Below are 57,671 nucleotides of genomic sequence, written 5' to 3'. Positions count from 1 at the left end.
TGCTGTGGTGGTTTCTTTGGAGTATCCGCTTTGCGATGGATCGACCGAATTCTGTGCTTCGCCACGGGCTAGCGCTGCTCATGTTCAGCTTTTTAATGGGCATACGCCTATCCTTCTTTCCTTACGGTTTAGCCTTAGTTCCCCTCTGGTATTCGCTTTGGCAGCAGGGGGCTACCCGTTGGAAGCGATGGCTCCGAATAGGAGGATCAGCTCTGGCAGCAGGGCTGTTCCAGTTGATTTGGGTAGCTGGCCTAGTGCTTTCCGAAGGAAACATAGCAGGATTTTGGAAGCTGTCTTTAGCTTTCGTAGAAGGCCATTTCTCTGAATGGGGCGGTGGTGTGATCTCAACGTCAATGCCGCCCGGAGATAGAATCATTCAGCTATTCGGGCATAACTTGCTGGGTTCGGCTTTATTTGGCGGTTCCGTCCTCATTGGCTTGTGTTTTACCGTTTTGCTAGTCATCACTTCAGTGGTGCGGAGATTCGTTGCAGTTCCTAAGCATGTGAAAGAGAACAAGCGCTATTTACTCTGGATGGTCGGCTGTGCAGTCTTGTATACCCTATGGGCGTTAATTGGTCAAAATATTGAAAAGCCACGACATATCGTACCCGTCGTTGCTCCAATCTTACTTATCTTATTTGTTTATATGATGCGAATGGCAGATGCAGTGAAGGCATCAGATCCTAAGACGCGTCTGCTAATCATAGCGCCGAAGATCGCATATCTGCTCCTCCTTGGCTTCATAGCTATCCAACTATTTTACGGCTCTCAGCTGTTGAAAAGGCAAGCGATAGATGAGCCGGCGGTCTATCAGTTGCATGACTATCTAAGCCGCTTACACGAGCCTCTCATCCTGTTTACGTGGGAAGAAACAAGGGTCCTTCAGTACTTGCAAGCTGACTATCAACATGAGCGCATTTATACGTATGGGTATTTTCAATCATTGGCGAGTGCGAATTCTGATCGTAGGGTTTTCCTAACGGATCATGTCGTGCAAGGATTTGCACAGCAAGGCAAATCGGTCGATGCACATCTGAAGAAGATTGCTGAGTTTACATCAGATCCGCTGTTTGATCCTGCCTATGGACATGTCATTTTATTCGAGTGGGTTCGTTAGTGATTGCGATCAATATTTAAAATGATTGTGGATAATATGTAAAATTCTATGATTACCTTGTTAAATAATGGTTGACAGAACTTTGGACAATGATTATCATTATCAATGACATTGAGAATCAAATTCATTGCAGGGGTGAAGATATGAAACGATGGCTACTAGCCGGATTGACTTTAATTCTCGCGGCATTAATAATCCTGCCGACTTCCGCGCTGGCCTATTCTTACGGTGACGCCAATACCGAAGATGTCGCTGAAACTTTTAAACTGGTGCAAGCCAGTATTGGAGATGGAGCGAATGATTGGGGAGCTGCTGAAGGTGCTTACAAAGAAAGAAGAGCAGAATTAGTAGCGCATTTTGGTAAAGAAATAGGCACCACTTTAGATGCTAATTTCCAGGCGAAAGACAATAAATTAGTCATTGCTAATTTCAAAGCCGTTCTTGTCATGAACTTGGATCGTCGATTCACGTATGCGCAACAAGGAATTGATGATTATGCGGGTGCTAAGCTTCTATTGGCCAAAGCCAAGGCGACCTATGATACCCTAGAGCCCTACATGGGGTCAGGTAAAGCGGAGATTGATAAGGCGTTTGATGCTGCTCTCGAAGCATTGGGTAATCCAGGATTGTTCGGAGTAGGGAAGAAGCCAGTACAGCCTGCAGTATTTAAGGAGAAGGTTGATTTTATCTTTGGTAAGGTAAAGCCGCTATTCCCTTATAAAGCTTTCACTGCACCAGTGGCAACAAGTGCGCCGACCCCTACCGTTAAGCCGGTAGAGACGCCGAAGCCAGAGCCCGTTGTGAAGGTAGAGGTTAGCCCTAAGCAAGAACAACCTGCTGCAACGAAGGATACCAAACCGGCGGAGACGAAGGCGCCTGATGTAGCAGCTGTGGAGACGAAAGCACCTGAGCCATCGGCATCGGCATCGGCAAGTCCATCACCGACACCAACTGCTGAAGCTGCTAAGCCTACAGCAACAGTAGAAGCACCTGCCAAAGCTACAGAGACAGTCAGCGCAACTGCGAAAGCTGAGCCTGTGAAAGAAGCAGCCGCTCATGCGCCTATGCAGCGTTCGGACAAAACGAATCCATGGGTCAGCGTTGCTGTCATCGGTGGAGTTATCGTTGTGCTCGGCGGGGCCGTATGGTTTGCTCGCAAAAGAAAGTGGATTTAACCAACCGTTAAGGTCAACCAATAAACTAATCAGATTAGAGGAGAAACTACCATGCGTAAATTTTTAGCTGTTGTTTTAAGTGCTTCCATTGCTCTATCTAGTGTTGTTACTGTTTCATCCGTTGCTTTTGCAGAAACTAAATTCCAAATTAAAGAAGATCAAACGATCTCTGCTAGACTGCAATCATTTACTGATATTAAAGCACTTTTCACAGATAAAACCGATAAAGCCGTTCTTGCTGATATTAAGAAATTATATGTAGATAAATTCCAAAATGATGTAAAACGTCTTGATGTGATTATCAAAGCGACCGATCCTAAGATTGATGAAAGCATCTCGCTTGTTTTGGATGCAGCAATTAAAGGAGATGCACAAGTTGGTCAAGCCAAGGAAGCGATCGACAAAGGTTTGCAATGGTATTTCTTCTTCGCACTTCGTGATCTAATGAGCACCCAAGTACGTCCTGCTTTGACAAAAGGTGATATTGCTGGAGCGACAGCTGCTTTTGATAAAGTGGTTCAAATTTATGAAGGCGCACTTCAAGCAAATGTTGCGAAACGTGATTTGAAGTATAGCTTGGACATGGTTGCGCTTTTGAAAACGACAATTGAACTGATCCAAAAAGATATCAAAGACAATAACTTGAACGACTTTAACTTCCATCGTCAAATTCTTGACAAAACTTTGATCAAAAATTACGCGCTTGCTACGTATACATACGCTGAAAACGTTGGTTTGAAAGCAGCAGCTGACCAACCAACAGCGATCACAGAAGGTTACTTCCTCTTCATGCCTGTTTACACTTACCTTAAAGGTGGAAGTATTGCAGATGGCGACTTCGTATTAAATGCATTTGCATCAGGCGATGCAAGCAAAATCAAAAAAGATGAAATCGGTGACGCTCTTCAACGTACGATGATTGGTAAAGTATCCGAATACCTTAACCAAATTATTGTTAAACAAGAAGCTAACGATCTTCAAGGCGCTCGTGGATATGTAGCTGAAGGTACGATGTTCCTCGCTAGCCAAGAAGTGTTCTTGGGTAAAGAGAAATATGCAGCTGCAAGTGTTGCGGCTACGAAATTAACTGAAGCTGTTGATAAATCCGATGTTGCTGCTACAAATGCGTCTATTTTTGAAATCGTAAAATTCCTCGTTGATAAAGATGGTTCCAGCTTAAAAGTTGGCGACAAAGGATATAAAGTAAACGGCGCTGCTTTCACAGCTGAGAATGCTCCGTTCGTCAATCAAGAAAGCGGCCGTACTTTAGTGCCGGTTCGAGTTATTGCACAAGCGATTAATGCGCAAGTTGAATGGGTTGAAGCAACGCAAACGATCGTGATCACGAAAGATGGCAAGAAAACAGAAATCAAAGCTGGTTCCGATCAAGTTGTTGAGAATGGTAAGGTAAATGAGAAAGTTAAATTGGATCAGCCGGTTGTTCTTCAAAACGGCAGTTCATTCATCCCATTGCGTGCAGTAGCTGAGTTGTTCGGTTATGGCGTATTCTATCAAAATGGTGATATCATCATTCTTCGGTAATCATTTCGTTCAGAAGGGAGACACTTGTGCTGCATAAGCACAAGTGTTTTTCAATGTTCAGATGCAAGGAAAGAGAACAGGAGGCAGATCATGGATTTACAGGCATTTCTTATTACGTTTCGCGAAGCGCTTGAAGCCATTCTCATTGTAGGTGTCATCCTTACTTATTTAACGCGTATTGATGCCATCCACTGGCATAAATGGGTATGGGTTGGCGTGTTTTTCGCCATAGTCGTTAGTTACGGCTTGGCCTTGGCATTTCAAGTATTATTAACTGGATTTGCCAGTATGGGCAGTCAGAATTACTTGAAAATCGGGATCATGCTCGTCTCTTCCGGTTTATTGACACATATGATTATGTTTATGGGCAAGCAAAGCAGTGAGCTGCAAGGGAAGGTACAGAGCAAGGTTGCTCATATTCTGACCATTGGCGGCGCCATAAATATGGTTGTTCATTCCTTTCTGGTTGTTGTGCGTGAAGGGGTGGAGACGGTATTCTTCTTCGCAGCCATTACGGGAGGCAACATTCAGAAGGCACTTGAAAGCTGGGGGGCTCTATTCGGGCTAATTCTGGCGGTCGTGGTGGGACTTCTCTTTTTCAAAGGGACAAAGAAGATTCGTCTGGGTACTTTCTTCCGCATAACCGCTGTCTTCCTCATGATGATTTCTGCGGGTCTTTTTGTTCAAGCTATTGGTATCATGCAGGATTTAGGAATTATGGGTAGTTTATATCGAACAGCAGGTCACCAAATCGGTGAAATTTATAATATTACGGCCTTTATGCCGGAGCATCCCATCGATGGTGTACAATATCTGCGTGATTATGGGAAAGAGCCGCTGATTAACGGCCAAGTCGGCATTTTCTTTAAAGCATTCCTTGGGTATACACAGAACCCTTCTCTGGAAGAATTTGTTGGTTACTGGGGATACTACTTCTTAGTGTTCATCCTGCTGGCAGTACAGAAGAAGCGTCAGGAAAAGGAGCAGATCCAGGAAGATAAAGTGGCTGCTTAACAGATGGGGAAGAGACGATGGATGAATGATCAACATGAGGAGCGCGGATAATGATGAAGATAGGAATTGTTGGATATGGCCATGTAGGCAAAGCGATTCATGCCTTATTTCCCAAGGCTGCTGTATATGATGGACCTCTACAGATGGGCAGCCAAGATGAGGTAAACGCATGTGATATGGCTTTCGTCTGTGTTCCGACACCTTCGCTTCCAAGCGGCAAATGCGATACGTCCATAGTGGAAGAAGTAATGTTATGGCTGACAGCCAAAGTGATAGTTATTCGTTCTACCATACCCGTTGGCTTCACGGATGCTATGAAGGAACGGACCGGGAAACGAATCGTGTTCCAACCGGAATATTATGGGGAAACGGTAGATCACCACTTCGCGGACCTGCGCCACCGCACGTGGCTCACTTTGGGCGGTGCTTCAGCAGATGCAAGCCTTGTGGTCCATGCATATCAGCAGGTGTATAACGCTGAAGTGAGGATTCGGCTGACGGATGCTCGGACAGCAGAAATGGCTAAGTATATGGAGAATTGCTTCCTTGCATTGAAAGTAACGTTTTGTAATGAGTTCTATGATATCGCAGGCGCTCATGGTGTCGACTACAATGAACTGCGGGAAGTTTGGCTGGAAGACCCAAGAATAGGTCGTAGTCATACGTTTGTGTATGAAGATAACCGCGGCTATGGCGGCAAATGTTTACCGAAGGATGTTCAGGCTCTGATTAGCATGGCAGAGGAAAAAGATGCGAACGCGGATTTGATGAGGATGGTGCAGCGTAAAAATCAAGCATTGCGCTCCTTGGACGACGAATAGAAATACCCCCTGTATTGGATATTTCCAATGCCAGGGGGTATTTACTTTCGTTCGGGCTTAGCGCAGGTTAGCTCGCTTCAGCAACCGCTGAATGGAGCGGTTCGCTTCGGGAAGGACGATGTCCTTATCAACCGTCCGCATGATACGGTTTTCCATGACGATCCGACCATTAATAATGGTCGTCTCAACATCAGCGCGCGTCGCCGAGTAAACGATGCGTGAGATCGGATCCACGTCGTAGGACGGATACGTGTGGAAGTTGTTGAGATCGAGGATCGCTAAGTCGGCTTTCTTGCCGACTTCGAGTGAGCCGATCTCATCGGACATGCCGACCGCGCGAGCACCGCCGATAGTCGCCATGCGGAACACCGTCTGCGCGTTCATCGCAGTCGGTCCGTGGACGGGCTTCTGGATCAGCGCAGCGAGCCGCATCTCGTTGAACATATCGAGATTGTTGTTGCACGGCGCGCCATCTGCTCCTAAGCTGACGGAGATGTCCAGCTTGAGCATCTCAGGCGTCTCGGCGATCCCTGAAGCCAGCTTCAAGTTCGAGCCGGGACAGTGGCTGACATGCACGCCACGCTCGTGGATGATGCGCTTTTCTTGCTCATCGAGCCAGATGCAATGCGCCAAGATCAATCGTTCATTTGCTAAGCCGAGATGATCGAGGTAGACGACGTTGCGCATGCCCGTTTCGGCTTGAACGATCTCGATTTCACCAAGATTTTCAGAAGCATGCGTGTGCACTTTCACATTGTATTGTTCCGACAAGTTACGAACTTCACGCAGCAGCTCTTCCGTACATGAGATGACGAAACGCGGAGAAAACGCGTACTGGATGCGTCCGTCGTCATGCCCGTTCCATTTTTCGAGCAAATCAACGCTTTGTTGAAGCGACTCTGTCGTATTTTCCTGCAAGGCGAAAGGAACCTCGTCCCCTTTGTCCATCATCACCTTGCCTGACAACGCTCGAATGCCGCTCTCTGCAATCGCCTGAAAAGCAAAATCAGTGTGATGCACCGTTTCCATATCCACGATCGTTGTCGTTCCGCTTTGAATCAGTTCGCCAATACCGAGCATCGCCGAGTAGTAAATCGACTCCTCATCATGGGAGGCTTCCAGCGGCCAGATCCGCTTTTTCAACCAATCCATAAGCTCGAGATCGTCCCCTTTGCCACGGAACAACGTCTGACACAGGTGAATATGCGTTTGAACAAAGCCCGGAATGATGGTGCGATTCTTGGCGTTAATGATTTTATCTATATGTGTGGGGTTCAAATCAGGTCCGATAGCGGTAATGCGATCATTTTCGATCAAAATATCCCCGTTTAGTATGTCTCCGTTGCGGTTCATGGTCACGATCTGTGCATCTTTAATTAAAATAGTTGTCATCATTCGAAAACCTCCTACTCCCCTAATATATGAAAATGTAGGCATAAAAAAACTAGCCATGAAAAATATGCCTGTGTCAGTGCACATTTTTCGTAGCTAGAAATTTACGGTTTCTAAGTAGAGACCCTTAATCCGATTATTAAGGTTATACGAAAGAAGTCATATGCAATTATGTCGTGCCTGCTTTTCTCTAGAGTAAACTGTCGAGGTCATTTCTGTCAACGTGTAAGTTAACATGACATGCCCTCCCTCTTTTTTGAAAAAAACCTGTTTTCAATCTTGTCGAATTCGTGAAAACCGTCACTCAGGATGATTGAACGTTGCGCTTCCTACGGAGTAAGGCGTTGTGATCCCCTCATACATCAGATGCATGGTCATCCCTGCGGTCGCATGCTGCAGATTGTGGCAATGGTCCATCCAGAGGCCAGGATTATCCGCGACAAAAGCAACCTCGTACGTCTCACCTGCGGCAACGTTCAACGTATCCACCCACCATGGCGTTCCGGTTGAAGGCAGCCCGTTGCGACTCAGCACCAACATATGGTGTCCGTGCAAATGCATCGGATGGCTGGCGCTGCTATGATTGACGATCGTCGTTTTCACAACGTCTCCCTCTTTCACCATCAACATAGGCGTATCGGGAAATAGCTTGCCATTAATCGTAAAGGAGTACGTGAAGCCTCCGTTGAAGAGACCTAATTTTTTATCTAAAATAAGCTGAAATTCGCGGTCATAATGTCCTGAGAATGCCGCAACAGCGTTGGCATCTGGACTGCCGTACGTCAGTGGGTCCCACACGGATCCGCGCTTACTCGCAGCATTGCCGAATTCACCATCCTGGCCATCTGGGCTCATCACCAAGGAGGCATGGTTACCCCTCTTCTTCTCGGACTGTGGACCTAGCAGCACATCCCCCTGCGGCATCGTGAATGTTACGTCATAGCGTCCACCTGCTGCGAGGAGTAAATCCTTCTCTACTAGATCTGTGGACCCATGGAGGTTCGTTCCATCAATGGCGGCCACTTGAAAAGTCGTACCTAATAACTTGAACGTCATCGGCTCATTGTCTGTATTTATAAGACGTAAGCGAACCGGCGTACCCGGTGAAATCTGTTGGATTTGCCGCGTATCCGAAGCTCCAAAAGAGATCGTGTTCGATGTACCGTCTAGGGTTGAATAGGTGTGTGCAACAATCGGGATTTCTAGTTCATTTGGCTTGGTTTCAGCCGTAGACGGAGCGGGTTCAACAAGTAACGAACCGAATAGACCTTTACCAGCTCCCACATACGATTGCTGATGTGAATGATACCAATACGTGCCCGCGTCACTGGCAATGAACCTGTACACATAGGTCTGACCTGGCATGACGGCATTCTGTGTCACTCCAGCCACTCCGTCCTCCGCATTGGGGACATCGAGGCCGTGCCAATGCAGTGTAACGCCATCCGCGATATCAGCGTTTACCAACGTGACTTCCACCAATTGGCCTTGCTTCACGCGCAGCTCTGGTCCTGGCAGCTGGCCGTTAAACGTCCACGCATCCACCTGTTTACCCGAGCTGAGCGTCACGGTTTTCTTCATAGCCGTGAGCGTAAACCGCTGATCCGGCGTCCCCTCGCGGGGACCCGTCAGCGTCGCCACGCTCGTACCGCCCATGCTGTGCAGGGCGTGGGCGTTGTTCGCCGGCGCTGCGCCGCCGCCGTAGTCCATGACCCCCGCCGCCATGTTCATTTCGGCGGGCAAACGGCTCATCTGGCTAGCTGCGCTCAGCCAGATCCATAACACAGCTGCCGCCGCTAGGACACCGGCGGCAGCGAGCACCACCCGCACCCCGAGCCGTGGCTTCGTCCACGCGGGGCTGCGCATGGCGAGGTATCGGCGGTGCAGCCGATACCCCTGCACTGCCGTGCCGACTGCGGCTAGCAGCGTCGGCACCCATATATGCTTCACCAGCAGCGGAACCGCGGTGAAGAAGGTGTAAAAGAACACGGTCATCGCGCCTAGCATGACCGCTTGTACTGGCAGTGCCACCGCGATATGCGCAGCGCTCGAACGCACTTCCGCAGGCAGGGCTTCGCCCTGCGGCACTTCACTGAGCCGAGTCAACCGCCACAGCCCCGGCACTGACCACACCAGCGTCGCCAGCGCTGGGGCGACGAACAATGCTAGCTCCAGCCCCAGTTTCACTTGCATCGCTGGCCAACCTGTCGGCCATGAGTTTAGGATGATCGTGGCTTTGACAATGGTGAGCATCTCACCTAGCAGGATGAGGATGAGTAGACCAAAAGTCCTGCGGCGCAGCTGTTTATACCCCGAGCTGTAGGCCAATCGACTGCTCCAATATGCAGCGATGGACCCTAAAGAAAGGAGTCCGAAGGAACTAAATCCAGCGGCTCCAAATAGATCTTCTGTCATGCTTTAGTTCCCCCGTGCTAAGGTTATTCCGGATGATTCTGTGTACCGCTCCCGACCGAAAATGGCGTTGTAACTCTTTCATACATCAGATGCATCGACATCCCAGCGGCAGCATGCACGAGATTATGGCAATGATCCATCCATAAGCCTGGATTATTTGCAACGAAAGCGACCTCATACGTTTCCCCAGGCTGAACATCTAATGTATCCGACCACCAAGGACTTCCTGTGGAAGGCTTGCCATTGCGTGAAAGCACAAGTACATGATGACCATGCAAATGCATCGGATGCTCCACATTACCACGATTAATGAACGTCGTTTTAACCAGATCCCCTTCCTTCACCATAAACATCGGTGCATCAGGGAACACTTTCCCGTTCAGTGTGTAGAGGAAATCGAAATTCCGATTATAGAAGCCTAATTTATTATCTAAAATAAGTGTGAAATCGCGATCGAATTTGCTGTTCGCATTGAAAGATGTAGCCGCAGGACGTCCATAGGTAAGCGGATCGAAAGCTACGGTTTGCGGTAACTCAGGAACGTTCCCCTGGCCATCGGCAGACAGGAGAATTCCTCCGTTTTTATTAGTTCCCACATTCAAATAAACAGGATGTTCCGGCATGACGAAAGTGAGATCATAACGACCTCCAGTAGGCACGATAACACGTGTATTCGTTAGCAGATCTGGTTTGTTCAGGTCCGTTCCATCAATAGCCGCGATTTCAAAAGGTGTACCCACTAATGTGTACGTTTGATCGACCCAATCATCTGTGTTGATGAGTCGCATCCGGACAGGAGTCCCAGGAGCGACGGTTTGTCGATCGAGCTCATCATTTGCGCCAATAGCAAACGTATCCTTCCAACGATGGGTCATAACAGTGATATCTTTCAACGGATTTGTAGATATTGTTGTATTGGCAGACTCCTTAGGCTCCACGATCAAGGCTCCAAAAAGTCCTTTACTAACCGCCTCTTGTGAATCCTGGTGCGAATGATACCAGAAACTGCCTACCTGCTCGGCGCGGAAACGGTACGTGTAGGTTTCACCAGGCATTACAGCATTTTGCGTAGCACCAGCAACACCATCTTCTGCGTTCGGTACATCTAATCCATGCCAATGAGCTGTAACGCCAACATCAATATCTTGGTTCGTTAAAGTGACCTCGATGAGCTCGCCTTCCTTCATGCGAAGCTCAGGTCCCGGAATTTGTCCGTTGTACGTCCAAGCGTCTAGGGTTTTGCCGGAGCTGAGTGTGACTGTTTTTTTCTGCGCAACGAGTGTAAAACGACGATCCGGTATCCCCTCTTTGGGACCTGTCAGGTCGGCGACAGACACCATACCCGCCATAGCAGTCATATCATGATGAGCATGCTCTCCAGCTGCTCCGCCACCGTAATCATGCGTCCCGCTAGCCATGTCGATCTCGGCTGGCAGGACGCTTTTGTCCATTGCGAACGTAATTAAATAGAAGCCAATACCCGCAATCACGACGAGTACGCCTGTCATGGTGCCAACGCGCGTCCAGAGACGAGGAGCCTGATAGGTTTCTACTTTACTAACTTGCTTAGAACGCAGCTGATGTCTCCACCAAAGTCCAGCCGCAAGTACGATGAGTACTGCAAGAGGAATGGAAATGTCCAGCCATTGGAAAGGAACAGGTGGCACGAATGCGAAATAAAGTGAGGTTGCGGCGCTAAGCGCGGTTAATTGATATGGGAAAATGAGGCCAGGACTAGCCGCTCTTTGGAACATGGCAGGCTCGATCACGGTACGACTCTCGGCTAAGCTTTGTTTAGTTAAAGAGCGAAGCTTCAGTAGCTTAGGAACAGCCACGAACCATATGCTCAAAAGAGGAACAACGACTAGCGGCGCTTGCAAGAAGATGCGGTCCTTCCAGAAAATCGGGTTCATGTTCATCTGCAGCCAGACGATGGCAGCTACAATAGCAGCCGCAGGAATGATAGGAAACCATGCCCAAAATAGCAGCTTGCGCGTTTTGCGGTTCAGCTTCTCTAAGCTGCCGCTGTACAATAATCGGGAGGCTTTGACGCTTCCGATCCAAGTGAAAATGACAAATAAAATACTAACTGATAATATCGTTTGAATACTTGCGTTATACACAATAAAAACCCTCCTAGACTCGATACGTCAAGTATAGTCCCCCTGCAACACGCATCAAACCGTCTGGAGACCAAGGGACAACCTAGACTAAAGTTGGGGAGCCCTTTTTTAAGTTTTATACTAGTAAAACTCTGGAAATAGTTTGCGTTTTCATAAGGGGTGTGTTATGATAAATCCAATCGACAAATAGAACCTGAATTCACATATTGTAAAGGGTTTTCATTTTTGTTAGTGAACCTTATACAATGTGTGAATTTTTTCTCTTTGAAGAATAAAAAACATGTTAATAATTTTTGGAGGTATTTCACAATGGCTACTGGTACAGTAAAATGGTTTAACGCAGAAAAAGGTTTCGGTTTCATCGAAGTTGAAGGCGGCAACGATGTATTCGTTCACTTCTCCGCAATTCAAGGCGAAGGTTTCAAAACTTTGGACGAAGGCCAAGCAGTTGAATTCAGCGTAGTTCAAGGCAACCGCGGTCCACAAGCTGAGAACGTTGTAAAACTGTAATATAATTAAAAAGACTGCCTTTACTTCAGTAATGGCAGTCTTTTTCAATTTAAAGCTAGCTGACGTTTAGTACTCTAAGGAGGTTTATCCATGTATTCCAGAAAAAAGTCGCTTGAAGAGATGCCTCTAGAAAATGTGACGGTATGGTCTTGTGAAAATGAAGGCTGTAAAGGCTGGATGCGAGATAATTTTGCATTCGATCACGTGCCGACATGTCATTTGTGTCAGTCCACAATGATTCGAAGTGTCAAGTTACTTCCATTAGTTAATAACACGAATAGTGATCAGAAAACGCTCAAAAAGGGCGTACAAATATAGCATAGTAAAACCCGGGGGCATAGCTGTCCCCGGGTTTTTTGTGTTACCATGAGAAGAGCGAAGGAAGAGGCGGAAGGTGTCTAACAAGCGGACAACCCATCGTCATTCAAAGGGAGGTAGAGCTTCTGTGAGACCAAGAAAACGGCGTCAATGGCCACTGTTGGCCGGCGCTTGCATCCTTGCGGCTTGTGCGGTCATTTTTTTCGGCAAATATCCATTTGAGTCATCCCCTACGGTGAAAACGAATGTATCTGACACGGTTGCTGCTACACCAGTACCAACGCCAACACCACGTGTGGCCGTGGAATTTCGGATGCTCGATCTAGATCGAGGTTGGGTGAAATACGCGGACGGAATGGTTCAAACCGCAGATGGTGGTGCACATTGGCAGGAAGTTTCGAGCACGGAGGTAGTTCCCGTAGATGGTGGGGCTGATGTGACGGGCAGTGAAACGATTGCTAAGTTGTTAAGCTTGGAAGCGGGGAGTGGTAGTGTAGCGGCTTCAGCTAATACGGCTGCGGTTGGAGCGGCGACTTCAGAGAGCCTGGCTGCGATTACACTGAACGGGACATCGTTTGCTGTGAAGCAATCCCAATTCGTGACGCCGAAGGTTGGATGGGCGCTTTTGACCCGTACTACGGATAGCAAGAATCCTCTGCTGTTGACAGTAGACGGCGGTCAAACCTGGATCGACGGCGTGACAGAAGACGCGAAGGCGATCCTTCTAGGGGAGAAGTCGCATTTGGCCAAGCTGAAAGCGGAAGCTTCCTTATATATAGATGAAGTGGGTGCTAAAGCGGCCATGGGCTCTAGTTGGAAGCTTCTACCGGAACAGGCTTCGCCGGGAGATCTCGTGCTTGTGCGCCATAAGGAGCCGGGTAGCGTAGCTTGGCAGGGCAAGACGTATACGCTGCAGCCTTATGAAGCGGGATATTTCACATACTTGCCAATCTCGCTGAGTGTGAAAGCAGGTACGTATCCGATTGGCGATCAGACGCTGACCATCAAGGCGAAAAAGTTCGAGACACAGTACTTGAAGGTCACCGAGCAAATGGAAAGCATGAAACAGGATACGGCACGCATCAATGCCGATCAGAAGAAGATTGATCTGGCGCGCAGCAAGTCGGAGCCGACGTTTTTGTTCCGCGGACCGTTCGTGAAGCCGGTCGAGGGGATTTTGACTACGCCGTATGGGTACACCCGTTACGTGAACGGGAAATACGACAGCTCGCATTTGGCCCTTGATCTGGCCGCCAAAGAAGGCACACCGATCAAGGCTACGAACGATGGGGTAGTCGCGCTTGCGGAACCCCTGTATTTGACCGGCAATTCCATCTATATTGACCATGGGATGGGGCTGTTCTCGCAGTACGCGCATCTCTCCGAGCTGCGTGTCAAAGCAGGCGACCGCGTCAAGCAGGGCGACATCATCGGGCTCGTCGGCACGACCGGCTTCTCTACCGGGCCGCATCTGCATTTTACCTTCTGGGCGCATAATATCCAGGCCAATCCGGACTTGTTTTTTAATACAACCCCGTTTCAGTGGGTGAAATAATAGCAACAAGTGTAAGACATCAGCGTAGGCTGGTGTCTTTTTCTCGTGACTCGCTCTCTTTGATAGGCGGTGAGTCTAGTAGTTTTTCAAGCCTCCACATGTTATAATAAGGAACAAATGTTCTTAAATGGAGACGTGGAATGCTACCTTTGGTAAAGATGTCAGTTCGGTCGCTTGTAGAGTATGTGTTTAGCAGTGGCAGTATTGATTCGGAGTTTCGATCGACCACGTCGCTGAGGGAAGGCACGAAGGCGCATCAAAGGCTGCAAAAGCAATACGGAGAGTCGGATCAGCACGAGGTGTATGTGTCTGCGGAGATTGCTTATGAGGGGCTTTTATTTGTCATTGATGGGCGCTGTGATGGGCTTCTTGCTGGGACTGATGATGGCGATACGTTAACCGTGGATGAAATTAAATCGACTTCAGGTGATATCGCTCTCATTGAGGAGAATTCCTACCCTGTGCACTGGGCACAGGCGATGTGCTATGCCTACATGATTGCCCATGATCGCGGACTCAGCCACATGCGGATTCAGCTTACGTATACGCAGGTGGATACGGAGGAGACGCGGCATTTTGTGAGGGAAGCTGCTTATGAGGAGCTTAAGCGGTTTGTGAACGAGGTGATTCAGAGCTACTATCCGTACGCACAAGTGAAGCATGACCATGAGCAGCGCAGAAATCAGAGCATCAAGGAGCTGCAATTCCCTTTTCCACAGTATCGGGAGGGCCAGCGCAAACTGGTAGGGGCGGTGTACAAAACGATCCAGGATGAGCACAAGCTGTTCGCCAAGGCGCCGACAGGGATCGGGAAGACGATGTCGACGCTGTTTCCGTCGGTGAAAGCGATGGGGGAGGGCATGCTGCAGCGGTTTTTTTATCTGACGGCGAAGACGATAACACGTACGGCGGCAGAGGAAGCTTTTTACCTATTGCAGGACAAAGGATTACATCTTCAAGTGGTTACGCTAACGGCGAAGGAGAAAGTGTGTCTGAAGGACGAGGTCAGGTGTACACCGGCCCACTGTGAGTTCGCGGATGGTTACTATGATCGGGTAAACGGGGCGGTGCTTGATCTGCTCAGGCAGGAAACGGTGATGACGCGTTCTGTGATTGAGACCTATGCGCGCAAGCATCGGGTGTGTCCGTTTGAGTTTTCGTTGGATGTGGCTTATGCGGCGGATGCGGTGATTTGTGATTATAACTATATTTTTGACCCGCGTGTGAATTTGAAAAGGCTGTTCGAGGAGCAAAAGCGCAAAACATCGCTGCTGATTGATGAGGCGCATAATCTGGTTGATCGAGCGCGGGAAATGTACGCCAGTGAGCTGTATAAATCGGTCTTTTTGACGCTGCAACGGGAGTTCAAAGGTGTTCGTAAGGAGGTCCATGACGCGGCGAAAGCGATAAACACTTATTTTATTGCGCTCCGCAAGCAGGTTGGGGATCGTGAGATGATGGTGGAGTCAGCGCTGCCGGAATCGTTATTGGTTCATGTGGAGGCTTTTATAGCAGTAGCTGAAAAAGAGCTAGCAAGACCAGTCGGAAGTAACGCAACGAGTGCGGTACTTTTGGATGCTTATTTCGGCGCGCAAAATTTTGTGCGCATCTCTAAGCTATACGACGAGCGTTATGTGACGCTGACTGCGAATGATCGGAACGAGGTGAGCGTGAAGCTCGTATGTTTGGATCCATCCCACCTGCTGCGGCAAATGGGGAAGGGGTATCGGGCGCACGTGTTTTTCTCGGCGACGCTGTCGCCACTGTCCTATTTCATGGACACGTTAGGGGCAGGGGAGGACGATTATTCCGTGACGGTGCCGTCGCCTTTTGCCAAGGAGCAGCTGGAGGTTTTCGTGCAGCCGCTTTCGACCCGCTATCAGGACCGGGAGCACAGTCGTATGTTGATTGCTCGTTCTATTTATGAACTGGTCGCGGGACGATCGGGTAATTATTTGGTGTTTTTTCCTTCGTATGCGTATATGAGCAGTGTGTATGAGGCTTTTACGGATCTTGTAGGTGAGCAGGAGGACGGGCAACGAGGCAGTGAACTGAACGTGCTCGTTCAGCAGGCGAAAATGACGGAGGAGGAGCGGGAGCACTTTCTTGCAGCTTTTCAGGTTGGAGCGGATCAGACACTAGTGGGCTTTGCGGTGATGGGCGGCATCTTCTCCGAGGGCATCGATCTCGTCGGAGACCGCCTGACAGGTGTCGTCGTTGTGGGTGTTGGCTTACCGCAGCTGGGACCGGAACGCAATCTGATCAAGGATTACATGGAGCGTACAGGCAAAAATGGTTACGACTACGCCTATGTCTACCCCGGCATGAACAAAGTGCAGCAGGCTGGTGGGAGGTTGATCCGCTCCGAAACAGATCGCGGTGTGCTGCTGCTGATCGACGATCGGTACCTGCAGCCTCGCTATCAGCGGCTGCTGCCGGAGGAGTGGCGCGACTATACGGTACTGCCCGTGCAGCGGTAGGGCGGTAGGGACTGTGTGGTTCGCGGCAATTGGCCCTTCTAGTGTCCCGACGCCTCGCGCGTATAAAAAAGCGTTGCACCCATGTGCAACGCTCTTTTGCAGTCGCTATCCTATAGCGACATCTGATAAATTTTTACCACATCCGCGCGTGTCAGCTTCTGGAAGTTACCGAAATCGCCGTAAATCATGGCTTTGTCGGCCATGAGCTCGATAGTGGAGTCGTCAATGTTGTAATCCGCTAACCGGCTCGGTGCGCCGATGCTGATGAAGAACGCGCGCAGTGCCGCGATGCCTTCCTCGGCAACTTGCTTGTCGGATTTGCCTGCAGCATCGATACCGAAGACGCGCTGTGCGAACTGTTTGTAACGCCCTACGTTAGCGTCAAGCGTATGGGTCATCCAGTTCGGGAAGAGGATGGCCAAACCGCCGCCGTGTGGGATATCATGGACAGCGGAAACCGCATGCTCCAGATTATGTGTCGCCCAATCCCCGCGAATGCCCATGCTTAACGTGCCGTTAAGCGCCATGGTGCCGCTATATAGAATAGTTGCACGGTGTTCAAGATTGTTCAGATCCTGCAGCAAAAGTGGAGCCGTGTCGATGACTGTCCGTAGGATCGTTTCGCAGAACCCATCCTGCACAGGGGAGTTAGTACCATGATGGAAGTATTGCTCGAATACGTGAGACATAATATCCACCATACCGTAAACCGTTTGGTTTTCAGGTAAGGAAGTTGTATGAGCCGGGTCGAGGATTGAGAATTTCGGATAAGAAAATGGGCTTCCCCAGCCAAGTTTATCTTGGGTTTCCCAGTTCGTAATAACAGAACCGGAGTTCATTTCGGAGCCTGTCGCCGCAATCGTCAGAACCGTTGCTAGCGGAAGTGCACCTGTAGCTGCTGCTTTACGCGTTGCGATATCCCAGAAATCTCCCTCGAACTTAGCGCCAACGGCGATCGCTTTCGCGCAGTCGATAACACTGCCGCCACCAACAGCCAGAATGAGGTCGATATCGTTGCTGCGGCAAAGTTCAACACCGCGGTGAACGGTCGTTAATCTCGGATTAGGCTCAACCCCGCTAAGCTCTACGATGTTTGCTTCGAGACCTTGCAAGAGGTTAATGACTTTGTCATAGATGCCATTAGCCTTGATGCTGCCTCCACCATAGACAAGCAAAATATTTTTCCCATACTTCGGTACTTCGGTCGTTAGTTTGTCTAATTGTCCCTGACCGAAATGTAGGGTAGTTGGATTATGGAATGTGAAATTATTCATGATCATACCTCCTCGAACATAACTGGGGATTGGTTCCCCTCTTACTATTGTATAGTAACCATCTGACAAATACAAAACTAGCGAGAGGTGCAGACTCATGGAGGCGTAGTAGTCTTTAGTGATCAGGAAATCGGACGTCAAGCCGATGCCTCTGTCTGTGCCGGAAATACATACGGATCGCTGTATAGTCACTTTCAAAGAAAAGAGAGGCAAAATTGCCCCTCCTGATCTGAACTTATTTACCGTTCTTTGCGTATTGTGCGCTGAATTCTTCGATGACTTTGTCGCCACCTGCTTTTCTCCATTGCTCAATCGCTTGCTTCCAACCTGCTTCATCCAGCTTGCCTAGAATAAATTTCGTGCGGGCATCGTCAATGATCGGCTTCAATTCGGTGCCTTTGGTTGTTTGAGTTTCTGACACGAGCGGGTTCGTCGGATTGTTAACCGCGATCGTTTCGTTTTCTTTGATCATTTTGCCGTACTTCTCCATCAGAGGTGTTTCTTTACCTGTTGTTTTGGCTGTATATTTGGCGATCTGTAATTGCAGGTAGCTGGAGCCTACTTCGGTGTCTTGCAGCTTTTGATCAATAAATACCGGCTTGCTGTCTTCGGTCTTATAATGCTTGCCTTCGATTCCCCAGCCCAGCAAATCCAGCATCTTCTGATCGGAAAGCTTGTCGTAGAAGCCAAGGATTTGTTTCAATTCGGCCTCTGTTTTTACACTTGATTTCGGGAACATGAACACACTGTTATAGCCTACGCCAGCAGGCAATCTTTCGCCCTTAGGTCCCGTGATTCGACTCACAACATCCACATCAGAGCCTGGGAAAGACTTGGCAAGCGTTGCTTGGTAGCCTGCACCGTCAATCATATTTGAGATCACAGCGCCAGCCTTGCCTTGGTTGATGTCGTCCTTCTTCTGTTGGTTGTTCAGCACAGGGAAGTCCTGTTTAATTAACTTTTCATCGTACAGCTTTTTATAAAATTTCATGGCTTCAAAATATTCCGGCGCTAAGAAATCCGGGCTTAATTTGCCGTCTTTCACTTCCCAGCTGTTCGGTGCACCCATGATCGAAGCTACGACACCAAACCCGTCCATCGTTTTCTCTTCGGTCAAGCCCACGGTATCTGCTTTCCCGTTCTTGTCGGGGTCGTTTAATGTGAACGCTTTAAATACATTGTACAAATCATCTATGGTTTTCGGTGCACTAAGCCCGACATTTTTCAACCAGTCGCTGCGGAAAATAACACCGTACGTCGCTAAATCGCGTGCACGATACAAGCCGTATATTTTTCCATCAACTTTAATGTTGTCGAAGACAGAGGGGTTCATTTTCGATAGATTCGGATAGTCCTTCAAATAAGGACCGACTTCCCAGAATACACCCGCACGTACAGCGCTCAAAATATTGGAATCCTTATTGTTCTGTACAAGCAGCGCCTTTGGCAGCTCACCAGAAGCAATCGTGACATTCACCTTCTCCTTGTAGGAGGAGTTGGGGACCCAGGAGATGTCCAATTTGGTATTCGTGTAGGCTTCGATCTGCTTCTGAACTTCACTATCCGCTTTCGGCGGCTCGGCATACATGAGTGTCATGACACTCAGCTTCAGTGGCTCTTTACTGGCAGGTGAACTGCTTGCGCTTGTACTTGTGCCACCTGTCGCAGGAGTTGCATCGTTTCCACAACCAGTAAGCAGTGCAGCAGCTCCTACCATCATACCCATCGTTGCAATTCCGGCTTTTCTCATTCCTGCATGTGTTCTCATCGTGGTATTGCCTCCCCATATTCTTATTGTATATGAATGCATCCCAATCACAATAGCTCTCGGGAGCCTTTTCAACCTTTCACAGAACCGAGCATGACACCTTTGGCAAAATGCTTTTGCAGAAAGGGATACACGATCAAAATAGGCACCGTGGAAATCACAATGACCGCCATTTTAATGATTTGCGATGGAGGTGCGATGTAGTTCTGATCGAACTGCGTAGAGTCGCCGATTCCGCCTTGTGAAAGAATGACGATTTGCCTTAGCCAGACTTGGATGGGCCACATTTTGGAATCGTTGATGTACATAATGGCGTTGAAAAAGGTATTCCAGTGTCCGACGGAATAAAATAAGGCGAATGTAGCCAGAACCGGTGCTGATAATGGTAAAACGATGCGAAAAAGAAGTCCTACATCACTGCATCCGTCAATCTTTGCCGCTTCCTCAAGTCCTTCAGGCAGTTGTCTAAAAAAGCTAACGACGACGATCAAATTGAATGCGCTGATCGCATTCGGGATGAGCAGGGACCAGTAGCTATTGAGCATCCCAAGCGATTTGACAACCAGAAATGTGGGTAGAATGCCGCCGTGGAACAGCATGGTGAATACGATCATCATCATGAAGAGCTTTCTACCGGCGAAATCCTGTCTAGAAAGTGGATAGGCGAGCAGCGTGGTGAACAACAGATTAATGAACGTCCCGACAACCGTAATCCCGATGGTAACGAATAAGCTGTTGACGATCGTGTGTGTGGAGAAAATATAGCGATACCCTTCCAATGAGAAAGAGGTTGGGAACAGGATGAAGCCGCGTTTGAGCACCTCTGCCGGCTCTGCGAACGAGACGGACACAATGTAGATGAACGGTAGTAAGGTAATTAAGGCGAATACGGTTAAAAAGGTATAATTGAAGCCGTCAAAGATGCGGCTGCCTAAGCTTTTATTAATCATTTTGCAGAATTCCCTCCTTAATACAGACCGCTTTCACCCATTTTTTTGGCCATCCGATTAGCACCAACGACTAATACCAGTCCTATAATGGATTTGAATAAGCCGACTGCTGTGCTATAGCTGAATTGACCTTGCTGAATACCGACATTGTAGACATACGTATCGAATACCTCGCCTACGTCGCGGTTCATGGCGTTCAGCATGAGGAAGATTTGTTCAAAGCCTGTATCCAGGAATGAACCCAGTCGTAAAATAAATAGGATCACAATGACACTTCGTATGGCTGGAAGCGTGATGTGCCACAACTGCCGAAAACGGCCTGCCCCATCGATTTTCGCTGCCTCATATAATTGGGGGTCAACACCTGCTAATGCAGCGAGAAAGATGATGGTTCCCCAACCAGTTTCCTTCCAGATTACTTGCGAAATGATCATCGTTCGGAACCACTCACTGGAAATTAGGAATTCGATTTTGGGAAGTCCGATGGAGGCTAGCACGTCATTCACAATGCCGCCTTCTGTCGTGAAGAAGATGTAGGAAATACCTACGACCACTACCCACGATACAAAATGAGGAATATAAACAATCGTTTGGATCGTTCGTTTAAAGACTTCCCGACGAATTTCGTTTAATAATAGGGCTAAGATGATGGGAAGCGGGAAGAAGAATACCAAATTATAGACAGCCATAATAATCGTATTCTTAAATAACATGGCGAAGGAGGCATCAAAAAAGAAGCGCTCGAAATGCTTTAGACCCACCCATTTGCTATGGAGCATCCCCAGTGCTGGTTGATAATCCTGAAAAGCAATTAACAGCCCCCACATCGGAAAGTAACGAAAAATAATGAAGTAGAGCATACCTGGTAACGCCATTAGATAAAGCCATTTGTTTTTCAACAGACGGTTTAATCTGAGGCGTGCCTTGCTCTTAGCAACCGCATCTGATCTTAACGGTTTGGAAGTCAGTTCCACGAGTTATCGTCCTCCTTGATTGTTTGACAGCGTTAGCATATCGAAGCCCAGAATTGCCTTCAATAATCAGCAGCGCTCCACATGCAAGACGATGCGAAAACAGGCGCAATTACGCGGTTTATAATCATTAGCGACCTCTGCCATAATCATTTAAAATCGATTTCATGTTGCACCACAACACAAAAAAACCTGGCGAGTGGCCAGGTTCTTAACTACTTACATAGGGTTGCTTATAAAGGAGTGATTATTGCGCTGTCTTTTTGAGCTCTCTGTACTGACCAGGTGTCATGCCTTCCATTTTTCGGAAGTTGCGGATGAAATTTTGCGCATTCGTGTATTGCAAGCGTTCAGCAATTTCTGTAATTTTCATTTCCGTTCCACTGAGCCAGCTTATCGCCATGTCGTGACGGTAGCTTGCTAGATAATCACTGAAGTTCATCCCTGTTTCTTTCCGGAACATGCGGCGAATATAATGCGTGCTGTAATTCATCCGTAAAGCACACTGATCAAGTGTCAGGTCGCTATCATAATACTCATGGACCAAATCCATGACCGAGCGGGAAATGCTTTTGCCAGACGATTCGTGACGCTTGCGGACTAGCTCAATCATCGGATGAATGATGTGTGATTTGAACCATCCTTCAATTTCTTGCGGCGTTTTTAGGCTGAAAAGCTGCTCGTATTCATTACGACGATCATGGGAGAAGAGTTCTCCTGTATCCCCCATTTCATAAACAATACGAGCTAGATCGGTAAGCAGCATAGCGAAGGAGATGCGATACAGGTTAGGATCCGTTTCCACACGGAGTACTTCTTGAATGAACTGCTGGAGCAGCTCGCCAGATTTGTCCTTTTCCAAAAAGGCAATGGCGTGCGTAAGCTCGGAAACGAGATGATGCGGATAGTAATGACGAGACGCTTGCTGCGGCCTCAGGTCATCTAGATGCAGAATGGCTTTCTCCCCGAGACGAATCCGGTATTGCAGCGCTTCTTTGGCCTCAAGAAACGCTTGAGGCGTTTCATCAATGGCTTCATACGGGCGACTGATTCCGACGCTGACTTTAAGCTCCAGGAAATCGGCGGCCGCCTTCTGTACAGACTCGGCAAATTCACTCAACTGGCTGAGCAAATCCCGATGATTGTCCATTTCACTGCCGACCAGCGTCACCTGATAGTTACCAATCGGCATGGCGTGAATGCGGTGGGGATGCGGGATGAGCTCTGAGGCGATATTGTTGATCGCAAACAAGAGTAAGTCCTGCTCGCCGGGCTTGTAGCGCGTTTGCTCCAGCGTATCAATCTGCAAAACCATGACGGCATAGCGCCGCCAAACGGGAATATGAAACTGACTTGCTTTTTCCTGCAGTTCTCCGCGATGCATCTCACCTTGAAACAGTTTTAACATGAAATAATCAACAAGCTGGCCGAATTGGCTCTTCATTTGACCTTCCAGCTGCTCCTTGGATTGATGCAGGGATGCGAATTGAGTCCCAACCCACTGTAATTCATCCTTAACAACCGTTCCGCCGTTAGCGGGCTTACTGTGACGCATCGTAAATTCTACTAAGCTGCGAATAGGAACTGACATCCGTTTGGAACCCCAGTAGGCTAGCAGTGCTGTAAAAAGAAGCAGAAGCAGACAAGCTGTTAACGTGGCCCAGCCGATTGAGGCAGATTCTCTTTTGGCTTCTTCCAATGGAATAATCGATACATAGGTCCAGTTGTTATATCTGGATTGATTGTAGATCACGCTATAGTCTTTACCTTGCAGAGTGCTGTTGAAATAGCCCTGCATGTTGCCCGTATTCAGCAATTCCTGTGACCAAGACTCGGAGCGAACGCTTTGACCCGCCTTATTAGGATTACTATCTATGATGACATTCATTTTATCGTCTAGAATCATGGTCTCGCGCGTCGAAAAACCGCCGGTCAACAGCTTAGCCAGCTCCGAATTGGACACATGAACGGACAAATAGCCCTTCTGTTCAGATCCTGTAGATGGAATGCTCTTGACTAGCTTAATACCTGAGAAGGATGGACCCACATCCGGCACCCAACGTGAGTTATAAGCGGCGTTCACCTTGCTAGTCTCCTTTGTTTTATCCGTTCCAAAGTAAAAGCCGCCGTCTTTGATATACCAGCCATTCTGAAGACTGTGCAATTCAACAGCCTTAACGCCTAGCTCGTATGTTTGTACACCCAACAGTCCTTTGACGAGCAAATCAATGTCCTGAAAATCTTCAATTTCCAGTCGCTTCGCCACCGAATTAACAACTAAGGGTGTTTCCGCGTAGCGCCCGGATACTTGATCAATGACTTTAAGAATTTGCTCGACACGGTTCTGAGACTGCTGCAAAATGAAAACGTTTGCTTCATTAACTTTGGTTTGGACCTTCGAGGTCGATTGGAAGTAAGAGTAGATACCAAGAGATAGTAAGGGAATCGTACTGACCAATGTCGTGAATATCATCAATTTTATGAAAAAAGAGTATCGTGGGAGCATAGCTTCCTCCGTACGTTGATATAATGCCTCCCATTGTAACATATCCAGCGACTATTCAGGAAATGATATTTAGGATAAAATTACCGCTTAATCTCGATGTGGATGAATGACGAAAGAACCTATAAGAAGGACATTACATCCATTTTATAGAATGAGTAAAGAACAGTTACTCTAGGGTCGTGTAGAAGGGATGAACCAATAGCCATGGCAACCTTATCTCCTTATATTTATAGCGCCGACGCGCGGAAACAAGCCGATTTTTATGTGAACGTCTTTGGCGGAGAAATCATCAGCATCCAATCGTATGGCGATCTGCCAGGGATGGAAGAGTCCAAGAAACACCTCGTCATGCATTTGGAAATGCAGGCGCTAGGCCTGCGCTTTTTCATGGCTGATGCAGGTGCGGAGGCGAATGATCGCGGTACTGGCATGGATTTAGCTCTTACCTTCAAGGACGAGGAGGAAGCCGCTAAGATTTTTGGCGGTTTAGCAGCCGATGGCGATGTGATCATGCCGTTTGAACGTATGTTCTGGGGTACGATGCTAGGTCGTGTGCGAGATCGGTACGGTGTGTTGTGGCAGGTAGCAACAGAATCTTAGACGTTTTTCTAAATACTTATAATGAGGAAGCTCCTTTATGAGAAGCCATGTGGCTTTTCGTGAGGGAGCTTTTTTGTGGGAGAACACCCTTCGACGCCCGAAACTCAGCGCTGTAACGGTGAAAAACATCACTACAGTGGCACCGGACCGATATCTCCATGCTGTAAGGATGAATAACATCACTACAGATCAGGAAACCGCCGCAACCGCCGAAACTCAGCGCTGTAACGGTGAAAAACATCACTACAGTGGCACCGGACCGATATCTCCGTGCTGTAAGGATGAATAACATCACTACAGATCAGGAAACCGCCGCAACAGCCGAAACTCAGCGCTGTAACGGTGAAAAACATCACTACAGTGGCACCAGACTGATTTTCTCATGCTGTAACGATAAAAAACATCACTACAGATCAGGAAGTTCACCCTGCCTTAGCCGAGGGGGCGCCCCGAGACCTGCTATTCCGCCTGAGGACCGATTCGACCTCGTTTATATTCTGTTTAAAATAGGGGAGTATGATCGTAACAGTGTTAGGGATGAACAATCGTTTAAATAAATATACAAATCTGATCGGGTAAAGGAGTAGAGATAGATGGCTGTGATGAAGAGTGAACTACCGAAACAAAAAAACGACTGGCGGGGATTCATCCGCTTACTGATGGGGGCGAATCCGCCGAAGCTCCTGCTAGGCATTGCGCTTGGGTTAAGCGTGATTGCCACGCTGGTGGCCCTCGTCATTCCACTTTTCACAAAAAATGTGGTCGATAATTTCTCCATCTCCTCACTGAATTGGATGCAAATCAGCGGGATGGCTATAGCTTTTATAGCATCAGCAGTGGCTTCTGGCGTTGCCACGTACCTACTAAACTATGCAGGTCAGCGCGTTGTAGCGGGTATCCGGGATCGCTTATGGAAGAAGCTGCTGGTACTACCGGTTCGTTACTTTGATAATCATCAAACAGGAGACACGATCTCCCGGATGACGAACGACACGGCTATTATTAAAGGATTGATCGCCGAACATACCGCGGGCTTTATTACAGGCAGTATTTCCATTATCGGATCCATCGTTGTGCTCTTATATATGGATTGGAAAATGACACTCATCATGTTTAGCATATTTCCGATCGCGTTTCTTATCCTTTTTCCCTTGGGTAGACAAATGTACAAAATATCCAAAGGCATGCAAGCCGAGACGGCAAACTTCACTTCTGTATTAAATCGGGTGCTATCAGAAATTCGCTTGGTGAAGGCAGCAAATGCTGAGCCTGTGGAGTATAAGGAAGGTAGCGCTGGGATTCAGACGCTGTTCAAATTTGGACTGAAAGAAGGTAAAATTCAAGCGCTAATGTCGCCTTTGATTATGTTTGTTATGCTGATGCTGTTCGTCGTCCTTTTCGGTTATGGTGGCACACGCGTAGCGTCAGGTGCGATATCGGCAGGTCAGCTGGTGGCTTTCATGCTGTATTTATTCCAAATTGTGATGCCGATTACGCAAATTACGCAATTCTTCACGCAAACGCAAAAAGCAATGGGAGCAACGGAAACGATTCTGAAGGTGTTAGATCATGAGGAAGAGGATCCACACGCGGGTTTACCGGTCAAGGATGCTGCTCAATCCCTGCATTTTGAACATGTAACGTTCGGCTATAAAGAGGGCGAGTCGGTCCTTAAGGATGTTAGCTTCACGATGGACGCGGGTAAGGTCACCGCGATTGTAGGGCCGAGCGGAAGCGGGAAGACGACGATGTTCTCGTTGCTTGAACGGTTTTATTCGCAGCAGGAAGGCGGCATTTCGCTTGGCGAAGAAAGCATCGATCAGTACTCACTCGTCTCCTGGCGTAGCCAGATCGGTTATGTGTCGCAGGAAAGTCCGCTCATTGCTGGGACAATTCGTGATAACATCTGCTATGGCTTGCAGCATGAAGTGACGGAAGACGCGCTGAAGCGCGCATCCGAGATGGCGTATGCCGATGCTTTCATCGAAGAGCTTCCGCAGAAGTACGATACGGAAGTCGGCGAACGCGGGATTAAGCTGTCCGGCGGACAGCGTCAGCGGATTGCGATCGCCAGAGCGCTGCTGCGTGATCCGAAGATTCTAATGCTCGACGAAGCAACCTCCAGTCTGGATAGCAAGTCCGAGGTCGTGGTGCAGCAGGCACTGCAGAATTTGATGCAAGGACGCACAACGCTAGTCATTGCCCATCGCCTCTCCACGGTTGTGGACGCGGATCAGATCGTGTTCCTCGACAAGGGCGTCGTCACAGGCCGCGGTACGCATCAGGAGCTCATCGAGTCGCATGAGATGTACCGTGAATTTGCAACGCAACAGCTGCAGATTCAAGAACAGTTGATTGCGGAGCATTCCCCGACAGAGTCCGAATCCGTACCAACGGCGCAAGTTCACTCTTAACTGAAAAAAGCCTCTACCCCCGAGATGTAATGGGTTGTGGAGGCCTTTTGCTTTCACAGGGTCAGGATTGGTTCAGGTTTCTTTCATAAGCGCGGCAATCTGTCGCTCTGGATACCCTTTTTGATCAAGTGCTTGAACAATGCGTGCTTGGCGTTCTTTTGGCTGATTCTGGCTCAGCTTGGCTTTGCCTTCTATGCTTGCAATGGGCAGCTTGAAGGCTTGTATCCCTTTACTCAGCCCAGCAATATAGTGAGGGTCGATGCCATCAAGGTCATACGAGCTATCTGGTTCTTCGTATTTGCGTGTTAGCTGTTGCAAAACGCGTAATACTTCCTGATCATCGTGCAGAAGTTCGATCTTGCCAGTGACATGAACAGCTGTATAATTCCACGTAGGAACTGCGGCAGGTGTACCATACCAGGAGGGTGAGATATAGCAATGAGGGCCTTGGAAAATCACCAAAACCTCTTGCTGCGGGGTATCTACCCACTGCGTATTGGAGCGGGCGAAATGGCCGTATAAGCATTGATCCTCGTGACGCAATAACAAGGGAATATGCGTCGCGAATGGGCGCTCTTGATGATAAGAAACGACCGTAGCGAAGCTATGCGCTTCTATGAAGTCATACATTTTCGAAAGATCGTCTATTCTAAAATGAGAAGGAATGTACACGGTTTCCACCTACTTTATGGATTGATAGAAACAGTATAGCAACCGCTGTGGTACATACAAAGTGCCAATTCTATTAATTTTATTTAGACCATTTATTTCTAACTCAGTTGATGGATCATTTGAACTTACCGTTGGTTGAGGCACAGGAGGTCGCAATCTTCATGTCGAATACCTAATTAACTACATAATCACGAGGAGGCAACAACAGTGGAAAAGGTGCGTTGGGGAATTATCGGATGCGGGGATGTGACTGAGGTAAAAAGCGGTCCAGCTTTGCAGAAGGCAGCAGGCTCGGAGTTAGTCGCGGTTATGCGCCGCAATGGGGCATTGGCAGAGGATTACGCGCAGAGGCATGGTGTGGCAAAATGGTACGATGATGCGGCAGCGCTAGTCAATGATCCGGATGTAAATGCCATATATGTCGCAACACCGCCGGGATTTCATCATGAATATACATTACTCACTGCAAAAGCAGGGAAGCCCGTCTATGTGGAGAAGCCGATGGCTAGAAATCACGCGGAGTGTCAGGAAATGATCGCGGCGTGTGAGGAAGCGGGCGTACCTCTTTTCGTGGCGTATTATCGCAGAGGACTGCCGAAATTCGTGGAAATCAAGCGATTAATTGATAGCGGTGTAATCGGTGAAGTACGTTTTGTACAATCGACCTATCTGCAACCGGCGAGAGAATATCAAGAAGGGCTTGAGCCATGGCGCATTCAACCTGAGCTGTCAGGCGGCGGTCTGTTCGTGGATTTGGCGAGTCATACGCTAGATATTCTAGATTATTTACTCGGACCGATCGGAGAGGTCAAGGGTTTCGCAAGAAATCAAACCGGTAAGCAAAAGGTTGAAGATATCGTAACCACGAGCTACGCATTCGAATCCGGTGTGATGGGTACAGGGGTTTGGAGCTTCAACTCCTATACCCGCCTAGATTTGAATGAGATTGTTGGTAGCCGCGGTAAGCTATCGTTCTCAACCTTCAGTGGGGATCTGCGCATTGTAGCTGAAGATGGTTCCGTAGAAGAGTTGAATATTCCTAATCCTCCCCATGTTCAGCAACCGCTGATCCAGACGGTGGTAGACGATCTCAGAGGCAGCGGGCAAAGCCCAAGCACTGGACTGACAGCCGCGCGTACCAATCGCGTGATGGATGAATTGCTGCGCGATTTCTACCGCGCCTAAACAAAACGAAAACCCCAGACTGATGTGTGTGATGACACATCGGTCTGGGGTTCTTTCATTAGGCTTTCGTTCTTGAACTGGCCACGATTGGAGCAGGTGCTGACGCTGAAGGATTGTCTGGCGCTAAGGAGCGCTTACGAATGAACAAGCTTAGTGGCAGAGCCGCTAGCACAATAAATGTCGCGAGCAAGTATACGTCATTGACACTCATTGTGAAAGCGTGCGTACCAATTTGAACTTTGTCTGTCATCCCGCCAGTAGCTAATTCCTTGCTGTGTGTAACGGTTTGGGACGATAAAACGGATGTAAACAGGGCTATCGCGAAGGATCCAAATACGTTACGAACCCAGTTGTTAATGGATGTTGCATGACCGGACAGGGTTCTCGGGATTTGTTCCATCCCTGCATTACTTGCAGGCATCGTAGCGAAGGCAATTCCGACGTTTCGAACGATCATCCAGAACACAATATAGCCGCGAGAGACGTCTGTACTCAACCAACTGAGCGTGAGCGTACCAACAGCAATTAAGGAAATACCGATAAAAATAAGAATACGTGGTCCGACACTGCTATACAGCTTGCCTACGAGGGGCATACAGAGCGCCATCACTAAGGAGGCAGGCAGCAAGATTAATCCCGTATCGAGCGGGGTGACATGCTGAATATTTTGCAAGAAAATCGGTGTCAGGAAGGTACCAGAGTACAAGCTTATCGTAACAATACTGGAAATAATGAGAGATAGGGTGTAACGCGAGTTTTTCAACACACGGATGTTCAATAAAGGTGAATCAACCTTGAGCTCTCTCCAAATGAATAGCAGGAGGACTAGGAAACCTGTTGTAAACAGACCAATAACACGGCCTGATGACCATCCCCAAGCATGGCCTTGTGAGAAACCAACCAGCAAGGCAAGACTGCTGACAACGACAGTGAGTAAGCCGATGAGATCAAATCTTTTTGGAACCGAAAGACGATAATAAGGGATTAATTTGAAAACGAGAATAATAGCAACAACGCCGACAGGTACGTTCATGAGGAACAACCAGTGCCAGCTCCAATTTTGCAGCAACCAACCGCTCAATGTTGGCCCAATTGCAGGCGCCATCATCGCTGATAAGGACCAAAGGGAAATCGCAATCGGTTGCTTATCACGCGGAATAACTTGATAGACAATCGTCATCGTAGCAGGCATAATCAGACCACTGAAAGCCCCTTGAATAATACGGAATGCAATAAGCGATGAAGCATCCCATGCTAAGGCACACAAGAGTGAGAACAAAGTAAAACCGATCAGCGCGATCGCGTATAGGCGTTTGTAGCTGAATTTCTCCCCGAAATACCCTGTAATCGGAGCGATTGTACCGCTTGCGAGCATGAAGCCTGTAATCGTCCATTGGATTTTGCTTAAATCGGTATTGAAATGCTCACTAAGAATCGGTATGGCGATATTAATCGTACTCATACTTAGGATCGAAACGAACGACCCGAAGAAGATCGCGATCATGATTGGCCAGAAGCGCACTTGCTGTAACTCATCCTTACTCAAAATAATGCCTCCACTCTATCCATTGATCTTAACGATAGTATTCTCTATAATTTGAATGAAAATCATCATACTACCGATATATTCATATGTCAATAATGACATAAAGAAGGAGTGGCAATGAATACCCTTTCATATGGATTACTAAGCCTTTTAACGAAAAACTCCCGTTCCGGTTATGAGCTCATGCAGCATATACAACCTTTTTGGTCAGCCAAACATAGCCAGATTTACCCACTCTTAGCGCAATTAGAGCAAAAGGGGCACGTCGCATTCGTACATGTTCCTCAATCCGATAAGCCGGATAAGAAAGTCTACTCCATTACGGAGCAAGGGAAGGATGCTTTACGGGGATGGATTGCTGAGCCAACGGATGAACCTGTGACGAGGGATGAGCTTTCCTTGAAGGTGTATTGCATCGGTTTAGTGGATAAAGAGCAAGCGAAGAAGATGCTCGCGATACGAGAAGTGTATTATAAGAAGAAAAAAGAGCGATTCAACCTCCTGATGGATAAGCTCCAACAAGGAAGTGATAAACCGCTCGATCAATTAGAAATTGGTGATGATGCATTCGGCATGTATGTACTGGTGCATAAAGCCACAATGAAGGTAGATACGGATTTGTATTGGTGTGAGTGGATGAAGGAGAAATTGAAGTGATACTAACCGCCGATTTCCTGAATCACCGTTTGAATTTTCTGAAGTCGAATGTATTCAGACTTTTCCAATTGAGGTCGGAAATAAGCGTACAGATAGGCCGCGTCCTCGAAAGTTAAGGCGGGGTAACAGACAACCTCTTGCACAACGAGCGGATTATCCATGATAACCTGCCACTCTCCGGCTCTATCGGCATGCGGGATGTTTGTGAAAATGTGTTTTTTGGCAGCTATGGTTGTTTCCAGCTCTGGCCAAATGTTCTCCCAGGACGGACTGAAATCCACGGGTTCTGGGAAAAGCCGCTTCGCTTTAGCGACCGACTGTTCCACGGTGATCAAGTCCGTGTCTCCTGCCGCTTTGATCGCTTCCGTGAGACTGTCGAGCAACCGCCTGAAACCTGTGAATCCTTCCAAGAGTACCTCGCGTTGAAACAGGGCTTCCGCTTCCGCGGTAGTCAGCTTGTTGAAATGTGCCAATGTGTTATTTGTCATACAGGCCATATCCCCCCAAAAGAAACTGTTCCTTCCCCAAATTTATCACAAAATTTTTACCAAATAAAGCACTTTCATTCGCATTGAACTTCCATGGGTTTAAATTCAGTTTATATTGTGCCGTTATGCTAATTTTAATCAACTAGCAAGGATAAGGCAGAAAAGTACTTCAAGAAGTGAGGATGATTGAACCATGGCACCCATTATGATCGTAGATGATGATCCGTATATTCGTGAGCTTGTCCGTGTTTTCATGCTGAACGAGGGCTTCGATGTCGTGGAGGCCGCGGATGGCGTCGAAGCGCTCAAGAAGCTGCAAACCGTCCAAGTCGATATGGTCATCCTCGATGTGATGATGCCGAATATGGATGGCTGGGCGCTGTGCAAGGAGCTCAGAGAGCATTATGATCTGCCGATACTCATGCTGACGGCCAAAGGAGAAACAGCCCAGAAGGTCAAAGGCTTCGAGCTTGGTGCAGACGATTACCTCACGAAGCCCTTCGAGCCACTTGAGCTGACAATGCGTGTAAGAGCGCTGCTCAAGCGCTACAGAATCGCGTCCGCGCAAATCATTCAGGCCGGCGATTTGAGTATGAATCGCAAAACGTATGAAGTCACCGTAGGCGCAGAAAGCATCACGCTGCCGCTCAAGGAGTTCGAGCTGCTCTATAAGCTCGCGAGCTACTCGGGCAAAACCTTTTCGCGCGATCAGCTGATCGAGCAGATCTGGGGGTTTGACTACGAAGGAAACGAACGCACCGTTGATGTGCATATTAATCGGCTGCGTGAGCGATTTCCGGAGGAGCGGCACGCTTTTCGCATCGCTACAATTCGAGGGCTCGGCTATCGTTTGGAGGTGCTGAAGTGACCAATAAGCATAAAGCGGAGAGAAGAGAGCGAAGAGAAAGACAGAAGAAACGGCGATTGAACCACAAGAAGCTGTCCCTGCTCCAGAGATTAGGAGGCTTCTTTTTTGGCTTAGGGATATTTGTTCTTATTATCGCATATTGGCTAGCCACCTTCTATGGCATGGAGCATTTCTACACGTATCTGGGGAAGCGCCCTGCGGAAGTCGTTGTACAGCTGATCAATTGCATCGGTGGCATGTTCCTTTGGGGGATCACAATGGCCATCCTTGGCCAATTTTTGCGTCAGCATCAATTGATTTTCTTTCAAAGCTTGAATCAAGCGATACGCAGCATGTCTAGAGGGGATTTCAATGTGTCGGTGGATAACAACCCACGGAATGGCCCGTTCGTGGAGCTAGCGGAATCCATCAATCAAATGGCGACCGATCTAGGGCAGCTGGAGCGAATGAGACAGGAGTTTATTTCAGACGTCTCCCATGAGATCCAGTCCCCCTTAACGTCCATTAGCGGATTCTCACGCGCACTGCAGAATGATCAGCTGTCTCCCGAAGAGCGTAAGCATTATTTGACCATCATTGAAACCGAAAGTGTGCGCTTATCGAAACTCAGCGAAAGTCTGCTGAAGCTGACCTCATTGGAGTCTCAGCATCACCCTTTTGAACCGAAGAGCTACCGACTGGATAAACAGCTGCGAAATCATATTCTCGCTTGCGAGCCGCAGTGGGTCGAAAAAGCAATTGAAATGGACATCGAGCTAGATGCTGTGACGATTGCCGCGGATGAGGATTTGCTCAGTCAGGTATGGACCAATTTGATCCACAACGCGGTGAAATTTGTGTCTGTTGGCGGGATAATTCGTGTGCGTGTGGCAAGTAACGGAGAAGAAGCGATTGCGCGTATCTCGAATAATGGTGCGAGTATTCCAGAAGAGGATCAGACGCATATTTTTGAGCGGTTCTACAAAGCCGATAAATCTAGAAATCGCACAGCGGGCGGCAATGGGCTTGGCTTGTCGATTGCGAAGAAGATCGTGGAGATGCATCACGGATCCATTACAGTAGAAAGCGCGGTTGATGAGATGACAACCTTCATCGTGCGACTGCCGATTGTACAGAAAACACAGCTGCCAAACAAGTAACACAGCTTGAACGCAAATAGAGACCCCCGCTTATCCATGATAACCGGAGGTCTCTATGAGTCATTTTGCCTATTCAATTGTTCTTCCACACACTCCATTCCCCGAAAAATCGTGCAACTGTTTCTGAATGCAATAAGTCATTCTCAAAGTAAAAGTGTCCTTTCCTCGTAGTTAATCTCCAACTAATCACCTTTACGACAAGCCCCTCACTTCAGTTCCTTTCCTCAAATGATGACCTGCCCGATCTGATTTCCCGCATGCTGGTTGAACGAGTGGGACGTTCCTGCACATGGCTCCTGTCGTTTAGAGCGCAAGTGAGTAGCATGCTTCGCTAACGTGGTCCAATGGACTATCCCCTCTCATAGAAGATAAATAGGCTCTTCGTTGATACTGCACCGTCTGGTGCGGGTTGTCCTCCCTGTCTGCCTTGGATTCATCATAGCCCATTATTAAAATATTGTAAATATTCAGATTATTCAAAAATCATCGGAATTTTGTCGATTTTTTGGTGTTATCTTGTTCATGCTTGCGATTACGTTGTTTTGGAATAAAGCATAGATGAAAGCGCTACCCAGGAGAAGGGGGGAATGAGGTAGGAGATGGAATTGAACGGATGTAGTTTCAGAAGATTGGACTGTAAAGACAGGTCCCTGCGGTAGAAATGCGACTATACAGGGACCTTAATAGCCTGTTTGCGCTCGAATTCTTTGAAGCGAGTACCCTGAAACGTTAAATTTCCCTTGTCACCCTCTACCATATAGCCAAATTGCTGTCGTCCTATCCATAGCTCCATTCTACTCCGGTCCTCGAACTCGAACGTAACATAGTAGGAGGTGTTTGAACCCAAATTACCGGAGCTTCCGGAGAATTGTACTCGTTTGGCTACAACCTTACAGGATCGATCTTGAATGGGCGCTTTGTTGTTAGAGGTCCAGACCGAAAGGGATTGTATAATGATGAAGAGAAAGACGCCAATAACGAGAACTAAGAAGCTCATGAACAGGATAAGAACCAGCGTACTTAAAGCTCCTTCATTAAAGCCAGCCAGCACACGTCAGCACTCCTTCGTATGAGTAATAGAATACGGATTATTCAACTACCTTAGGCTAAAGGAATCGTTTGACGAAGCGGTAGCCAGATTCATGAAAGCCAATGGGGGCTTGGGGGGAGCGGGTTTTGTCTGCGGATTCTACATCTGTTAGCCACGTCATCCCGGAGCAACTATGATCGCTGGTAAGCTGTTCGGCATAGCTTTTTAATTGTTCTAACGGTGCTTGGTTACTGTCTGGATCCTTCTGGAAGGAAATAACCGAAATTTCACTAAAGGTTAGATTCCGTTCTTCGTGGTCTCTGCGAATACGAAAGCTTAACGTGCCAAGAATACGATTCTTTTCCTCGTAGACATAGAGCAATTCGTCTGGATTATTTCGCATGTTATGGAGCCTGTTTTCAATATGTAAAGGGGAAATGATCTTGCCGGTAAGATGAGAAACAAGTGAGCTAATCGCCGATGTATCCTGAGGTGTTGCTTCACGAATGATTGAGGTCATGGGAATCCTTCTTTCTAAGAACAAGTTATATTGTTAATTGTACCATATATTGGAACATTAGTTCTATATTTATGAAAAAAATGTAAGAATTTTATATAATAGGCGACGATAGGTATAATATAGCGTGAAATAAAAAAGTGGCTGTCCAACGAGTAGGTTTTTCTACTTGAGGACAGCCACTTCATTTGTAAATGGAGGCGAAACGGAACGGAGAGCAGCGCCTACCTGCTTAGAGAGACATCACTCATGCTCCAGCATGAATGGTGTTTAAAGTTGTGCGATCGCTGGCTTGTACCAACTTGATCAGCAACTCCTTCGCTGCGGCATAATCATCCACGTGAAGAATCGACGCGGAAGTGTGAATGTAGCGCGCGCATACACCGATCACAGCAGATGGAATCCCTGTGCCTTGCAAGTGCACCTGTCCGGCATCCGTGCCGCCTTGCGAGATGAAGTATTGATACGGGATCTTATGCGTCTCCGCCGTATCCAGAATGAACTCGACCATCCCACGGTGGGTGATCATCGTGGGATCAAAAATCCGCAGCAGCGCTCCGCGCCCCAGCTGCCCGAAAGCTTGGCGGTCGCCGGTCATATCCCCGGCCGCACTAGCATCGAGCGCGTAGAACAGGTCCGGCTGAATCATATTCGCAGCCGTCCTTCCACCGCGCACGCCGACCTCTTCCTGTACGGTGGCACCGGCGTACAGGACGTTCGGGAGCTTCGGCCCGCCGTGAAGCTCCTTCAACAGCTCAATCGCGAGGCCGACGCCGTAGCGATTGTCCCAAGCCTTGGCCATAATCCGCTTCGGATTGGCCATGGGTGTGAACGGGCAGATCGGCACGATCTGCTGCCCGAGCTTGATGCCGATGGCAATGGCATCGGCTTTGTCCTCAGCGCCGATGTCAACGTACATCGTCTTGATGTCCGCGGGCTTGCTGCGCGCAGCCTCGTCCAGCAAGTGCACGGGCACCGAGCCGATCACACCGATGATCGGTCCGTTCGCCGTCATGATCTGCACGCGCTGCGCGGGCAGAACTTGACTGAACCAGCCGCCGAGCGGCTGGAACTTGACCGTGCCGTGCTCGGTAATGCCAGTCACAAGGAAGCCGACCTCGTCGAAGTGGCCCGCCACCATGATGCGTGGTCCTGTTTCATCGCCGCGCACAACCCCGAAGAGGCTGCCAAGCCCGTCCTGCACGAACTCGTCGGTATATTTGGCTAACTCGCCGCGCACAAATGCACGGATCTCTCGCTCGAAGCCAGGAGCGGCTTGCATTTCGGTTAAGGTTTTAAAAAGCGTCATTGTTTCATTATTCATAAGGTGACCTCACTCGCTTTGTATAGGCTGTATGGCAAATATGAGAACTATTTTACCATAGTACAATAAAGAACACTCGGACAATTGCTTAGATTTTAGAAGAAAAGGAAAGAGTGGGAATTAGCCTATTTACAAAACTAATGTCATTAGTTATTATACTAATATAGATAGTAAATAGGAGGCGTTGCAGGATGAAGATAACGCGAAACGGACATTTATATCAATTGGCTTTTATGCCGAGATTTTTCCCGGTGAATTGTTACCTGGTGGAGGAAGAATCCGAATTGACCCTGATTGACGCGGCTTTGCCTTTCAGTGTGAAAGGCATCCTTCAGGCAGCGGAGCAAATAGGTAAGCCGATTACACGGATCGTTCTAACGCATGCACATGGGGATCATATTGGTGCATTGGACGGTTTGAAAAAGGTACTGCCGAAGGCACAGGTCTACATCTCCAGAAGAGATGCGAAGCTGCTGGCAGGCAATGTGGAGCTGGAGGCGGGTGAGCCTCAAACACCGATTAAGGGCGGCATCTCGAAAGGAATTCAGACAAAACCCGATGTGCTGCTGGCAGATGGGGATCGGATCGGTTCGTTGCAAGCCTTCGCTGCGCCAGGCCATACACCAGGCTCAATGGCTTTCCTTGATGTGCGGAGCCGGGCGTTGATCGCTGGGGATGCTTTTCAAGTGCGAGGTGGAGTAGCTGTATCGGGTGTGGTGAAATTCTGGTTCCCGTTCCCGGCGATGGCGACGTGGAGTAAAGAAGCATCCTTGGAAAGTACGCGCAGATTGAGAAAGCTAGAACCTAGCTTACTGGCAGTGGGACACGGACGGATGATTGAGCAGCCAGGTGCGATCATAGATGCAGCGCTCGAAGAAGCAACAGCTAAATTCCAAGGCGGCGCATCAGCGACCATTTAGAAAAGAGGATACAACATGGCTACTCGACAAGGCATAGACGCAGAAATGGTTCTGCAAGCGGCGATTGAAATTGCTGATCAACAAGGGGTTGAGCAGCTTTCACTAGCTGTGTTGGCCGCAAAATTAAGCATCAAAACACCCTCCCTTTACAATCATATCAAGGGCTTGCCCGATCTGAGAAAGCAGCTTTCTAAGCGAGGGCTTATCCTTGTGAAGGAAGCGATGATCGAGGCTGTCATCGGCAAATCCGAGGATGACGCGCTGTTGGCTGCGGGTGTGGCTTATGTGGCTTTTGCCCGGAAGCAGCCAGGCCTGTATGAGGCGATCTCGGCGTTGCCCGATTATGAGGATCCCGAGCTGAAAGAGGTCGGCGCAGGGGTTGTGAGCTTCCTGCTTCGCATCCTTGAGCCTTATAGGCTCAGCGAAGAAGACGCACTGCACGTGGTGCGTGGGTTTCGAAGCATGGTGCATGGCTTCGCCTCGCTCGAGCATCGGAATGGCTTCCGCATGGGGCTGGATCGGGACGAGAGCTTGCGTCGATTGCTGCAGACGTATCTGCGGGGGCTGCGGGCGGATGCGAAGGCATGACAGAAGTAGAGAGCATAAGTGCCTATACGGCAGCTTGTGCTTTTTTTGTGGGAAATGAACTCTTTCGCAGCAAAGGCATACCCATGTTGTAATTATTGCAACATAATGTAGTGAAAACCTCGAAAATGGCTTCTAATGTTGTATTATGTACAACATTAAGAGCCATTCTCGTGCGATTAAGAGGCATTTTGAGCAAAAATGTTGTAGTTTTTGCAACTTTAGGAGTGAAAAGAGTTGAAATGCCCCATCATGTTGTACAAAATGCAACATCGCAGGCGGAGATGAGCTTAGAAAGAAGGGGGAAGTAAATAATCTCCCTCAATAAGCTATATGTTCTCTACACTTGAAACGGTTTCTCACAAGCCTCCACTGGCAGGCCGGAATCAACGAGCCCCGTGTCGATCGCGCGCCATAAATAGAGGGAGCCGAAGCTGCGATAGGGCGCCCAGCCTTCGGCGACGACGGCTAAGTAGTTTTTATCCTTGCGCTCAGGGAGGGCATGCAGCCAGCGGGCGGCGCGCTGCAGACCGGCGTCACCGAGCGATAGAATGTCGGGTCGGCCTAGGGTGAAAATGAGAAACATTTCAGCGGTCCATACGCCGATCCCTTTGACACTAGTCAGCTGCTTCAGAAGTTCTGAGGTATCTACATCCTGCAGCTGATCCAGCATCACTTCGCCATTTAGCACCTTGGTGCTGAGGTCGCGAATGTAGCGGATTTTGGGATAGGAGACACCGCATTGGCGGATGGCTTCTTCATCTGTGGCCAAAACATCCTCTGGCGTAATGGTGGGGATGATATGTTTAACTCTCGTTTTGATGGTTAATGCGGCTTTAGCAGAAAGTTGTTGTGAAATAATCGACATGACGAGAGACTCATAGGGGCGAAAGCTTGGTGTGAGTGTGAGCTCACCGATCAGCTCGATCAGACGAGCCAACTTAGGGTCAGCTTGAGATAAGGCAATGATGGCAGGGTGCTGGTTATCGAGTTTAATGGTATTTGGTACAGGTGGATGCATAGGAGTTCCTCCTCATAAAATCTGGTGAACTTATCCAAATCGGCACTCTTTTAGTATAATAGATGCAAGAATGAAAGCCAAAGGGGCCGGAGCTTGAATGACAGACGAGAAACGCATAGTGTCGAGAAGGAACGTGGGCATTTTCGCGCACGTCGACGCGGGGAAAACGACAACGACAGAGCACCTGCTCTATCTGAGCGGGCGTATTCGTGCACTTGGCAGTGTGGATAGCGGAACAGCGCAGACGGATTCCCTTGAGGTGGAGCGTGAGCGGGGGATTTCGGTTAGGAGTGCAACGACAAGCTTAGTCTGGCAAAATACGTGGATCAATCTTATAGATACGCCAGGACACGTCGATTTTCTCTCGGAGGTGGAGCGCTCGCTGCGTGTGATGGATGGGGCGATTCTCATCATTTCTGCGGTAGAGGGCGTGCAGTCGCAGACAGAAATGATCTGGCATGCGCTGCAATCGCTTCGCATTCCGACCTTGCTTTACATGAATAAATTAGACCGTGTCGGGGCGGACCCCGAACGCGTCCTGCAGGAGATTCATAAACAGCTCACGGGGTTGGCGGTGCCGATCTATGCGCCGCTCGGTCTTGAGGACACGTTTCGCGGGGCGCGGAACGTGCTGGATGACGCGCCGGCAATTGGCGCGCTAAGTGGATTCGACCTCGCATCCGCGGTCGAAAAACTCTCCGAGCTCGATGAGCCGATGCTCACGAGCTACATCGAAGGTGCGCCCATCGCGGCGCACGAAGTGAAAGCCACCCTGCAGCTGTACGCGCGGCAGGGGGAGGCTTTTCCTTTGCTGGTCGGAGCGTCCAGCAAAGGGCTTGGTATCGAGGAGTTGCTAGCAGCGATCCTCGATTACTTGCCTGAGCCGCGCGGCGATGCGGAGCAGCCGCTTTCGGCTGTGGTATTCAAGGTCGAGCGCGACAAGACCATGGGGCGTATGGCGTACGTCCGCCTCTACGAGGGGACGATCCGTAACCGGGACACCGTCGTCAATGCCACGCAGGGCGTGGAGGAGAAGGTGACCCAGATTCGCCGCATCGACGGGCGCAAAGCCGAAGATCTCGGCATTGTCGCGGCAGGCGACATCGCGGCCGTCTGCGGTTTGACGCAGGTGCGGATCGGCGATGTGCTGGGCCGGCCGGACAGCGTGCCGCCTGCGCCGCGCATGGCGGTGCCGCTTTTGACCGTGCAGGTGCACGCCGAGAGCGACGGACAGTATCCGGCGCTCGTCGCCGCCCTGCAGGAGCTCACGGATGAAGATCCGCTGCTCGATCTGCAGTGGCTGCAGGACGAGCGTGAGCTGCACGTCAAGGTCATGGGCGCGATCCAGCTCGAGATTCTGACGAGTCTCTTGTGCTCGCGCTTTGGTCTTCACGTAAGGTTCGATCAACCTTCCGTGATCTACAAAGAAACGCCTTCGCAAGCTGGCGAAGGCTTCATTGCCTATACGATGCCCAAGCCGTGCTGGGCGATCTTACGGTTTCGCATCGAGCCTGGTGCGCCGGGCAGCGGTCTCGTGTATGAGTCACAGGTGCGCGGCGAGCAGCTGCTCGTGCAGTACCAGAATGAGGTGGCGCGCCGCGTGCCGGAGGCGCTGCAGCAGGGGCTGCTCGGTTGGGAGGTCACCGATGTGAAAGTGACTCTTCTAGAGGGTGAGCACCATGTGTGGCACACCCATCCGCTTGATTTTGCCGTCGCGACGCCAATGGGCATTATGCAGGGGCTCGCACAGACGGGCACGACACTGCTGGAGCCGATGCTGCAAGTACGCATCACCGTGCCGGAAGAGTTCGGAGGCAAGGTACTGAGTGATCTTGTGCAGATGCGGGCGAGCTTCGATCCGCCTAGCATAGCAGGTGGACGGTTCGTCTTGGAAGGACGACTTCCTGTGGCGACATCGCTCGAATATCCCGTGAAGCTGAGTGCTATGTCGGGTGGGCGGGGCATGATTACTTCTTCTTTTGCAGGCTATCAGCCGAGCCCTCCTGATGTCCATGCTGAACGTAAGCGGCGCGGCGTTAATCCGCTCGACCAGTCGAAATATATTTTGGCCGTACGAAAGGCCTTATCCACCTAAGCTATAAGGGGCTCCCATTGACAGGGCATCTCATCTTTCAGTAAAATATAAGTAAGTTAATAACATGTGACGGAGAACAGGAGACTCACTCGGATTGCCCATTGAATATCAACGGCAAATCTTGGTGAGTCTTTTTGTTTCAGAAAATCGAGGTGAAGCGCATGTCGCTGCAGGATCAGTGTATTTTACCAGCCATCCGTAAGATGAAGGATTTAGAGAAGCTCATGAAGTCGTCGTACACGTATATCGTGCTGCTCGACAGTCATATTGGCCAGCTGAAAAGTATTGTGGACCTGGGCCGAGCCCATGGGAAGAAGCTGCTGCTGCACGCGGATTTGATCGAGGGACTGAAGAACGACGAGTTCGCGGCTGAATTTCTATGCCAAAGCATTCGCCCTGCGGGGATCATTTCGACGCGTGGCAATGTGATTACAAAAACAAGGCAGAACGGCTTGATCGCGATTCAACGTCTTTTTCTATTGGATAGCTCGGCGCTGGATAAGAGCTACACCCTGCTCGAACGCACACAGCCGGATTACATCGAGGTCATGCCGGGTGTTATTCCGCACATTATCAAGGAAGTGAAGGAGCGCTCGGGTATTCCGATTTTTGCAGGCGGCCTGATTCGTTCCGTCGATGATGTGGAGCAGGCACTTGCGGCAGGTGCGACGGCTGTAACAACCTCGAACCATGAGCTGTGGCAGCATTACGATGGCGTTACAAGGAGGCATAATCAATCATGACAACAATGGGATCCAAGCCCTCATATATACTTTCCCTCGATCAAGGGACGACTAGCTCTAGAGCCATTATATTTGATAAAAAAGGAAGTATTGTGCACACCGCTCAGCAGGAGTTTAAGCAGTATTTTCCGAAGCCAGGCTGGGTGGAGCATGATGCGAACGAAATTTGGCTGTCGATTCAGAGTGTGATCGCGACGCTTCTGTCCGAATCCGGGGTGCAGCCTGTGGAGATTGCTGGAATCGGCATCACGAACCAGCGGGAGACGACGGTTGTGTGGGATAAACATACGGGGATGCCCGTGTACCATGCGATTGTTTGGCAGTCGCGGCAGACCGCAGACATCTGTGAGGAGCTGAAGGCGCAGGGTCTTAACGACCTATTTCGGGAGCGGACGGGACTGCTGATTGATGCGTATTTTTCGGCAACCAAAATCAAATGGATCCTCGACCACGTCGAAGGCGCTAGAGCGAAAGCTACGAGCGGGGAATTGCTTTTCGGCACGATGGACACGTGGATCATTTGGAAGCTGACTGGCGGTAAGGCGCACGTCACTGATTATTCGAACGCCTCGCGTACACTCATTTACAACATTCACGAACTGAAGTGGGATGAGGAGTTGATGGGGCATTTGGACATTCCCGCAGCGATGCTGCCGGAGGTTCGTTCGTCGTCGGAGATGTACGGATATACACAGGAAAGTCTGTTTTTTGGTGCGGCGATTCCGATCGCGGGCGCGGCTGGGGATCAGCAGGCGGCACTGTTCGGTCAAGCCTGCTTTGAAAAAGGGATGGCCAAAAACACCTACGGCACCGGCTGCTTCATGCTGATGAACACAGGGAATCATGCAATTCCGTCGCGTAGCGGCCTTTTGACTACAATCGCTTGGGGATTGAACGGAAAAGTTGAGTATGCGCTGGAGGGCAGTATTTTCGTGGCGGGCTCTGCGATTCAGTGGTTGCGAGATGGGTTGCGCATGATCAAATCCGCTAAGGATTCGGAGGATTATGCTAAAAGAGTCGTGTCCACCGAGGGAGTATACGTGGTACCCGCCTTTGTGGGGCTTGGGACGCCTTATTGGGACAGCGATGTGCGGGGCGCGGTTTTTGGGTTGACTCGGGGGACGTCGAAGGAGCATTTTATCCGGGCAACATTGGAATCCCTCGCGTATCAGACGAAAGACGTGCTGCAGGCGATGGAGGACGATTCGGGCATTGAACTTACGAAGCTGCGAGTCGATGGCGGTGTGGTGAAAAACGACTTCCTTATGCAGTTCCAAAGCGATATGCTGGGTGTCACGGTTGAGCGTCCAGTCATCAATGAAACGACAGCGTTAGGGGCGGCCTATTTGGCTGGTCTCGCGGTTGGCTTCTGGGAGGATCAGGCGGAAATTGCGGCCCAGTGGCAGGTGGATCGGGCTTTTGAGCATGGAATGGCGGCAGAATTTCAAGAAAAGTTGTACAGCGGGTGGAAAAAGGCGGTAAATGCCGCAATTGCTTTTAAATAAATGCATACAGTGCTATACTACACCTAACAAGTTCATATTCGGTTGGAGACTAGGAGAAACCACAGCGGACCTTTACGTGCAAACGTGATAGGGTTGTTGTGGTTTCTCTATTTTCATATAAGGGAGAGATTGGGATGACAACAGGGCAAATGGAAGCTGGACAGCATAAAGGGATAGATCAACATAGAGCGTTCAATGGATTGAAAAGAATAGAGACGCTGGAAGCGATGGCGCAGCAACCTTTCGACGTGATCGTGATCGGTGGCGGAATCACAGGAGCAGGTATTGCGCTGGACGCACAGAGTCGCGGGCTTCGGACGGCGTTGATTGAGATGCAGGATTTTGCTTCGGGAACATCGAGCCGATCGACGAAATTGGTGCATGGTGGCCTGCGGTATCTGAAACAGTTGGATGTGAAGGTTGTAGCTGAGGTAGGCAAAGAACGGGCGATTGTGTATGAAAATGGCCCTCATGTGACGACACCGGAGTGGATGCTGCTGCCTTTCTATAAAGGAGGAACGTTCGGCAAGCTGTCTACTTCGCTCGGATTAAGAGTTTATGATTTCTTGGCGGGGGTCAAGCGCTCAGAGCGACGCAAAATGTTCAGCCCTGACGTGACTTTGCAGCACGAGCCTTTGTTAAAGAAGAAAGATCTCAGAGGCGGCGGCTATTATGTGGAGTACCGCACGGATGATGCGCGGTTAACGATTGAGGTGATGAAAAAAGCGGTGGAGCTCGGCGCCATGGCGGTGAATTATGCCAAGGTGGAGGACTTGATTGTGAAGGATGGGACGTTGGTTGGAGTAAAGGTTGTGGATCAGCTGGCTGGAACGGGTGGAACAGATAGAACAGATGGGCATGATCAAACTGCGTCCTACACACTGTATGCGAGTAAAATCGTGAATGCGGCAGGGCCATGGGTGGACACCCTTCGCGAAATGGATCGCTCGAAGCAAGGTAAAACCTTGCATTTGACCAAAGGAGTGCATTTGGTTTTTGATCAGAGCCGGTTCCCGCTGGGGCAGGCGATCTATTTCGATACGCCGGATGGGCGGATGGTGTTTGCGATCCCGCGCGACGGCAAAACCTATGTCGGCACGACCGACACGAACTACAAAGGGGATATCGCCAATCCCCGTATTACTGTAGCCGATCGCGCGTATGTGTTGCACGCTGCGAACGAGATGTTTCCGTCCCTCGGGTTGACCGAGGCCGACGTCGAGTCGAGCTGGACCGGGCTGCGCCCGCTGATCCATCAGGAGGGCAAAGACCCTTCCGAGATTTCGCGGCGCGACGAAATCTTCATCTCCGGCTCCGGCCTCATTTCGATGGCCGGGGGCAAGCTGACCGGCTACCGCAAAATGGCGGAGTCGGTCGTGAACCAGATCGCCGCCATGCTGGTGGCGGAGGGCAAGGTCTCGGCGACTTTGCCGCCGAGCCGCACGAAGACGCTGCCGATATCCGGCGGCGATGTGGGCGGCTCCGCGCAGCTGGCGCCGTTCTTGCGCAGCAAGGTCAGCCAAGGCCTGCGGCTGGGGCTGACCGAGCCTGAGGCGATGCTGCTCGCGCAGCGATACGGGTCCAACGTGGACATCGTATTCGCGCTGCTGGAGCAGATCAGGGGTGAAGCGGAGCGGCGGGGTATGCCCGCCGCGGTGCTCGCTGCGCTCGTGTACGCGATCGAGCGCGAGATGGTCGTGAAGCCGGCGGACTTCTTCATCCGCCGGACGGGCGCCCTCTTCTTCGATATCGCGTGGGCAAGGCAGTGGAAGGCTGCAGCGACGGCCTTCCTGGCAGAGCGCTTCGGCTGGAGCGAAGCGCAGACAGCGGCTTACACCGCCGAGTTGGAGCAACTGCTCCATGAGGCGGTTCATCCGCTAGAGGCTTAAGTCGGGCATTTTAGATGATAGACCTTAGTTCATCAAGCAGATAAGACAACTGAAGTTGCTTATTTGCTTAATTACCAGCTGTAATGAATGCTTAAGCAAGCTAGGCGTGCTTATTAATGGAAAATCCGCTCTGAATGTAACCAAGTTCATCTAATAAGCACACGCGGTGGTCTTATCTGACGAAATGTCTCCCTCGTTGAATAGATAAGCAAGCTAAGCTTGCTTATTCTTATTTGCATCATCGTTGAACAAACAATACCGCACCCTCCTTAGAGGATGCGGTATTATTTCATTCAATCATCCTACCACTCCGCCACCGTTCCATCCTCTTGACGCCAAATCGGATTCTTCCAATTGTGCCCGATGGCGGCCATTTCACGGACCTTCTCTTCGTTGATTTCGATCCCTAGGCCAGGAGCAGTCAAATTCTTCACGAAGCCTTCCTCATATTGGAACACAGTCGGATCTTTCAAATAATCCAGCAGATCGCTGCCTTGATTATAGTGGATGCCCAAGCTTTGCTCCTGTATGAACGCATTTGGCGAGCAGATATCGAGCTGCAGACAGGAAGCTAATGCAATGGGACCAAGCGGACAATGCGGTGCAATGGCAATGTCATAGGCTTCGGCCATTGCGGCAATTTTTCGAGTTTCCAATATCCCGCCAGCATGCGAAAGATCCGGTTGAATGATGTCCACGATGCCTTGGGCCAATAATTCTTTGAAGCCCCAACGTGTATACATGCGCTCTCCCGTGGCGATGGGGCATGACGTATAGCGAGCGATTTCCTTCAGTGCTTCATTGTTTTCAGGCAGAACGGGCTCTTCAATGAACATCGGGCGATAAGGCTCGAGCTCCTTCACGATGATTTTGGCCATCGATTTATGTACACGACCGTGGAAGTCGATGCCGATTCCGATGTCTTTGCCAACGGCTTCGCGGACGGCCGCAATGCGGGCAATGGCTTCATCCACTTTGCTAAACGAATCAATGTAATGCATTTCTTCTGTAGCGTTCATTTTCACCGCGGTGAAGCCGGCCTGAACCTGCACTCTGGCAGACTCACCTACATCACTGGGGCGGTCTCCGCCAATCCATGAATAAACACGCGTGCGGTCGCGACAAGCTCCCCCTAATAAATCGTAAACGGGGGCGTTGTAGAACTTGCCCTTAATGTCCCAGAGTGCTTGTTCGATTCCAGAAATGGCACTGGTTAAAATAGGTCCTCCACGATAAAATCCGCCGCGATACAGCACCTGAAACATGTCCTCGATTCGCATTGGATCTTTCCCAATGATATGCTCGCTCATTTCCATCACAGCTGCTGCTACCGTATCCGCTTTTCCCTCTACGACAGGCTCTCCCCACCCTGTGATGCCTTCATCCGTTTCGACCTTCAAAAACAACCATCTTGGCGGCACTTTAAATAGTTCTAATTTTGTGATTTTCACGGTATACTTCCTCTCCCTGTACCCTTAGAATGTTTGACAGTTCGCAGCATGTACGGCCGCCATGAGCTGCTTGGCGTAGTTGGTAATCGCACTGTAATTACCTTGTTGAATTTCGTTAAGCGCTACCAAACTTCCTCCTATACCTACCGAGGAGGCGCCGGCTTTCAGATAAGTAGCTGCATTTTCTTTGGTTATTCCTCCGACTGCGAGGATATTCAGTTCATTTAGAGGACCTCTGAGCTCTTTCAAATACGAAGGCCCTAAGCTGGAGCATGGAAAAAGCTTAACGATCGGAGCGCCGTAATTCATGGCCTGTACGATCTCCGTTGGTGTCAGTGCACCGGGCATCGGAGTTACCTGATGCGCTAATGCCGTCTCGATCATTCCTTGATCCACATTCGGGGAAATAAGGAACTCTGCGCCTGCCTGTATGGCTTCTACCGCTTTACTCGCATTAAGGACTGTCCCTGCTCCAATCATCATGCGGCCATTATACTTTTCACGCATGTGATCAATAATTTGAAGCGCATTCGGCGTATTCAAAGTCACTTCTGCAAGCTGAATGCCGCCTGCAGCAAGTGCCTCGAATAGAGGGGGAGCCTGCGTGAATTCAATTCCCCGAATGATGGCAATCACTTTGGACTTTTTTAACGTGTTTAAGACGTCAGACATAGCACTGCTCATCCTCCCTTCTGGTTATGAATATTGATCGCGATACTCTTGAGGGGTCATCCCATAATGCTTTTTGAAGGCATGATTAAAGGAATGCGGACGTTGATATCCGAGCTGTGTGGCAATTTCGTAAATTTTAGCATGACCGTTTTTCAACAGATAGGAAGCTTTATCCATACGAGCCCGATTGATGTAGTCGCTTAGATTCTCGCCGGTTTCCAATTTATAAATTTTAGACACATAAACAGGGTGCAGATACACATGATCTGCAATCGATTGTAAAGAGACATCTCTGGATAGATGCTGATCAATAAAAGAGCGGATGTCATTAATTAGAGTGGCCCGGCTATCTTTTCTCTCTTGATCCATATCCTCCATCATCCGATGTAAGGAGCGAATGGACCATTCACGTAATTGGTTAACGCTGCGGAAAGGAATGCCTTCCGTCATTTTCTCGTAGTCCCCGCCAATGAGTTGGTGCAAAGGTCGGCCATTTTTATGAGCAATATAAGCAAAAGCGGAGGCGACCGAGAAGTAAACCTCCAGTAGATGCTCCTGGGACTCCGAGAACTTCGCTTCCATTTCATCGAAAATCAATGAAAGCTTCTCTTCGGTATCTTCCCAACGGGCTGCCTCCAAGAGATGATTGAGAGTAGGGGGTTCATACAGTTTCTGCAAAGCGGAAAGCTCCGTTTGGACGGATTCTTCGCCGAGCACCATTAATAATTCATGTTCACTCCCAATCCGCTTACGAAAGGCACTTAGAGAAGAGTTATACAAGGTGGTGATATCACCTGGGAACGCCCCCCAACTGCTGAGCAGAATGGAAATTTTGCCTTTCAAATAATTGTTCACAGCGGATTGGAGGACAGCTGCGGTTCGTTCAAGCCAAGCTGGGTCTTCCTTTTCAGAAGTTACCGGCTTCCGTTTCATGATGAAAACCAAATAATCATGTGCATCTTTTGTAGACCAACTATCAAATTTCTCAGCGAATAATTCCTCAACTATATTACTGATGGCATATTCCATTAAGGATAGACGCCCCATATCGTATTCCAGGAAATCAGATTCAAGTCGAATCATCATACATACACAAGCCTGTTCATGAAAATCAGGGAGTTCAAGCATATGCATTTTCTCTCGGAGCGATTGCTCAGATAGGTTGCGTCCTTGTAGGAGGTCGTTCAGCAAGTTCCCTCGTAATAGAGGCAGGTTTTCTTTGAGCGTGTAGGTAAGCCGCTGGGTGGAAAAGACTTCTTCCCATTCCTTCTGAAGCTTGTCCATGACCCGCCCGACCGTAGCTAACAAATCCTTCTCTGTAACGGGCTTTAACAAATAATCCTCCGTACCCTGAAGGATGGCTTCTTTGGCATAGTTGAAATCAGAGTAACCCGATAAGAGAATGGACTTGGTTTTCTGCCATCTGGCATTGATTTCAGCAATCAGCTCCAGGCCGGTTATCCCCGGCATCTGAATGTCGGTAATGACGATATCAATAGAAAATTGTTCAAGCAGCTCCAACGCTTCTTTACCCGAATAAGCCTTGAAAATTTGTTCAATACCCAGGGAAGCCCAGTCAATCGTGGCGTGCAGCCGATCTACGACATGCGCTTCATCATCAACAATGAGAAGTTGAATCATGATGTTCTCCCCTGTGCAGCTGGAAAGATTTCCTGCTGCTTTTCACGTTTCCAAGTCAACACAGCCTTCATGCCCCCATCTTTACCTAATTGAAAAGTCAGACCTGAACCTTCTCCAAATTGATAAAATAGCCGATGATGAATATTCCATGTGCCACAGCCAACTTCTTCGGTCATCGGTTGTTCCAGTTGTTTGGATAGCGCAGTTAATCTTTCTTGGGTAAGAGCACTGCCGTTATCCTCGACGATCAAACGGTTCCAGTCCACGTCTTGCTCGCCCCTGATGGTAATACGGTCGCTTTCCACACTGCGTTCAATGCCATGAATAATGGCGTTCTCCACTAAAGGTTGAAGAATTAGCCTGGGAACCCATTCGTGTACCATGTCATCCGGTATAGAGATGTCATACGCCAGTCGATGAATACGAAGCTGCTGGATGTTTAAATAATGGATAACCAAATTCACTTCTTCCTTAAGCCGAACGACTTGTTTCTCGACTCTTGTTGTATAACGATAGAACTCGGCCAAATTATGTGCCATGGCCACTACGGACTCTTTATCCTCCATCTCGGCCGAATTGATAATGAAGAATAACGAATTGTATAGAAAATGCGGATGGATTTGCGACTGCAACTGTTTCAAAGTAGCCTCGCGCGAGCGTATTTTCTCTACATAAACATCTTCAACCAGAACTTGAATTTGCGTCGCCATTTCGTTAAATCGCTGAATGAGGAAATCGAATTCATTCTTGGCCTTGTAGTCGATTCGCGCCGATAAATCGCCTCGTTTTACCTTCTGCACACTTTGTATCATCTTGCCGATAGGTATTTGTACATTTCGATACAAGATAAAAGAAGCTAACACACTCATCATGAGCAAAAGACCAATCGATATGTAAAATAGTTTGCGGGTCATAGTAATGGGAGATAGAATTTTTTGAACGGGCACATAGTCTACCAAATACCAATCCAATTGCGTTGATTTCACATAACTGACCAAGTACTGCTGTTTATCGATCTCAATCTGCTTCTGACCGGAGGGCGGCAAAGTATATCCAGTTAATTGCTCTCTGATAGAGGCCGTAATAGACGAATCTGAAGAGCTGTTGAGAATCGAGGCTTGCCTACCATCTATCAAAAAAGGATCGCTTCGTTTATCTTTCTTATAAACATCCAGCAGCTGAATCATATTCTGTACACTAAATCTCACTTGATAAAGCACATTCGTTTGATCCACAACTTGTGCACGGATGGGCTCGCTAATTTCCCTGATGAATGATCCGACACCTTTGTCACCTTCACGTTCTTCATATGTCCAAGTTCTCTGAATCGGTCTATGCCAAGGCCATGCGTCGGTACCATTTACGAAGATGCTGGAGGATAGCACTTGCTTTCCTTTGGGAATTGCAATCGTGAGTTCATTCACCCAACCGCTGGAGACACTTTGCAAGCTAAGCTTTTGGATGATGCGCGATTGTTCCTTCAACATGTCGTAATCCGGCGAATTGTTCTTATCGATGTACTCTCGCACATAGGGATCACTTCCCAGAATCACGGGAGACATCGCTAATCGCTCCACATCTGCATCCAGCTGGTGCATAAAAAAAGACAGTTGGTTCAAATTGGACGATTGAATCTGATCCTGAACGACGTTGTTTGTAATTCGATTCGTGTAACTGTAGAGCAGGACAATGGGAATCAGAAGTAAGACTAACAGAATTAAGACTTTGCTGAAAATATTCAATTTATAGGGCATACGAACTCACCTTCCACGTATCTGCTAAGCTAACCAACTTCAAATTTAATATACGAGAGATGTCGTCTAAATAAAAGGCGGCATCTCTCGTAATCGTAACTCTTGTGGTTAACCTTTAACAGCACCGGCGGAAAGTCCGCTTACTACGTAACGCTGAGAAACTAGAGCGATAATGAGAACCGGAAGTGTAATGATGCAGGCGGCTGCCATTAAGGCCCCCCAGTTAATTTCGGAGTAGGACATAAAGTTAAAAACAGCAATCGGGAGCGTCTTTGTTTTGTCACCGGCCAGAATCACCGAGAACATGAAGTTGTTCCACGAGAAGATAAAGGAGAGAAGCGATGCCGTAATAACGCCTGGTCCGGAAATGGGCAAAATAATTCGCAAGAACACTTGGTGGTGTGTACAGCCGTCAATGAGACCGGACTCTTCGATTTCCGTAGGCAGAGCTTCGAAAAAAGAGATCATGATCCAGATAATAAAAGGCAGTCCGACTAGCATATGGCTTAAAATAAGTGCTGTATATGTGTCCACCAAACCGATTTTGGAGAACAAGATGAACCAAGGAATCAAGAAAGTAATTCCCGGGATAATTCTCGCGACTAAGATGAGAAGTCCCAGCTTCTGAAGGTGATGACGAGCAATTGCATATGCCGCAGGGAGTCCTAGAATCAGTGACAATAGTGTTGAACCAAAAGCAACAAGGAAGCTATTCCAAATGAATTTAATGAAATCATATTCTTTAAACACGCTGACATAGTTATGAAAAGTCGGTTTGAAGATAAACATTTGGCCCGATGACAAGATCTGTGATTGTGTCTTAAACGAAGCGAGCAGCATCCAAACGAATGGAAAAGCAAAAACAATGAGGACAAGGAAGGTAAGCAGTGTCTGTGCAATTCGTGGACCTTTCTTTTTCTTCATGACGTGGCTCCCTCCATTCGTTTGCGCATCCAAATCATAAATAATGTTAATCCCATAACAAGTGCGAAGAAAATGACAAGCAGTGACGAAGCCATTCCAAGCTTAAAGTATTGGAAGCCAAGTACATATCCGTATAGATTCAAAGTCTCAGAAGCGAAGTTCGGTCCGCCTTGCGTCGTCGCATAGATGATATCGAACGTTTTCAAGACATCAATCAATCGCAGCATAGCAGCCACAATAATGGTCGGTCTTAACAGTGGAAGGGTAATCGAAACAAACTTTCTCCACGTACTTGCGCCGTCAACATCCGCAGCTTCATATGGATCCGTTGGGAGTGTGGCTAACCCCGCCATAATAATGAGCGCAATCATAGGTGTCCATTCCCAGACATCAACGATAACTAGCGAAGGGATGACCTGATTAGGTGAAGCTAACCAGAGGAGTGGCTGTAAACCAAACGTTTTAAGCAGCATGTTGGCTACCCCAATTGTAGGTTCATAGATCAGCATCCAAACCAAGCCCATGGCTACCGGTGTCGCTACCATTGGCAACAGAAAGATTGTTTTCACGAAATTTTTCCCGCGGAATTCTCTGGAAAGCAGTAACGCGATAGCGATGCCAAGAATCACTTCAAGGGTAAGCGCAGCGAATGTGAAATAAAACGTAGAGCCTGCTGCATGCCAGAAGCGTTCATCTTTGAATAATGCTATATAATTCGACAAACCTACCCAGAGAGGTGGTGTTGTTGCAGACATACTCCACTCATAGAAGCTGATCCGAACGGTATAGATGATCGGAAACAGCATCATAAGCAAGACGAAGATGACCGCGGGGAGTGTATAAATCCATTTTAAGTTGCGGTTAAACCAACTGTATTGCACGCTGCATTCACCTTCCTGATGTCGTTATTTTCTGTATGAAAGATGAAAAGGGTCATCAGATGACCCTTTTCACCCATCGAACACGTATTTATCTTGTTTTATCTTTATCCATAATCGTTTGGAGTGCTTGGTTGGCTTTGTCAGCCACAGGTTGAAGATTCGTTTCACCTGTCATAACCTTCTGAACAATTTCACCAACGGCATCACGAGCTTCACCTACACTAATTACGGTTGGACGGTCGTGGTCAACGCCTGTTTTGGCACTTTCCTTGATGACCGGAATGAGCTCAGCCGGGAAGCCAGTTGTGCCTTCCGGTTTATCCCATACCGAAACGCGGGCACCAGGGTTACCTTTTTGCTGTGTTTTCAACACAACATCTTTACTTGATGCCCATTGAATGAACGCCCAAGTCGCCTCTTTATTGGCTGATTTGGCATTCATCGCAAGCCCCCAAGATGTAATACTGTACGGCTTAGAACCTGCTTTACCTCCAGGGAATACAGCAAACCCAACTTGATCGGAGATTTTAGACTTCGCCGGATCCGTTGCGTTCTGGTAAAGTGAGTTCGCATCTGTTAAGAAAGCGACTTTACCTTGAGCGAAGATACCGAATGCTTGCGGCCATGACATATTGAGCACGCCTGGAGGCGCATAATCTTTCAACAGTGTGCCGTAAGTCGTGAAGGCTTTGAGCGCTTCCGGCGTGTTGATGCTTGCTTTTTCGCCAGTTGTGAAATCTGCACCTTCGGAGTATAGGAAAGATGAAACTTGTGTAACAAGTGGGGAGCGTTGACCCCTGGCTACGAATCCGTACATCTCATTTTTCGGATCGTGCAGCTTTTTAACCGCCGCGCTAAGCTCCTCTAACGTTTTAGGAACAGCAATACCCGCCTTTTGCAGCAAGTCTTTCCGGTAGTACAAAATTTCTTGTTCCGTAATAATCGGGATACCAGCTAATTTGGCATCAACAGTTGTTGAACCGATGGAGGATTTTGAGAAATCATTAAAGTCGTAGTCTTTTGCTTTTTGAGCGTATTCGTCAAGAGGTTGAAGCCAACCATTTTTGTAGAAAAGCTTGCCTTCTTGAAGAGGGCGATACATAAAGACATCAGGTGTTGCAGATCCGGATGTGAATTGTACGGTTAGCTTCTGTGTGAGTTGATCCTCGAAGAAGCTTTCAACATTCACCTTAATGCCAGTTTCTTTCTCGAAGTCAGGAAGCAAGGGTTTGATAGCTTCTGCCCAAGGATGGTTGGCTGTTACTAAGGAAATCGTTTTCCCTGCGAATGGCTTCGCATTGGCCGTTGCAGCAGCGCTTGGCGCTGTTGTTGCTTGCTCTGTCTTATTGGATGTACTGCCGCATCCTGCAACCACCGTTGCAGCCATGACGACTGTCGTACTGACACCAATCCATTGTTTGAATGATTTTTTCATGTAATATGTGACCTCCCAAGTACTTTGAAGTGGTTGTGTTTACATCTCTAAGAGTACCTGATTCCGCATAAGGCTTGATATAACTAAGATTCAATATGGATAACTACGACTGAAGGAAATGGGAGCGCTGTAAGTAGTGTTACCATTTTGTTAGATACGTACAATAAGCAGCCTTCCTGTTCTCGTTCGTGATGGACAGCGCTCAGGCAGGAACACTTGGGTGCAAAAAGAACCAAAGATTATAACCCCAACTATTGACAGCCCGCGCTACTCCGCCTACAATGTATAAAAATACAAATAAGTGAATAAATATACGAAAGTGGTGACAAAGTTGCAACACATTCTGTCCTTGCAAGAACTCGACAAAGAGAGCTTGTTCTCCATCATTCTCAAAGGCATAGAGATCAAAAACAATCCTGAGGCCTTCTACCATCACTGTGAACGCAAAGGGCTGCTCATGCTTTTCCAAAAATCATCGACCCGAACGGCGCTTTCCTTTCATTCAGGTATTCATCAATTAGGTGGTTATGCGGTGAATATGGATTGGGATGCCAGCAATTTTAGTATCTCTCCAATTAAATACGAAGCCCGTTATGCATCAAGGAACTGCGATGTGATCATGGCTAGGCTCAAAAAGCACTCAGATTTACTTGAACTAGCTGCATACTCTGGGGTGCCTGTGATTAATGGATGCTGTGACAGGTACCACCCATGCCAAGCGCTCGCAGATTTAATGACGATATATGAAATTAAAGGGACTTTTGAAGGCGTAACTTTAGCCTATGTTGGCATTCATAATAACGTTGTCAATTCCTTAGTTGCAGGTTGTATGACTTTGGGAATTAAACTGCTGTTAGTCACGCCCATTGTCAATGAGGCTTCGTGGGACGAAGAACTGATGCAGCGGGCCTATCAAAGTGGATACGTTGAAGAAGTTGAAGTTTTGTCTACAGCGATGAAAAAGGCAGATTTTATCTACACAGATACGTGGGTTGACATGGAATTTTTCTCCGATGTACATTACCAAGAAGAGAAAGCTAGACGAATTGACATTATGATGCCATTTCAGATCAATAGGCGGAGCCTCGGGAAGTATTCCCCCTATATCATGCATGATATGCCCATTCATCCAGGCTTTGAAATCGCAGAAGATGTCATTGAATCGGAGAATGCTATCATTTATCAGCAAGCAGAGAATCGGATGCATGTTCAAAAAAGTCTGCTTTTACACCTACTGAATCTATAACACACCGAAGGGGGCAATCAAGAGATGACATTCACGACGCTGCTAGCCTTCGCCTTAGTCTCGCTAGGCATGGTGTGCACGCCCGGACCTAACATGATCTACTTAATCTCACGCTCGGTCACGCAGGGGAGGATGGCTGGAGTTATCTCCCTGCTGGGCATAATGCTAGCATTTCTGGTCTACATCGTGACCACGATGTTAGGCCTTTCGGCGCTGTTTTTGGCGGCCCCGTATGTTTTCAACGCTGTAAAGCTAGCAGGTGCTGCTTATTTACTCTGGCTGGCTTGGCAGGCTGTGAAGCCTGGGGCCAGATCTGTGCTGACCGCTCGGGAGCTATCCATTGACCCGCCTAAGAAGCTATTCCTGATGGGATTCATGACCAACCTGTTGAATCCCAAAGCTGCGGTCCTGTATGTGTCGCTCTTACCTCAGTTCGAGGACCCTGCACGGGGCTCCTTATTGCTGCAAAGCGCAACGCTCGGACTTACACAAATCACGGTGAGCTTTACCGTAAATCTCTTGATCGTGCTAACCGCAAGCCACATCGCCGCATGGTTCGGCACGCGTCCGAAATGGCTGCAGATCCAGCGGTGGCTGATGGGAAGCGTGTTGACCGGGTTGGCTGTGCGTCTCGCTTTCGAGCGGAGGCAATAGAAACGATAGAGACCCGCAGCAGATTGCTGTGGGTCTTTTTGCTTACAGGAGAAAGCTAAGGCATAAAATTGCGACTTTTGCTCAAAATAAACCATGTTCGAGAATTGCTGACAGAGGAGAAGATACATTTTGAAACGAAAAATCCTATTATCAATGCTACTGTTAACCATGGTTCTCACCTTCACTTTAATGCCAATTGGCGCACATGCCGCTGGGAAAGAGCCTGGTTCTGCGCTGTGCATGAACGCTGCAAAAGTGAAGCTTAAGCAAGACATGAGGAGACTTTGGGTTGATCATGTGGGCTGGACGAGAAGCTACATTGTAAGTGCAATTGCAGGGCTGGAAGATCAGAAGGATGTTTTGGCTAGGCTGCTGAAGAATCAGCAGGACATTGGCGATGCGGTGAAGCCGGTCTATGGAGATGCGGCTGGGAATAAGTTGGCAGAACTGTTAAGGGAGCACATCCAATTAGCTGGTGGTGTAATAGACGCGGCTAAAGCTGGCAATCAAGCTGATCTAGCCAAATTTAACAAAGAGTGGTACCGAAATGCGGATGATATCGCCAAATTTCTAAGCGCCGCGAACCCGAACTGGTCAGAGAAAGAACAGCGGGACATGCTCTATGCGCATTTGCAGTTCATTACCGATCAAGTCACTGCGAGGCTGAAAAAGGATTGGAAAGCCGATATTCTTGCCTTCGATAAGGGTGAGGATCATATGATGATGTATGCTGATATGTTGTCGGATGGGATTATCAAGCAGTTCCCCGATAAGTTCAAATAAGTTCGAAAAAGTTTTAATAAGCTCGAAAGCCAAGCTGATACTGGATGCATCCGGTGTCAGCTTGTTTACCGTGCGCGGGCCCAGGCCATCGTGCTATAATCGTGCCATATGAACGAGAGGAGAGAAAGGCCGAATTCAGTAGGCTTTTCACACGTATATGGATATCAAAGAGCTCTTATCTTATTTAACTGAAGAGAATCTGATGCTGCTTCTGGACAAGTACCGTTCATTCGGACCATTGCCGGGGCTGCTGCTTCCTTTTATGAAATCATTTATTCCACCGCTCCCAACGCTGGTGATCATTAGTGTGAATGCGGCTGTCTATGGTTTGTGGCTCGGCTTTCTCTACTCCTGGATCGGTATCGTGTGCGGTTGCTTGGTGACGTTTGCGATTGTTAAAAAAGTAGCCGGACACCCCTATCTCGTGCGCTGGTCGCAGAAACCGAAAGTCCAAAAAAGCCTCAACTGGGCGCGGCGCCAAGCTTTTAATTACGTCTTTATCCTTAGCTTATTTCCACTGGGACCCTTCGTGGTGATTAATATGGCGGCGGGGCTGGTGCGGATGCGTTTTCGCTCGTTCCTCGTGGCGGTTACTGCGGGGAAAGCCGTGATGGTGATGACCGTTAGCTTTATTGGCTATGATTTGAAGCGGTTCTTGAATAATCCGTATGAGCTTATTTATGTGGCCTTATTTATTGGTATTTCACTGGTTATTAGCAAAAAAGTAGAGAAGCGGTTTATGTGAAGTTACAAGATGACCCCGCCTCGTAGCAATGGATAACGGTTCCCAACACGTGGGTGCGCATGGAGTTGTCGATGGAAGGGGAAGGGCACGGAATGAGGGGGAAATGGCAGTGGAATCGAAATAACTGGATTTTATGTAGTTAAATTAGCCGCCAACTCAACTTTTGGGCGATTAAACGGAAAAAGTACAGCTACTTCCGTCCATTAGGCTCGGAAGTAGGGAGTTTGGTGAAAATAGATGGAGTTTTGCACTTAGAATTAAAAGTGGACGTCTCTTAGTGTAGAAGTAATAATAATCTTAACTATTATCTAAGAGGTGTCTGTCCATGAGCGAATCAAGACAACGATATAATGAA

The 57,671-nt window shown here is 48.5% G+C and carries 47 protein-coding genes and 1 riboswitch (1 of these 48 running past the window's edge); of the genes, 25 read left to right on the top strand and 22 right to left on the bottom strand.

Going from position 1 to position 57,671, the window contains the following annotated elements; all coding sequences use genetic code 11:
* From AC58QC_RS26360 to AC58QC_RS26340, 5 genes are all read left to right on the top strand, one after another.
* Positions 1-1,118: the 3' portion of a hypothetical protein gene (locus tag AC58QC_RS26360; RefSeq protein WP_497418023.1), read on the top strand. Its footprint begins 409 nt before the window's first position; only the last 1,118 of its 1,527 coding nucleotides appear in the window; its start codon lies beyond the left edge, outside the window; it ends in the stop codon at positions 1,116-1,118.
* A 143-nt stretch (positions 1,119-1,261) separates the two neighbouring features.
* Positions 1,262-2,293, top strand: coding sequence for a hypothetical protein (locus AC58QC_RS26355; protein ID WP_497418022.1), 1,032 nt, complete (start codon positions 1,262-1,264; stop codon positions 2,291-2,293).
* Positions 2,294-2,344: 51 nt separating this feature from the next.
* Entirely contained in the window at positions 2,345-3,835 is a 1,491-nt protein-coding gene (locus tag AC58QC_RS26350) for a copper amine oxidase N-terminal domain-containing protein (RefSeq protein WP_497418021.1), read from the top strand.
* A gap of 90 nt (positions 3,836-3,925) precedes the next feature.
* Entirely contained in the window at positions 3,926-4,849 is a 924-nt protein-coding gene (locus tag AC58QC_RS26345) for an FTR1 family iron permease (protein ID WP_497418020.1), read from the top strand.
* A 50-nt stretch (positions 4,850-4,899) separates the two neighbouring features.
* On the top strand, positions 4,900-5,670 hold the full coding sequence (locus AC58QC_RS26340) for a Rossmann-fold NAD(P)-binding domain-containing protein (protein WP_497418019.1): 771 nt from the start codon (positions 4,900-4,902) through the stop codon (positions 5,668-5,670).
* 57 nt (positions 5,671-5,727) lie between these two features.
* Here the strand turns inward: AC58QC_RS26340 and AC58QC_RS26335 are convergent, their stop codons facing one another.
* The 3 genes from AC58QC_RS26335 to AC58QC_RS26325 form a co-directional block, all read right to left on the bottom strand.
* A complete protein-coding gene (locus AC58QC_RS26335) occupies positions 5,728-7,062 on the bottom strand; it encodes a 5'-deoxyadenosine deaminase (protein WP_497418063.1) in 1,335 nt (444 codons plus the stop codon).
* 73 nt (positions 7,063-7,135) lie between these two features.
* A riboswitch (purine riboswitch) is annotated at positions 7,136-7,235 on the bottom strand.
* 127 nt (positions 7,236-7,362) lie between these two features.
* A complete protein-coding gene (locus tag AC58QC_RS26330; RefSeq protein ID WP_497418018.1) occupies positions 7,363-9,477 on the bottom strand; it encodes a multicopper oxidase family protein in 2,115 nt (704 codons plus the stop codon).
* A gap of 23 nt (positions 9,478-9,500) precedes the next feature.
* Positions 9,501-11,600: a multicopper oxidase domain-containing protein gene (locus AC58QC_RS26325; RefSeq protein WP_497418017.1), complete on the bottom strand. Its 2,100-nt coding sequence runs from the start codon at positions 11,598-11,600 to the stop codon at positions 9,501-9,503.
* 309 nt (positions 11,601-11,909) lie between these two features.
* Between AC58QC_RS26325 and AC58QC_RS26320 the strand changes: the two genes are divergently transcribed.
* The 4 genes from AC58QC_RS26320 (at position 11,910) to AC58QC_RS26305 (ending at position 16,463) form a co-directional block, all read left to right on the top strand.
* Positions 11,910-12,110: a cold-shock protein gene (locus tag AC58QC_RS26320; protein WP_314800096.1), complete on the top strand. Its 201-nt coding sequence runs from the start codon at positions 11,910-11,912 to the stop codon at positions 12,108-12,110.
* Positions 12,111-12,200: 90 nt separating this feature from the next.
* Entirely contained in the window at positions 12,201-12,428 is a 228-nt protein-coding gene (locus AC58QC_RS26315) for a cold-shock protein (protein ID WP_028555205.1), read from the top strand.
* A gap of 127 nt (positions 12,429-12,555) precedes the next feature.
* Positions 12,556-13,983 carry a peptidoglycan DD-metalloendopeptidase family protein gene (locus tag AC58QC_RS26310; protein ID WP_497418016.1) on the top strand — a complete coding sequence of 476 codons (1,428 nt, stop codon included), beginning with the start codon at positions 12,556-12,558 and terminating at the stop codon, positions 13,981-13,983.
* A 140-nt stretch (positions 13,984-14,123) separates the two neighbouring features.
* A complete protein-coding gene (locus tag AC58QC_RS26305) occupies positions 14,124-16,463 on the top strand; it encodes an ATP-dependent DNA helicase (RefSeq protein WP_497418015.1) in 2,340 nt (779 codons plus the stop codon).
* A 110-nt stretch (positions 16,464-16,573) separates the two neighbouring features.
* Here AC58QC_RS26305 and AC58QC_RS26300 read toward each other — a convergent pair whose 3' ends face one another.
* From AC58QC_RS26300 to AC58QC_RS26280, 5 genes are all read right to left on the bottom strand, one after another.
* Positions 16,574-17,737: an iron-containing alcohol dehydrogenase gene (locus AC58QC_RS26300; RefSeq protein WP_497418014.1), complete on the bottom strand. Its 1,164-nt coding sequence runs from the start codon at positions 17,735-17,737 to the stop codon at positions 16,574-16,576.
* A 235-nt stretch (positions 17,738-17,972) separates the two neighbouring features.
* On the bottom strand, positions 17,973-19,505 hold the full coding sequence (locus AC58QC_RS26295) for an extracellular solute-binding protein (protein ID WP_497418013.1): 1,533 nt from the start codon (positions 19,503-19,505) through the stop codon (positions 17,973-17,975).
* Between the two features lie 71 nt (positions 19,506-19,576).
* Positions 19,577-20,455, bottom strand: coding sequence for a carbohydrate ABC transporter permease (locus tag AC58QC_RS26290; protein ID WP_497418012.1), 879 nt, complete (start codon positions 20,453-20,455; stop codon positions 19,577-19,579).
* 17 nt (positions 20,456-20,472) lie between these two features.
* Complete coding sequence (locus AC58QC_RS26285; RefSeq protein WP_497364841.1) at positions 20,473-21,429, bottom strand: ABC transporter permease; 957 nt, start codon at positions 21,427-21,429, stop codon at positions 20,473-20,475.
* A 244-nt stretch (positions 21,430-21,673) separates the two neighbouring features.
* A complete protein-coding gene (locus AC58QC_RS26280; RefSeq protein WP_497418011.1) occupies positions 21,674-23,932 on the bottom strand; it encodes a helix-turn-helix domain-containing protein in 2,259 nt (752 codons plus the stop codon).
* Between the two features lie 204 nt (positions 23,933-24,136).
* Here AC58QC_RS26280 and AC58QC_RS26275 point away from each other — a divergent pair, with 204 nt between their 5' ends.
* Positions 24,137-24,532, top strand: a complete 396-nt coding sequence (locus AC58QC_RS26275; RefSeq protein ID WP_497418010.1) for a VOC family protein — start codon at positions 24,137-24,139, stop codon at positions 24,530-24,532.
* 602 nt (positions 24,533-25,134) lie between these two features.
* A complete protein-coding gene (locus AC58QC_RS26270; protein WP_497418062.1) occupies positions 25,135-26,946 on the top strand; it encodes an ABC transporter ATP-binding protein in 1,812 nt (603 codons plus the stop codon).
* 72 nt (positions 26,947-27,018) lie between these two features.
* Here the strand turns inward: AC58QC_RS26270 and AC58QC_RS26265 are convergent, their stop codons facing one another.
* Positions 27,019-27,618, bottom strand: a complete 600-nt coding sequence (locus tag AC58QC_RS26265; RefSeq protein ID WP_497418009.1) for an FMN-binding negative transcriptional regulator — start codon at positions 27,616-27,618, stop codon at positions 27,019-27,021.
* A 207-nt stretch (positions 27,619-27,825) separates the two neighbouring features.
* On the opposite strand from AC58QC_RS26265, the gene AC58QC_RS26260 reads away from it, so the two are divergent.
* Entirely contained in the window at positions 27,826-28,803 is a 978-nt protein-coding gene (locus AC58QC_RS26260) for a Gfo/Idh/MocA family protein (RefSeq protein WP_497418008.1), read from the top strand.
* Positions 28,804-28,861: 58 nt separating this feature from the next.
* On the opposite strand, the gene AC58QC_RS26255 is transcribed toward AC58QC_RS26260, so the two are convergent.
* Positions 28,862-30,349, bottom strand: coding sequence for an MDR family MFS transporter (locus AC58QC_RS26255; RefSeq protein ID WP_497418007.1), 1,488 nt, complete (start codon positions 30,347-30,349; stop codon positions 28,862-28,864).
* A 117-nt stretch (positions 30,350-30,466) separates the two neighbouring features.
* Between AC58QC_RS26255 and AC58QC_RS26250 the strand changes: the two genes are divergently transcribed.
* Positions 30,467-31,006 (top strand): PadR family transcriptional regulator, encoded by a 540-nt coding sequence (locus AC58QC_RS26250; protein WP_497418006.1) that lies wholly within the window; start codon positions 30,467-30,469, stop codon positions 31,004-31,006.
* Between the two features lie 2 nt (positions 31,007-31,008).
* On the opposite strand, the gene AC58QC_RS26245 is transcribed toward AC58QC_RS26250, so the two are convergent.
* A complete protein-coding gene (locus tag AC58QC_RS26245) occupies positions 31,009-31,494 on the bottom strand; it encodes a hypothetical protein (protein WP_497418005.1) in 486 nt (161 codons plus the stop codon).
* 193 nt (positions 31,495-31,687) lie between these two features.
* Between AC58QC_RS26245 and AC58QC_RS26240 the strand changes: the two genes are divergently transcribed.
* Complete coding sequence (locus tag AC58QC_RS26240; protein WP_497418004.1) at positions 31,688-32,362, top strand: response regulator transcription factor; 675 nt, start codon at positions 31,688-31,690, stop codon at positions 32,360-32,362.
* Complete coding sequence (locus tag AC58QC_RS26235; RefSeq protein WP_497418003.1) at positions 32,359-33,501, top strand: HAMP domain-containing sensor histidine kinase; 1,143 nt, start codon at positions 32,359-32,361, stop codon at positions 33,499-33,501. Before AC58QC_RS26240 ends, AC58QC_RS26235 begins: the two co-directional genes overlap by 4 nt.
* 667 nt (positions 33,502-34,168) lie before the next feature.
* Here the strand turns inward: AC58QC_RS26235 and AC58QC_RS26230 are convergent.
* The 3 genes from AC58QC_RS26230 to AC58QC_RS26220 all read right to left on the bottom strand — a co-directional run bounded on the left by AC58QC_RS26230 (position 34,169) and on the right by AC58QC_RS26220 (position 36,372).
* Complete coding sequence (locus AC58QC_RS26230) at positions 34,169-34,552, bottom strand: DUF2500 domain-containing protein (RefSeq protein ID WP_497418002.1); 384 nt, start codon at positions 34,550-34,552, stop codon at positions 34,169-34,171.
* Between the two features lie 55 nt (positions 34,553-34,607).
* Entirely contained in the window at positions 34,608-35,051 is a 444-nt protein-coding gene (locus tag AC58QC_RS26225) for a GNAT family N-acetyltransferase (protein ID WP_497418001.1), read from the bottom strand.
* Positions 35,052-35,295: 244 nt separating this feature from the next.
* Positions 35,296-36,372, bottom strand: coding sequence for a M42 family metallopeptidase (locus AC58QC_RS26220; protein WP_497418000.1), 1,077 nt, complete (start codon positions 36,370-36,372; stop codon positions 35,296-35,298).
* 191 nt (positions 36,373-36,563) lie between these two features.
* On the opposite strand from AC58QC_RS26220, the gene AC58QC_RS26215 reads away from it, so the two are divergent.
* Together AC58QC_RS26215 and AC58QC_RS26210 are read left to right on the top strand one after the other, a co-directional pair.
* Entirely contained in the window at positions 36,564-37,292 is a 729-nt protein-coding gene (locus tag AC58QC_RS26215; protein ID WP_497417999.1) for an MBL fold metallo-hydrolase, read from the top strand.
* Positions 37,293-37,307: 15 nt separating this feature from the next.
* On the top strand, positions 37,308-37,880 hold the full coding sequence (locus AC58QC_RS26210; protein WP_497417998.1) for a TetR/AcrR family transcriptional regulator: 573 nt from the start codon (positions 37,308-37,310) through the stop codon (positions 37,878-37,880).
* A 337-nt stretch (positions 37,881-38,217) separates the two neighbouring features.
* Here AC58QC_RS26210 and AC58QC_RS26205 read toward each other — a convergent pair whose 3' ends face one another.
* The gene (locus tag AC58QC_RS26205; RefSeq protein ID WP_497417997.1) at positions 38,218-38,898 is read right to left on the bottom strand and encodes a DNA-3-methyladenine glycosylase family protein; all 681 of its coding nucleotides are present in this window, start codon (positions 38,896-38,898) and stop codon (positions 38,218-38,220) included.
* 97 nt (positions 38,899-38,995) lie between these two features.
* Between AC58QC_RS26205 and AC58QC_RS26200 the strand changes: the two genes are divergently transcribed.
* The 4 genes from AC58QC_RS26200 to AC58QC_RS26185 all read left to right on the top strand — a co-directional run bounded on the left by AC58QC_RS26200 (position 38,996) and on the right by AC58QC_RS26185 (position 45,130).
* A complete protein-coding gene (locus AC58QC_RS26200; RefSeq protein WP_497417996.1) occupies positions 38,996-40,993 on the top strand; it encodes a GTP-binding protein in 1,998 nt (665 codons plus the stop codon).
* A gap of 161 nt (positions 40,994-41,154) precedes the next feature.
* Positions 41,155-41,736, top strand: coding sequence for a glycerol-3-phosphate responsive antiterminator (locus AC58QC_RS26195; protein WP_497418061.1), 582 nt, complete (start codon positions 41,155-41,157; stop codon positions 41,734-41,736).
* Positions 41,733-43,241 (top strand): glycerol kinase GlpK, encoded by a 1,509-nt coding sequence (gene glpK, locus AC58QC_RS26190; RefSeq protein WP_497417995.1) that lies wholly within the window; start codon positions 41,733-41,735, stop codon positions 43,239-43,241. The genes AC58QC_RS26195 and glpK overlap by 4 nt, the downstream gene beginning before the upstream one ends.
* Before the next feature lie 134 nt (positions 43,242-43,375).
* Positions 43,376-45,130, top strand: a complete 1,755-nt coding sequence (locus tag AC58QC_RS26185) for a glycerol-3-phosphate dehydrogenase/oxidase (protein WP_497417994.1) — start codon at positions 43,376-43,378, stop codon at positions 45,128-45,130.
* A gap of 302 nt (positions 45,131-45,432) precedes the next feature.
* Here AC58QC_RS26185 and dgoD read toward each other — a convergent pair whose 3' ends face one another.
* The 7 genes from dgoD to AC58QC_RS26150 all read right to left on the bottom strand — a co-directional run bounded on the left by dgoD (position 45,433) and on the right by AC58QC_RS26150 (position 53,888).
* Entirely contained in the window at positions 45,433-46,581 is a 1,149-nt protein-coding gene (gene dgoD, locus AC58QC_RS26180; RefSeq protein ID WP_497417993.1) for a galactonate dehydratase, read from the bottom strand.
* A 24-nt stretch (positions 46,582-46,605) separates the two neighbouring features.
* Positions 46,606-47,253, bottom strand: a complete 648-nt coding sequence (locus AC58QC_RS26175; RefSeq protein WP_497417992.1) for a bifunctional 4-hydroxy-2-oxoglutarate aldolase/2-dehydro-3-deoxy-phosphogluconate aldolase — start codon at positions 47,251-47,253, stop codon at positions 46,606-46,608.
* 24 nt (positions 47,254-47,277) lie between these two features.
* The gene (locus tag AC58QC_RS26170; protein WP_497417991.1) at positions 47,278-48,894 is read right to left on the bottom strand and encodes a response regulator transcription factor; all 1,617 of its coding nucleotides are present in this window, start codon (positions 48,892-48,894) and stop codon (positions 47,278-47,280) included.
* On the bottom strand, positions 48,891-50,648 hold the full coding sequence (locus tag AC58QC_RS26165; RefSeq protein WP_497417990.1) for a sensor histidine kinase: 1,758 nt from the start codon (positions 50,646-50,648) through the stop codon (positions 48,891-48,893). Before AC58QC_RS26165 ends, AC58QC_RS26170 begins: the two co-directional genes overlap by 4 nt.
* Before the next feature lie 108 nt (positions 50,649-50,756).
* Positions 50,757-51,572 carry a carbohydrate ABC transporter permease gene (locus AC58QC_RS26160; protein WP_497417989.1) on the bottom strand — a complete coding sequence of 272 codons (816 nt, stop codon included), beginning with the start codon at positions 51,570-51,572 and terminating at the stop codon, positions 50,757-50,759.
* The gene (locus AC58QC_RS26155) at positions 51,569-52,453 is read right to left on the bottom strand and encodes a carbohydrate ABC transporter permease (RefSeq protein WP_497417988.1); all 885 of its coding nucleotides are present in this window, start codon (positions 52,451-52,453) and stop codon (positions 51,569-51,571) included. Before AC58QC_RS26155 ends, AC58QC_RS26160 begins: the two co-directional genes overlap by 4 nt.
* A gap of 88 nt (positions 52,454-52,541) precedes the next feature.
* The gene (locus AC58QC_RS26150) at positions 52,542-53,888 is read right to left on the bottom strand and encodes an ABC transporter substrate-binding protein (protein ID WP_497417987.1); all 1,347 of its coding nucleotides are present in this window, start codon (positions 53,886-53,888) and stop codon (positions 52,542-52,544) included.
* A 331-nt stretch (positions 53,889-54,219) separates the two neighbouring features.
* On the opposite strand from AC58QC_RS26150, the gene AC58QC_RS26145 reads away from it, so the two are divergent.
* The 4 genes from AC58QC_RS26145 (at position 54,220) to AC58QC_RS26130 (ending at position 57,316) form a co-directional block, all read left to right on the top strand.
* A complete protein-coding gene (locus AC58QC_RS26145) occupies positions 54,220-55,134 on the top strand; it encodes an ornithine carbamoyltransferase (RefSeq protein ID WP_497417986.1) in 915 nt (304 codons plus the stop codon).
* A 24-nt stretch (positions 55,135-55,158) separates the two neighbouring features.
* On the top strand, positions 55,159-55,788 hold the full coding sequence (locus AC58QC_RS26140) for a LysE family translocator (RefSeq protein ID WP_497417985.1): 630 nt from the start codon (positions 55,159-55,161) through the stop codon (positions 55,786-55,788).
* A gap of 129 nt (positions 55,789-55,917) precedes the next feature.
* Positions 55,918-56,571 (top strand): glycosyltransferase, encoded by a 654-nt coding sequence (locus AC58QC_RS26135; protein WP_497417984.1) that lies wholly within the window; start codon positions 55,918-55,920, stop codon positions 56,569-56,571.
* Positions 56,572-56,728: 157 nt separating this feature from the next.
* Positions 56,729-57,316, top strand: a complete 588-nt coding sequence (locus tag AC58QC_RS26130) for a TVP38/TMEM64 family protein (RefSeq protein WP_497417983.1) — start codon at positions 56,729-56,731, stop codon at positions 57,314-57,316.
* The last annotated feature ends 355 nt before the right edge of the window (positions 57,317-57,671 follow it).

It is taken from the genome of Paenibacillus sp. J22P51 (genome assembly GCF_059692215.1).
The sequence above is the reverse complement of the archived record's forward strand: the minus strand, read 5'-3'. Positions and strand labels throughout refer to the sequence as shown.

Excerpts from the sequence above, each read along its gene's own strand:
- AC58QC_RS26320 (WP_314800096.1), top strand. The coding sequence starts at position 11,910 with ATGGCTACTGGTACAGTAAAATGGTTTAACGCAGAAAAAGGTTTCGGT.
- AC58QC_RS26300 (WP_497418014.1), bottom strand. The coding sequence starts at position 17,737 with ATGAATAATTTCACATTCCATAATCCAACTACCCTACATTTCGGTCAG.
- AC58QC_RS26345 (WP_497418020.1), top strand. The coding sequence starts at position 3,926 with ATGGATTTACAGGCATTTCTTATTACGTTTCGCGAAGCGCTTGAAGCC.
- AC58QC_RS26350 (WP_497418021.1), top strand. The coding sequence starts at position 2,345 with ATGCGTAAATTTTTAGCTGTTGTTTTAAGTGCTTCCATTGCTCTATCT.
- AC58QC_RS26340 (WP_497418019.1), top strand. The coding sequence starts at position 4,900 with ATGATGAAGATAGGAATTGTTGGATATGGCCATGTAGGCAAAGCGATT.
- AC58QC_RS26170 (WP_497417991.1), bottom strand. The coding sequence starts at position 48,894 with ATGATTCAACTTCTCATTGTTGATGATGAAGCGCATGTCGTAGATCGG.
- glpK (WP_497417995.1), top strand. The coding sequence starts at position 41,733 with ATGACAACAATGGGATCCAAGCCCTCATATATACTTTCCCTCGATCAA.
- AC58QC_RS26245 (WP_497418005.1), bottom strand. The coding sequence starts at position 31,494 with ATGACAAATAACACATTGGCACATTTCAACAAGCTGACTACCGCGGAA.
- AC58QC_RS26250 (WP_497418006.1), top strand. The coding sequence starts at position 30,467 with ATGAATACCCTTTCATATGGATTACTAAGCCTTTTAACGAAAAACTCC.
- AC58QC_RS26200 (WP_497417996.1), top strand. The coding sequence starts at position 38,996 with ATGACAGACGAGAAACGCATAGTGTCGAGAAGGAACGTGGGCATTTTC.
- AC58QC_RS26275 (WP_497418010.1), top strand. The coding sequence starts at position 24,137 with ATGGCAACCTTATCTCCTTATATTTATAGCGCCGACGCGCGGAAACAA.
- AC58QC_RS26185 (WP_497417994.1), top strand. The coding sequence starts at position 43,376 with ATGACAACAGGGCAAATGGAAGCTGGACAGCATAAAGGGATAGATCAA.
- AC58QC_RS26150 (WP_497417987.1), bottom strand. The coding sequence starts at position 53,888 with ATGAAAAAATCATTCAAACAATGGATTGGTGTCAGTACGACAGTCGTC.
- AC58QC_RS26330 (WP_497418018.1), bottom strand. The coding sequence starts at position 9,477 with ATGACAGAAGATCTATTTGGAGCCGCTGGATTTAGTTCCTTCGGACTC.
- AC58QC_RS26240 (WP_497418004.1), top strand. The coding sequence starts at position 31,688 with ATGGCACCCATTATGATCGTAGATGATGATCCGTATATTCGTGAGCTT.
- AC58QC_RS26290 (WP_497418012.1), bottom strand. The coding sequence starts at position 20,455 with ATGATTAATAAAAGCTTAGGCAGCCGCATCTTTGACGGCTTCAATTAT.
- AC58QC_RS26270 (WP_497418062.1), top strand. The coding sequence starts at position 25,135 with ATGAAGAGTGAACTACCGAAACAAAAAAACGACTGGCGGGGATTCATC.
- AC58QC_RS26210 (WP_497417998.1), top strand. The coding sequence starts at position 37,308 with ATGGCTACTCGACAAGGCATAGACGCAGAAATGGTTCTGCAAGCGGCG.
- AC58QC_RS26355 (WP_497418022.1), top strand. The coding sequence starts at position 1,262 with ATGAAACGATGGCTACTAGCCGGATTGACTTTAATTCTCGCGGCATTA.
- AC58QC_RS26130 (WP_497417983.1), top strand. The coding sequence starts at position 56,729 with ATGGATATCAAAGAGCTCTTATCTTATTTAACTGAAGAGAATCTGATG.
- AC58QC_RS26165 (WP_497417990.1), bottom strand. The coding sequence starts at position 50,648 with ATGCCCTATAAATTGAATATTTTCAGCAAAGTCTTAATTCTGTTAGTC.
- AC58QC_RS26280 (WP_497418011.1), bottom strand. The coding sequence starts at position 23,932 with ATGCTCCCACGATACTCTTTTTTCATAAAATTGATGATATTCACGACA.
- AC58QC_RS26305 (WP_497418015.1), top strand. The coding sequence starts at position 14,124 with ATGCTACCTTTGGTAAAGATGTCAGTTCGGTCGCTTGTAGAGTATGTG.
- AC58QC_RS26295 (WP_497418013.1), bottom strand. The coding sequence starts at position 19,505 with ATGAGAACACATGCAGGAATGAGAAAAGCCGGAATTGCAACGATGGGT.
- AC58QC_RS26175 (WP_497417992.1), bottom strand. The coding sequence starts at position 47,253 with ATGTCTGACGTCTTAAACACGTTAAAAAAGTCCAAAGTGATTGCCATC.
- AC58QC_RS26160 (WP_497417989.1), bottom strand. The coding sequence starts at position 51,572 with ATGAAGAAAAAGAAAGGTCCACGAATTGCACAGACACTGCTTACCTTC.
- AC58QC_RS26335 (WP_497418063.1), bottom strand. The coding sequence starts at position 7,062 with ATGACAACTATTTTAATTAAAGATGCACAGATCGTGACCATGAACCGC.
- AC58QC_RS26140 (WP_497417985.1), top strand. The coding sequence starts at position 55,159 with ATGACATTCACGACGCTGCTAGCCTTCGCCTTAGTCTCGCTAGGCATG.
- AC58QC_RS26205 (WP_497417997.1), bottom strand. The coding sequence starts at position 38,898 with ATGCATCCACCTGTACCAAATACCATTAAACTCGATAACCAGCACCCT.
- AC58QC_RS26220 (WP_497418000.1), bottom strand. The coding sequence starts at position 36,372 with ATGAATAATGAAACAATGACGCTTTTTAAAACCTTAACCGAAATGCAA.
- AC58QC_RS26225 (WP_497418001.1), bottom strand. The coding sequence starts at position 35,051 with ATGACCTCAATCATTCGTGAAGCAACACCTCAGGATACATCGGCGATT.
- AC58QC_RS26195 (WP_497418061.1), top strand. The coding sequence starts at position 41,155 with ATGTCGCTGCAGGATCAGTGTATTTTACCAGCCATCCGTAAGATGAAG.
- AC58QC_RS26315 (WP_028555205.1), top strand. The coding sequence starts at position 12,201 with ATGTATTCCAGAAAAAAGTCGCTTGAAGAGATGCCTCTAGAAAATGTG.
- AC58QC_RS26215 (WP_497417999.1), top strand. The coding sequence starts at position 36,564 with ATGAAGATAACGCGAAACGGACATTTATATCAATTGGCTTTTATGCCG.